The following is a 56,126-nucleotide window of genomic DNA, read 5'->3' on the forward strand; positions in this document are numbered from 1 at the left end:
TGTAGTTGACGCCGCTGGAGGCCCACACCCGCTCGCCGGGACGGACCGCGAGGTCGGCCAACGCGGGCGTCGGCGCGGTGCGGGCGACCATCGTGCGTACCAGCCGCTGCTCGATCACCTGCATGGTGAGGATGTTGACGACGACCAGGGCGCCCAGGACCGGCAGGCGCAGCCGGGGCACCCGGACGGCGGCGACGAGCAGCACGAGGGCGCCGATGCCGACGAGCGACCCGACGACCGGCCGCATCTCCCGCCAGCCGCCGGTGAGCGCCATGAGGTCGGGGGCGCTGAAGCCGCCGTAGCGCAGGAGGTGGCCGCTGCTCTCCGCGTACGCGAGCCGGGCCGCGATCATGCCGCCGCCGACCACCAGCACCGCCACCGCCACCGCGGCCCGGCGCAGCACCGTCCGGTACTCGGCGGTGAGCAGCACGCCGAGCCCGACGAGCAGCCAGAACGGGGCCAGCATCTGCACGTACCGGCCGTAGATCGCGTCCGGCGCCTTCTCGGTGACGCCGGCCAGGATCACCGAGGCGCCGGCGGCCACCCCGACGCTGGTCACCAGCGCCACGCCCATCGTCCAGCGGGACGCGTCCCCGCCCCGGGGACGCCGCAGCTCGCGGACGGCGGCGGCCCAGGCCACGCCGGCCGTCCCGAAGGTGATCACCACGAGGTACCAGAGCTGCGTGCCGACCGCCGCGCCGAGGTTCACCAGACCGGCACCGGAGGCGACGGCCCGCAGCGTTCCGCCGCCGGGGTTGTTGCCGAGCAGGTAGACCTTGTCGCCGAGCAGCCGGATGACGGCCTCGTTCAGCAGCGCCAGGGCGACCACCGGCAGCATCGCGGCGACCGCCGTGCGACGGTCGACGCGGCGGCGGACCAGGAGCAGCAGCACGAGACCGACGTGCACGGCCACGATGACCACGCCCCGCGAGTGCAGCAGGTGGAACGCGCCGACCAGCGCCCCGACGGTCGCGGCGGCGCGCGGGCCGGGCTGCCGCAGCAACCGGTGCACGGCGAGCAGCCACGCCACCACCAGCGGCGCCATCAGGGTGTCGATCATGGCGACGGTCGCGTAGAAGGCGGTCGCCGGCAGCGTCGCGGCGACCGCGGCGGCCAGCAGGGCGGCGGGCCGGCCGAGGTTCAGCAGCCGCCGGCCGAGCAGGTAGGCCAGCGGGAGCAGCGCCGCGTTCACCATGGCGTTGATCAGGCGTACGAGTTGGTAGCTCTCGGTGAAGTCCCGCTCGCCGAGGAAGGCGGGCGAGATCAGCATCGGGTAGCCGACCCGGCGCAGCGCGACGTTCTCACTGCTGAAGCCGCCCGGCCCGCCCGCCAGCGCGCGGGCGGTGTTCAGGTAGCTGTCCTCGTCGGTGTGGGCGATCGGCAGGGCGATGTGCCGGGCCAGCCACATCCGCCACACCACACCCAGCAGCCACCCCAGAACCAGCAGCAGCGGCACCAGCCAGCGACGGCGCGGCCGGCCGTCCGACCCGGCCGGGGCCTCGACCCGCTCCATCACGTCCACGCCGGATGCCATCGCCGCCTCCTGGGATCACCGGCCGGCGCGCGACGTCGGACAGCTGCTCCGGTACGGCGCGGCGCGGGGCCGGTCTGTTCTGCACGGGATCTCCCGGTGGCGGCACCGCGTCGGCGGGCCCACGGGACGGGTACGCGGCGACCTGCCCGGACGGCCGGGCACGGCTCGCACGCGCGGTCACTGTAACGGGGCCCGCCGGGTCCCGGTCAGCCCACCGCGACCTGCGATCGGAGTGTTCGCCCGCCGGGTGCCCGTCATTCACGGGACCAGAGACGGCGGTTTACCGGCGGGCGTGGGCCCGTTAACCCACCGCGGTTAGCGTCGCGGTCCGGTCGGCCGGCCGCGGGCCGCCCGTTCATCCACGAACACGGGAGCACCAAATTGAGTGAGTTGAATGGATCGTCCATTCTGATCACCGGGGGAACGGGTTCCTTCGGGCGGACCTTCCTCCGGCACGTTCTCACCGCGGCCGACCCGGCCCGCGTGGTGGTGTTCTCCCGCGACGAGCTCAAGCAGTACGAGTTGCGCCAGCAGCTCGGCGACGACCCGCGGCTGCGCTGGTTCATCGGCGACATCCGGGACGTGCGCCGGCTGACCCGGGCGATGCACGGCGTGGACCATGTCGTGCACGCGGCGGCGCTCAAGCAGGTGGACACGGCGGAGTACAACCCCTCGGAGTTCATCGCCACCAACATCACCGGTTCGCAGAACGTGGTGGACGCGGCCATCGAGGCCGGCGTCAAGAAGGTGGTGGCGCTCTCCACCGACAAGGCGTCCAGCCCGATCAACCTGTACGGCGCCACCAAGCTGGTCGGCGACAAGCTGTTCGTCTCGGCCAACCACTACGCGGCCCACCACCCGACGCGCTTCGCGGTGGTGCGCTACGGCAACGTCGTCGGCAGCCGCGGCTCGGTCGTGCCGCTGTTCCGCCGCCTCGCCGCCGAGGGCAAGAGCCTACCGATCACCGACAAGCGGATGACCCGTTTCTGGATCACGCTGGAGCAGGCCGTCCAGTTCGTCATGGACTCGTTCGACCAGATGCAGGGCGGCGAGCTGTTCGTGCCGCGCATCCCCAGCATGCGGATCCTCGACCTGGTCGAGGCGGTCGCCCCGGACGCCACCACCCACGAGATCGGCATCCGGCCCGGCGAGAAGCTGCACGAGGAGATGATCGCGCCGGACGACAGCCGCCGGACCCTGCGCGCCAAGGACCGGTACATCGTCCAGCCGACGATCGCCGGGTGGGGCTACCAGCCGCCGGTCGACTGCGAGGCGGTGCCGGACGGCTTCGCGTACCAGTCGGACACCAACGACGAGTGGCTCACGGTCGAGCAGCTGCGCACCATGCTCGGCCTCACCGCGTGATGGCGATGCTCCCGTACGGCCGGCAGTCGGTCATCGAGGAGGACGTCGAGGCGGTCTCGGCGGTGCTGCGCAGTGACTGGCTCACCACCGGCCCGCAGGTCGACGCCTTCGAGGCGGAGCTGGCCGAGGTCAGCGGGGCGGCCGGCGTCGCCGCGGTCTCCAACGGCACCGCCGCGCTGCACGTGGCGTACGCGGCGGCCGGCGTCGGCCCCGGCGACGAGGTCGTCGTCCCGCCGATGACGTTCGTGGCCACGGCCAGCAGCGCGGTCGCGCTCGGCGCGAAGATCGTCTTCGCGGACGTCGAGGAGGAGACCTTCTGCCTCGACCCGGCGGCGGCCGCCGCGGCGGTGACCTCCCGGACCAGGGTCGTCTCGGCCGTCGACTACGCCGGCCACCCGGCCGACTACGACGCCCTGCGCAAGTCGGTCGAGGGCAGCGACGCGCTGCTGCTCGCCGACGCGGCGCACTCGATCGGCGGCACCTACCACGGCCGGCCGGTGGGGTCGCTCGCCGACCTGACCACCTTCTCGTTCTTCCCGACGAAGAACCTGACCACCGGCGAGGGCGGCGGGGTCGCCGCGCTGGACCCGGAGCTGGTGAAGCGGGCCCGCCGGTTCCGCAACATCGGGACGGTCCGCGAGCGCGACGAGCTGCGCCGGCCCGACGAGGGCGGCTGGTTCTACGAGGTGCACGAGTTCGGGCTGAACTACCGCCTGCCCGACGTGCTGTGCGCGCTGGGCCGCAGCCAGCTGCGGCGCCTCGGCCAGTTCGTCGCCCGCCGGGCCGCCCTGGTCGCCCGCTACAACGAGGCGCTCGCCGACCTCGACGGGGTGCGCCTGCCCGTCCAGCAGCCCTGGGCCGACCCGGCCTGGCACCTCTACCCGATCCGCGTCCTCGACGGGCGGCGTCGCGAGATCTACGACGCGATGCGCGCGGCCGGGATCGGCGTACAGGTCAACTACATCCCGGTGCACTGGCACCCGGCCTTCGCCGACCTCGGTTACCGGCGCGGTTCCTGCCCGGTGGCCGAGTCGTTCTACGCCCAGCAGCTGTCGCTGCCGCTCTACCCGACGCTCAGCGACGCGGACCAGGACCGCGTCATCGACGTGCTCGGCGCCGCGCTGCGCGGCCGCGCGCGGCCCGCCGCCGCCTGATGGGACGCTGATGCACCACGCCAACCACTTCTACGGCCACGCCCACGTCCTGGCCCGCTACGCCGGGCTCGGCGAGGGGCACCCGCCCCGGATCAACGGGTACGTCCAGCACGGCTGGAACATCGGCGACGGGCTGGCACCGGGCCACCCGTACGCCGACCGGACCCCGAGCCTGCTCTGGTCGGAGCAGACCCGACGGCGGGCCTGGTCGCTCGGGCGGCGCAACGTGGTGGTCATCGGCGCGCCCTTCGTGTACCTGCTGGCCATGCGCCCCGAGGAGCCGTCGGTGGCGGAGCGGGAGGGCACCATCTGGTACCCGTTCCACGGCTGGGAGGGGCAGCACGTCCGCGGTGACCACCGGGAGTTGATCGCCCGGATCCGGGACACCGAACCGGGCCCGGTCACGGTCTGCCTCTACTGGCACGAGTTCCGGATGCGTCGGGTGCGCCGCCTCTACGAGAGCGCCGGCTTCCGGGTGATCTGCCACGGCTACCGTGGACACTGGTGGAAGGACACCGACCCGTACTTCCTGGACAAGCAGCTCACCGAGCTGCGCCGGCACCGGCGGGTGGCGTCGAACCGGCTGACCAGCGCGATCTTCTACGGCATCGCCGCCGGGTGCGAGCCGGCGGTGTACGGCGACCCGATGGTGCTCGCCAACGAGGACCCGACCTTCGGCGGCACCGCCCGGGTCCGCCGACAGTGGCCCGAGCTGCACGGGGAGACGGTCGACCTGCCGACCGCCGTGGCCACCGCCCGGGCCGAACTGGGCACCGACCACCGCTGCACGCCGGCCGAGCTGCGCGAGCTGCTCGGGTGGGCGAACCTCCAGGAGGAGCGAGTTGACCACTGAGACGGCGCCCACCGACCGGATCATGCTGCCGGGCGGGGAGATGCTGACCTGGTCCGACCTGCCGGAGAAGCACCTCCCCGGCGGTGGGCCACTGGCCACGCTGGCCGCCCGGATCGTGCCGACCGGCGCCCGGGTGCTGCTCGCCGGGCCGCACGACCCGGCCGTGCTGCACCGGCTGGCCCACGCCGAGGTGACCTGCCTGCTGCGCGGCTACCCCGACGGGGTGGCCCTCGCGTCGCACGCCGTCCGGGTGGTGGTGGGCGGCCCCGCCGGGCTACCGGACGCTGAGCTGTTCGACGTGGTGATCGCCGGCGCCGGCCTGGACGCCGTCGAGTCGGTGGAGGGCGCGCGGCTCGGCTGGCGGGGCGTCCTCGCCCGGCTCTCCGGCGCGCTGCGCCCCGGCGGCACCCTGCTGCTGCGCGTCGACAACCCGATGGGCCTGCGCCGGCTCGTGGACACCGAACCCTGGTATGCCCGGCGCGCCGACGACGCGTGGACCATCGGTGGTGTCCTGGACACCGACCGCCCTGCCAACCGGGCGCAGCTGGACGACCGGCTCGCCGACGCCGGGCTGCTGCCGGGGACGACCTTCGCGGCGTACCCCGAGGGCGGGGCCGCGACGGCGCTGGTCGACGCCGACCACCTGGACCGGCACACCACGTCCGGGCTCTTCGACGCGGTGCTGCACGGCGCCTGCGCCGGGGGCTTCGCCGACGCCACCGTGCTCCAGGACCCGGCCCGGCTGGCCGTCGACGCGCTGCACGCCGGCCAGGCCGCCGCCCTGGCACCGGGCTGGCTGGTGCTGGCCCGACGGGCCCCGGCCGGCGTGGCCGAGCCGACGGACCTCCCGGTGGCGCTGGTGCAGACCGGGCCACCCGGCGCGGACGTGGTCGAGGTCGTCGACGAGCCGTCCGGCCGGCGGTGGCGGGTGCCCGCGACGAGTGGACGGGACGCGGCAGCCACCGGCCGCGGGGTCGCGTACCGGGACCTCGGCGCGCTCGCCGAGCAGCCCGTGCCGGCGGGACGGCTGCTGCGCACCCTGCTGCTCGACGCGGCGGTGCGCCGCGACCTGGACGCCCTGCGCCGCCTGCTCACCGGGTACGCCGACTGGCTCGCCGGTCAGGCCGACGGGGACGGCCGGCTCACCGGCGCGGTCGCGCTGGCGGGCGCCGACAACACCGTGGTCTCCCCCGCCGGCTACGCGGTGCTCGACCCGAGCTGGCGGGCCGGCGACCCGCTGCCCGGCGACGTGGTGCTCGCCCGCGGCCTGTGGCGGTTCGCCGCCGAGCTGCTGACCGGCGGGTACGCCCACCCGTGGCCGTCCACCCTGGACGTCGCGGGGTTGACCGTGGTGCTCGCCGGGCTCGCCGGCCACGACCTGGACCGGGCGACGGTCACGACGGCCGTCGAGACCGAGGCGGCGGTGACCGCCGCGCTGCGGGGCCTGGACGCCGAGGGCCGGGCCGCCCTCGCCGCCGAAGTGGCCGCCGTCACGCCGACCGACCCGCCCGCCGGGCCACGCGGCTACCAGCAGCTGCACGAGGCGTGGCAGCGCCAGCGCGAGGAGCTGACCCGGCTCACCGAACTGCACCGGTGGACCGACGAGCTGCTGACCGCCCGGGAGCGCGCGCTGCGCCGGGCCGAGGCCACGATGAACCTGCTCAGCGGCTCGTTGACCTACCGGGTGGGTAAGCTCGCCGTCACCCCGGCCCGGCTGGCCAAACGAGGCGCCCGGGCGGCCAAGCGCCGCGCCCGGGAGGCGCTGAGCCCGAAGCAGGAGGAGCAACAGTGACCGGCACCCCGACCGGATCCGGCGCCACCGGCACGGCGACCGGCGGCCCGCGCATCGTCGGCGTCGTGCAGGCCCGGATGGGCTCGTCCCGGCTGCCCGGCAAGGTGCTGCGCCCCCTCGCCGGGCGCAGCGTGCTCGGCCGGGTCGTCCGGGCCGCCCAGGACAGCGGCGTCCTCGCCGACCTGGTCGTCGCCACGAGCGTCGACGCCGTCGACGACGCGGTGGCGACGGAGTGCGAGCGGCTCGGCGTGCCGTGCCACCGGGGCCCCGTCGACGACGTGCTCACCCGGTTCGTCGGCGCCCTGGACGCCCACCCTGGCGACGCGGTCATGCGGTTCACCGCCGACTGCCCGCTGCTCGACCCGGAGATCATCACGCTGGTCGCATCGGTCTACACGGCGGTGCCGGGGCTGGACTACGCCAGCACCTCGATCGCGCGCACCCTGCCCCGCGGCCTGGACGTCGAGATCATCCGGGCCGAGGCGCTGCGCACCCTGGACCGGCTCGCCACCGACCACCACCGGGTCCACGTCACCTCGTACGCGTACACCCACCCGGAGCTGTTCCGGGTCCTCGGCGTCACCCTCACCCCCGACCGGTCGGCGCTGCGGCTCACCCTCGACACCGAGCAGGACTGGGCCCTGGTCCAGGCGGTCGTCGACCACTTCGGGGACGTCAGCGTGCCCCTGGCCAAGCTCGCCGACTGGCTCAGCGGGCAGCCGGCGCTGCGGGCGCTCAACGCCGACGTACGCCAGAAGCGGCTGGAGGAGTCCTGAGCACCGTACGGGTGGGTCTGCGCTGCGACGCCGGCCCGCGACGCGGCGTCGGCCACCTCGTCCGGTCACTGGCGCTGGGCGAGGAGTTCCTGGCCCGGGGCGCCCGGGTCGAGATGTTCGGGTCGGTGGAGCGGGTCGGGTGGGCCAGCGACCGGCTCGCGGCGCGCGGCATCCCGCTGCACCCGGGCCCGGAGACGCCGGACGAGCTGGTCGCGGCGGCCCGGCGGCACCGACTCGACGTCATGGTCCTCGACTCGTACGAACTCGACCCGGCCGGCGCGGGCGCGCTGCGGGCCGCCGGCGTGCTCACCCTCGCGATCATCGACGGGGACAGCCGGGGCCAGCACGCCGACCTCTACCTGGACCAGAACTTCGGCGCCACGACGCCGGAGCTGCCCGGCCGCCTGCTGGCCGGCACGACGTACGCGCTGCTGCGCGACACGGTCGTGGCCGCCCGCCCGCCGCAGCCACGGCCCCCGACGGGGGCGGGCCGGCCCCGGGTGCTCGCCTTCTTCGGCGGCACGGACGCCGTCGGGGCAGCGCCCGTGCTGACCCGGGTGCTGTTCGCCACCGGCCTGCCGATGGACCTGACCGTCGTCGTCGGCCGCCCGGAGATCGAGGCGGAGCTGGACGACGTGACGCCGGGACGCGGACAGTCGCTGCGCCCCATCCCACCCACCGACGACCTGCCGGCCCTCATCAACGCCGCGGATGTGGTGGTCAGCGCCGCCGGCACGTCCACCTGGGAGCTGTGCTGCCTCGGCGCGCCGTCGGCGCTGGTGTGCGTGGTGGACAACCAGCGCGAGTCGTACCAGCGGGTCGTCCGGCACCGGCTGGTCGCGGGCCTCGGCGAGCTGCCGGAGCTGGCGGCGGGTGGGCTGGCCGGTCGTACCGCCCGGTCGACCGCCGGGCGGACCCTGCACGGCCTGCTCACCTCCCCCGAGCGCCGGGCCGCCCTCGCAGCCCGCGCGTGGGCGGCGGTCGACGGCCTCGGCCGGGCCCGCGTCGTCGACGCGGTGCTCGACGCCCTGCGGAGTGCGACCCTGACCCGCTGACGCGGATCGTACGGCTGTACGAATGCGCTGCTAGGGTGGCCTCATGACGCAGGCCGCCTACCAGCCGTCGATGCTCGACCTGACCGACGCCGGGCCGGCCCTGGGGCCGCTCCCCGGCGACCTGCGCCGGCACGAGCTCGGCCGCGGCGCCTGGGTCGACCACCTGCCGGGCTGGGTGCGCGGCTCCGACCAGGTGCTCGACACCCTGCTGCGGGAGGTGCCCTGGCGGGCCGAGCGCCGCACCATGTACGACAGCCAGGTCGACGTGCCCCGCCTGCTCTGCTGGTACGACGGCGCCCGACAGCTGCCGCACCCGCTGCTCACCGCGGCGCGGACCGCGCTCACCCGGCACTACGCGGACGAGCTGGGCGAGCCGTTCGTCACCGCCGGCATGTGCCTCTACCGCACCGGCCGCGACAGCGTCGCCTGGCACGGCGACACCATCGGCCGCTCCGCGCACAGCGACACGATGGTCGCGATCGTCTCGTTCGGCTCACCCCGACCGCTGCTGCTGCGCCCCCGCGGCGGCGGGGAGAGCCTGCGCTTCCCGCTGGGCCACGGCGACCTGATCGTCATGGGCGGCTCCTGCCAGCGCACCTGGGAACACGCCATCCCCAAGACGACCCGACCGGTCGGCCCCCGAGTGAGCGTCCAGTTCCGCCCCATCAACGTAGCCTGACCGCGGGAGCACGGGGGGAGGGAGAGATGGCGGCGCCCCGGACCGGGGGTCCGGAGCGCCGTGTCGGGGTCGGGGTCAGTCGCGTTCGACCTGGTGGCCGATCACGGTGGGGCCGAGCATCACGGCGAAGCCGGAGCCGTCCCGGCGCGGGTCCGCGGCCGGCAGCTCCACCGGCTCGCCGTTGGCGGTGGAGCCCACCGGGCGCGGCCCGACCCAGGCCACCACCACGTCGGTCTCCCCCTTCAGGAAGCGCTGGGCGCGTACGCCGCCGGTCGCCCGGCCCTTCGCCGGGTACGCCGCGTACGGCGTCACCTTGACCGTGGCACCCGTGGAGGTGACCACCATCGGCTCACCGTGGGTCGGGTCGTCGGTCCGCACCGCGCCGAAGTAGACCACCTGCGCGTCGCCCGGCAGGTTGATGCCGGCCATGCCGCCACCCCGGATGCCCTGCGGGCGCACCAGCGTGGCCGGGAAGCGCAGCAGCGACGCCTCCGACGTGATGAACGTCAGCGACTCGGCGCCGTCGGTCAGCCAGGTCGCCCCGACCACCTCGTCGCCCTCGCGCAGGCCGATCACCTCGAACTCGTCCGAGCGGACCGGCCACTCCGGCGCGGCCACCTTCACCACGCCCTGCCGGGTGCCGAGCGCGAGACCCGGGGAACCCTCGGCGGACGCACCGAGCGGCGCCAGCCCCACGACCGTCTCGCCGGGGCCCAACGGCACCAGCTCGGCCGCCGACATCCCGCCGCGCAGCGACACCGTGCCGGCCTGCTCGGGCAGCACCGGCAACGGCAGTACGTCGATCTTGAACGCCCGCCCGGCGCTGGTGACCAGCAGCACCCGGCCCCGGGCGGTCGACGGGACGACGGCGCGTACGGCGTCGTGCTTGACGCGGCCGTGCCGGCGGCGCCCCTCGGCGGTCTCCTCCGACTCCGCCGCGGTGCGGGCCACCAGCCCGGTCGCGGAGAGGATCACCTGGCACGGGTCGTCGGCCACCTCCAGCGGGCCGGCCGGCACGGAGGCCGCCAGCACCTCCTTGAGGTCACCGTCGACCAGGGTGGTGCGCCGCTCGGCGCCGAACTGCTTCACCACCGCGCCCAACTCGTCGGAGACGACCTTCTTGAGCACCTTCGGGTCGTCCAGGATCGTGGACAGCTCCGCGATCTCCTGACGCAGCCGCTCCTGCTCGGCCTCCAACTCCAACCGGTCGTACTTGGTGAGCCGGCGCAGCGGGGTGTCCAGGATGTAGGTCGCCTGGATCTCGGAGAGCTTGAAGCGCTGCATCAGGCCGTCCTTGGCGGCCTGCGCGTCCTCGCTGGCCCGGATCAGCTTGACCACCCGGTCGATGTCGAGCAGGGCGATCAGCAGGCCGTCGACCAGGTGCAGGCGCTCCTCGCGCTTGCGCCGCCGGTAGGCGCTGCGCCGGGTTACCACCTCGTAGCGGTGGGCCAGGAACACGTCCAGCAGCGCCTTCAGGCCGAGGGTCTGCGGCTGCCCGTCGACGAGCACCAGGTTGTTGACGCCGAACGACTGCTCCAGCGGGGTGAGCCGGTAGAGGTCGGCCAGCAGCGCCTGCGGGTTGACGCCCACCTTGCACTCGATGACCAGGCGGGTGCCGCTCTCCCGGTCGGTGAGGTCCTTGACGTCGGCGATGCCGGTGAGCCGCTTGGTCTTCGTCACCTCGTTGGTGATCGCGGCGATGACCTTCTCGGCGCCCACGCCGTACGGCAGCTCGACGACGGTGATGGCCTGCCGGCCCCGGCTGCCCTCCAGCGGGCCGATCTCCACCTTGCCGCGCATGCGGACCACGCCACGCCCGGTCTCGTACGCCCGGCGCACCTCGTCCAGCCCCAGCAGCAGGCCGCCGGTGGGCAGATCGGGGCCGGGGACGAACTCCATGAGCTTGTCCAGCGTGGCGTCCGGGTGGTTGATCAGCCAACGGGCCGCCGAGACGACCTCGCCGAGGTTGTGCGGGATCATGTTGGTGGCCATGCCGACCGCGATGCCGGACGCCCCGTTGACCAGCAGGTTGGGGAAGGCCGCCGGCAGCACGGTGGGCTGGGTCAGCGAGCCGTCGTAGTTGGGCTCCAGGTCGACCGTGTCCTCGCCCATCTCGCCGACGAGCAGCATCGCCTCGCGGGACATCCGAGCCTCGGTGTAGCGCGCCGCCGCCGGTCCATCGTCCTGAGATCCGAAGTTGCCGTGCCCGTCGATCAGCGGCGCGTTGAGCGAGAAGTCCTGCGCCAGGCGGACCATTGCGTCGTAGATGGCCGTGTCACCGTGCGGGTGGTACTTACCCATGACGTCGCCGACGATCCGGGCGGACTTCACGTGCCCCCGGTCGGGCCGGTGGCCCTGCTCGTACATCGACCAGAGGATCCGCCGGTGCACCGGCTTGAGGCCGTCGCGGGCGTCCGGCAGGGCGCGGGAGTGGATGACCGAGAAGGCGTACTCCAGGTAGGAGTCGGAGACCTCGGCGACCAGCGAGTTGTCGATGACCCGGGCGCCGGCCTGGTCGAACGCGGAGTGGTCGACCTTCGTTTCCTTGCGGCGTGCCATGGCTCAGCTGTCCCCTCGTACGGTCGCGACGCTGCGGTGCGTGTCGTGCCGGCTCATGCGTCGATCGCCTCCCGGTCGACCAGGTCGGCCGAGTCGATCAGCCAGTTGCGGCGCGGCTCGACCTTCTCCCCCATCAACAGTTCGAGGATCCGCTCGGCGGCGTCCACATCGTCGAGGGTGATCCGGCGGACCGACCGGGTGGCCGGGTTCATCGTGGTCTCCCACAACTCGTCGGCGTCCATCTCACCGAGACCCTTGAACCGCGGGATCGGGGTGACGATCTGCTTGCCGGCCTTCTCCAGCTTGCGGACCGTCGCCGCCATCTCGGCCTGGGTGTAGGTGTAGACCGTCTGCGGGTTGCGCCCCTTCGTGGTGATCTTGTGGAGGGGCGGCATGGCCGCGTACAACCGGCCGGCCTCGATGAGCGGGCGCATGTAGCGGGCGAAGAGCGTGATCAGCAGCGTCCGGATGTGGGCGCCGTCCACGTCGGCGTCCGCCATGATGAGGACGCGGCCGTAGCGCAGCGCCGACAAATCGAAGGTACGCCCCGAGCCGGCGCCGAGCACCTGCACGATCGCCGCGCACTCGGCGTTGTCGAGCACCTGCTGCAGGTTGGCCTTCTGCACGTTGAGGATCTTGCCGCGGATGGGCAGCAGCGCCTGGTATTCGGCGGAGCGGGCGAGGCGACCCGTGCCGAGGGCGCTGTCACCCTCCACGATGAACAGCTCGCTGCGCTCGATGCCCGCCGCTCGGCAGTCGACCAGCTTGGCCGGCATCGACGCGCCCTCCAGGGCGGTCTTGCGGCGGGCGGCGTCCTTCTGCTGCTTCTGCGTGAGCCGCACCCGGGACGCGTCGACGATCTTCTGCAGGACCGTGCGCGCCTCGGTCTTCGTCTTCCGGTCCTCCAGCCATGCCTTGAGGTGCTGCTCGACCAGCCCCTGGAGCACCTTGGTGATGCCGGCCGTGGAGAGCTCGTCCTTGGTCTGGGAGGTGAACTGCGGCTCCGGGATGCGGACGTGCACCACCGCGGTCATGCCCTCCAGGACGTCGTCCAGGGTGGGCGCGTCCTCCTTGGGCTTGAGCAGGCCACGGGCGTTGCGGGCCGCGTCGGCGAGGGTGCGGGCCAGGGCCCGCTCGAAGCCCTTGCGGTGGGTGCCGCCGTGCGCGTTGCGGATGGTGTTGGTGAAGCACTCCACGGTGCGCTCGTAGCCGGTGCCCCAGCGGAAGGCGATCTCGACCTCGGCCCGGCGCTGCACGTTGGACTGCATGACGCCGTTGGCGTCGGCGGCGTTCTCCCGGTAGCTGCCCTCACCGGTCACCAGCAGGGTGCCGGAGACCGGCCGGTCGCCGGCCGGGGCGAGGAACTCCACCATGTCGGTCAGGCCGTCGGGAAAGTGGAACTTCTCCTCCGTCGGCGCCTCACCGGTGTGGTCGCACAGCAGGTAGCTGACGCCCGGCACCAGGAACGCGGTGTTGCGCAGCTTCATCCGGACCGCGTCGACGTCGAGCGCCGCGCCGGTCTCGAAGTAGCGGGGGTCGTGCCAGTAGCGGATCGAGGTGCCGGTGCGCTGCCCGCGCTTCATCGCGCCGACCACCTGGAGGCCCGGGCCGGGGGTGAACCGCGCGTCGGGGCCGTCACCGTCGAAGATTCCCGGCACGCCGTGCCGGAACGACATGGTGTGGATCTTGCCGCCGCGGCGGACGGTCACGTCGAAGCGGCGGGAGAGCGCGTTGACCGCCGAGGCGCCGACGCCGTGCAGGCCGCCGGACGTCTTGTAGCCGGAGCCGCCGAACTTGCCGCCCGCGTGCAGCCGGGTGAGCACCAGCTCGACGCCGGAGAGGCCGGACCGGGCGTGCACGTCGGTCGGGATGCCCCGGCCGTCGTCGTCGACCTGGACCGAGCCGTCGGCGTGCAGTGTCACCTCGACCTTCTTGGCGTGACCGGCGACACCCTCGTCCGTGGAGTTGTCGAGGATCTCGTTGACGAGGTGACCCACGCCACGGCTGTCGGTGGAGCCGATGTACATGCCCGGACGCTTGCGAACGGCGTCCAGCCCCTCGAGGTGGGTGAGGTCATCGGCCCCGTACAGGGTGTCAGGCTCTGCGGTCAACTGGTCGTACTCCCAGGTCTCGGCGGTGTGGTGCCGCTCACTGGCGCGGCCGCGCCGGCGCGGCGCGCCGCAGCGAGCCTAGCCGGGAGCCCCGACAACCCGGTGGCACCCCGTGACCCGCCGCGCCGGACGCGCCCGCAGGGCCGGAAGCCCCGGACAGCAACGCCCGCCGTTCCAACACCCCCAACCCCCACCAGATTCCGCCCCACCTGCCCACCCCGAGCCTCCGCACCCGGGGCCGCCGGGTGATCAAGAGCTTCGCGTCAGATCCGGCGCCGATCCTGACGCGAACCCTCTTGATCCTCAGCGGAGGCGGAGGCGGAGGCGGGCGCGGACGCGGGTGCGGGGGCGGGGGCGGGGCGGAGAGCGGGGCGGGCGCACGCGGCCGGCGGGGGTGTTTCGGTCGGTGAACGAAAGTGTTGCGGGCCATTGACGGGCGTCACACCCGGGTGATCTGATCGCGGCCTCGGAGGATCTTTCACATTTCCATGGACTGATGGGAGACAGATGTCCAGGTTCCGTCGTACGGCGCTCGTGGCGCTCGCCGTCGCCACCGCCGCCCTGTCGACCGCGGTCGCCCTGCCGGCCCCCGCGTCGGCCGCCCTGCCCACGGCCGCCGTCGCCCTCGGGGACAGCTTCGTCAGCGGCGAGGGGGCCGGCGCGTACAGCCCGGTCGTGGACATCAACGGGGTCGCCCAGGGCTTCCCCGGCTGGACGGCGGCGAACAGCAACGCGTACTTCTGCCACCGCTCGCCCAACGCCTCGCTGCACCGGGCGGCCCTGCCGGGCATCCAGGCGCGCTTCAACCTGGCCTGTTCGGGCGGTCAGCCGCGTGACATCGCCGCCGCGTCAGCGTCCCGGGACAAGGGTCGGCAGGTCAGCTCACAGCTCGACCAGCTCCGGGCGGTGGCCCAGACCCACGACATCGACCTGGTGCTGGTGGGGCTCGGCTCGAACAACAGCTCGTTCACCTTCGGCAACGTCGCCGAGAAGTGCGCCAACCGCTTCATCGCGGACGCCTGGACCGGCTGGTGGGAGTTCTGGGCCTACCTGAACGGCCCGGTGCCGCAGGAGCCGTGCAGCGACGCCGACCTGGCCACCGCGGCCCAGTTCACCGCCGCGACCGCCGAGACCGTCGCGGCCGTACGACAACTGCTGACCACCCTTGACCAGGTGGACGCGGACGGCCAGCACCGGATCGTGTTCCAGGACTACACCAACCCGCTGCCGCCGGAGCTCTACTCCAGCTTCCACGAGGAGGACGGCCGGGACGACACGCGGGACAAGTTCCGCGACCTCGGCGCCGAGCGGTACGCGGCCGGCTGCCCGATCCACCGGGCCAGCCTGGCCCCGGGTCACCGCTTCTCGCAGGGCCTGGGCACGCTGGTGAAGTCCACCCGGGACACTCTGGCGGCCGAGTTCCCCGGCGCCGACCTGGTCTACCTGAACGTGCAGCGGGCCTTCGACGGCGCCCGGCTCTGCGAGGCGGCGACCAGCCCGACCGGGGCCCTGGCCACGCCGATCCGGCTCCAGGACAGCCCGCCCAACGGCACCTTCGTGACCAGCCTCTCCGGCAAGGACAAGATCGCCATCCAGCGGATCGCGAACGTCTGCGCCACGTACTTCCAGACGTGTCAGGAGTCCTGGCACCCGAACGCCGCCGGTCACCAGGTGCTCGGCCAGTGCCTGGCGGGCGCCGCCGCCACGGCGGCCCGCGCGGTGTCCTGCGTCCGGGCGGCCAACGGGTCGATCAGCGTCGCCTGACCGACCGACCGGCGCGATCGACAGGAGTACGGGCCCCGCCGGATCCGGCGGGGCCCGTCACCGTCCGGGGGCTCCCTTCCCGGCGGCCGTACGCTGAGCCGGTGAGCGCACCGGCGGAGTACACGCAGGAGTTCGTGGAGGTCGACGGCGAGCGGCTCGGGATCCAGGTGTATCCCGAGCCGGACCGGCCGGACGCCCCGGTCGTCGTGGTCTGCCCGGCCATGGGGGTCCGGGCCCGCTACTACCGGCCGCTGGCCGCCGCCCTGCGCGGTGCCGGCCTGGCCGTGGTCGTCGCCGACCTGCGCGGCACCGGCGCGAGCACGCCGGCGCCGAGCCGCCGCTCCCGGTACGGCTACCCGGAGCTGGCCGGCGACGTGGGCGCCGTGCTGGAGGCGCTCAAGCCGCGGCTGGACGGGCGCACCCGCCTGCTGCTCGGGCACTCGCTCGGCGGGCAGGCGGCGCTGCTGCACCTGGCGCTGGCCGGCGGGGACGCCGTGGACGGGCTGGCCCTGGTGGCCGTCGGCCTGCCCTGGTGGCGGGCCTATCCCGGGCGGCGCGGCTACGGGGTGCTGCCGTACACCCAGTCGATCGCCGCCACCGCGGCGCTGCTGCGGGTGTGGCCGGGCTGGGGCTTCGGCGGCCGGCAGGCGCGCGGGGTCATCCGGGACTGGGCGTACACGGCCCGCACCGGCCGCTTCCCCCACCTGGACGGGGTGGACGCCGAGGCCGCGGTGCGCCGGATCCGCACGCCGGTGCTGGCGGTGAGCGTGGACGACGACCAGTACACGCCGCACGCCACCATGGACCACCTGTGCGCCAAGCTGGTCGCCGCGCCGGTGCTCCGCGAGCACTACACCGTCGCGGACGCCGGCGCTCCGCTCGACCACTTCAGCTGGGTACGCGCCGCGGCCCCACTGGCCGACCGGGTGGCCGCCTTCGCCGCCGGCCTGCCCCGCCGCTGACCGTCACTCCTCCGGTTCGAGCGGCACCATCTCGCCGTCGCGCTCCACCCGGATCTCGCCGTGGTCGTGCCGCGGCGGCACCTCCGCGGTGGTCCGGTGCGGGTCGTTGCCCGGGTGCATCAGCACCGCGTCGGTCTCGGCGGTCTTCTCGCGGCTCTCCTCCGGCTGGCTCATCGGTTCCCCTCTCCTCGTGACGTCGCACTGCTCTACCCGGGCAGGTCCGGACGACTCCTGCTGGCGGCGGACCGGCACCGGCCCGGCAGGAACGGAACGTCAGCGGTGTCCCGTCCGTCCCCGGCCCGGAGGTGTCGGCCGGTCACCGACGGGGTTAGCCGCCCGGGCGGTGGGTAAGCCGCACCGCCCGACACGGTGGAAGGGGATCAGATGTCCGAACGGCATACCGCCCTGCGCTCGATGCACGATCTGGGCCTCGCGGCCTGGTTCGGTGGCTCCCTGATGGGGGCTCTCGGCGTCAACGGCGCGGCGGCGAAGATCAACGACGCGACGCAGCGACTTCCGGTCGCCTCGGCCGGCTGGTCACGGTGGACACCGGTGAACGCGGCGGCCATCGGCGCGCACCTGGCCGGTGCGGTCGGTGAGCTGGTGACGGAGAGCCCCCGGGTCGCGGCCCAGGCGGGCGTGGCGCGGGCGAGCGTCGTCAAGACGGCGCTGACCGTGGGAGCCCTCGCGGTGACCGGGTACAGCCGCCTGCTCGGCATGCGGCTGCAGCGGGCCGGCGGGCCGCCGGTGGACGGCATCACCGAGCCGAACCACCAGACGCCGGCCGCGGTGGCCGCCAACCAGCGGCAGATGAAGCTGCTGCAGTGGGCCGTTCCGGCCCTGACCGGCGCGCTGGTGGTGGTGACCGCGTACATGGGCGAGCAGCAGAAACCGGGCCAGGTGTGGCGCGGGCTGTTCGACCGGGTGGGCGGGCTGGCGTCGGCCCCGAAGGGGATCGCCAAGGTCGGCGTGATGGGCAAGGCGGCCCGGCTTCCGGGCCTGGGGATGATGCCCGGGATGGGCATTCCCAAGGCCGGGCACCTCGGCAGGGCGGTGAGCATGGTGACCGCCAAGCGGCCGATGGCGATGTCCAGCCACTGACGACCGGTTACCGGCCGGTACCCCGCCGACTCCTCGGGCGGGGTGCCGGCCGTTGGTCTGCCCGTACCACCGCCGGGGTGCTCGTGCCGCCGCAGACCCCGGCGGACCGGGCCGCGCGCCGGGCATGACCGGCGCGGTGGCGGGCAATCAGCCCGGGTACCGGCGGACCGAGCAGCGAGGTGGCCATGACGGCGGACAAGGGACGCGGCGGCGGGCAGGCCCCGCGCGATCCGGAGGTGACGGTCCCGTGGGGCACCCGGGACGTCTACGACACCGAACCGCCCTTCGGCGTGGACGAGGACTCGCCGATGGACGAGGGCAGCGAGGAGACGGCCGTCCCACAGGGGCGACGCGGGGAACGCCGGGCCGGCGCGCCGTCGGCACCGTCCGGGCCGATGGGTCGGCACGGGTTCGGCCCGGTGGAGCCGAGCCGGCAGTCGGAGGCGGGGCCGGGCGCGCCGCCGGACCCGGCGCCGAGCGGCCGCACCTTCCCGGAGGCCGCGGAGGTCGACGAGCGTACGCAGGACGCGTTCCGCTCCCGGGGGCGACGCAGCGCCTGACCGCGCGCGGTCCGCGGTGGTTTGCGACCCCGTCGCGTGGGCACGAGAGTGCCCATGCCCGCGCCGTACGCTCGTTTCGACGACACGCTCGCCCTGGCCCTGGAGGGTTTCGCCTGGCTGCCCAACCGGCTACGCCGGTGCGACGCCGACGTGCTCGCCACCCGGCTGCTGGGGCAGCGGGCGGTGGCGCTGCACGGGCCGGAGGCGGCCCGGTTCTTCTACGACGAGCGGCACATCCACCGGCACGGCGCGATTCCGGGGCCGGTCCGGAGCACCCTGTTCGGGCACGGCGCGGTGCACGGCCTCGACGGCGAGGCGCACCGCGTCCGCAAGGCCCTGTTCGTGGCGCTGCTCATCGACGGGAGCATCGACGACCTGGTCCGACGGGTCGCCGCCGCGTGGGACGCCGCCGCTCGGGACTGGGCGGCGCGCGGCCCGGTGGTGCTCTTCGACGAGGTGAGCCGGGTGCTGACCCGTGGTGTCGGCGAGTGGGTCGGGTTGCCGCTGCGCGACGACGAGCTGCCGGCGCTGGCGGCCGACCTGGTGGCGATGGTGGACGGCTTCGCCACGGCCGGGCCGCGGCACTGGCGGGCGCGGCGGGCCCGAACCCGCCGGGAGGAGTGGCTGGCCGGCCTGATCGAGGGGGTACGCCGTGGCGAGGCGGCGGTGCCCGCGGGGTCGGCGGTGCGGGCCGTGGCCGAGCACCGGGACGCCGACGGCTCGCTGCTCGATCCGTGCACGGCCGCGGTGGAGTTGCTGAACATCGTCCGGCCGACGGTGGCGGTCAGCTGGTTCGTCGCGTTCACCGGGCACGCCCTGCACCGCTGGCCGGAGCACCGGGACCGGCTGCGGGCGGGCGACGGCGCGTTCGCCGAGGCGTACGCCCACGAGATCCGTCGGTTCTACCCGTTCGCCCCGTTCGTCGGCGGGCGGGCGGCGGCCGACCTGGGGTGGGGCGGGGTACGCATTCCGGCCGGGGCGCTGGTGCTGCTGGACCTGTACGGCCAGAACCACGACCCGCGGGTGTGGCCGGAGCCGTACCGCTTCCACCCGGACCGCTTCCTCGACCGGCCGATCGGCGAGTTCGAGCTGGTGCCGCAGGGCGGTGGGGATCCGCGCACCGGGCACCGCTGCCCGGGCGAGATGATCACGGTGGCGCTGCTGCGCGATCTCGCCGTCCGGTTGGCCCGCCTCGACTACGAGCTGCCCTCGCAGGATCTGGGGATCTCGCTGCGGCGTATCCCCACCCGGCCGCGCAGCGGCGTCGTGGTCGACGTACGCCGCACCGGTTGACGGGTCAGCTCGCGGCGCCGGCCGCCGCCGGGTGCCCGCTCCCGGCGGTCAGCAGCCCGGAGAGCCGCTCGGCGTCGCGCTGGGCCTGGCCCGCGCAGCAGGTGTTGAAGAGCGCGTGCAGCTCGCCGGCCTGGTCGGCCAGCTCGGTCAGCAGCGTGGACCAGTGGCGGAGTTCCCCGTCGCCGTACGCGTAGCGAAACTTCTCCTCCTTGTCGCCGGTCGCCCAGGCGTCGCTGTGGCCGTGGAACCGCACCACCGCCGGCTCGGCGGTGGCGACCGGCAGCGGCGGCACGGAGGACGGGTGCCCCTGCGGCATGTCGACGCAGACCAGGCTCAGGTCGTGGGCGCGCAGGAGGGCCAGGGTGTCCAGTGCGGCCCGGCCGTCGAACCAGGACCCGTGGCGCAGTTCGACGGCCACCCGCCAGGGGCGGCAGCGCTCGGCGAGCTCCGTGATCCGGCGTTCGGCGGCGGCGCCGCGGACCAGCCAGGGCGGAAACTGGAGCAGCACCGCCCCGAGCTTCCCGGCCGCCGCGATGGGGTCCAGGGCTGCCCGGAACCGGGCCCACAGCTCGTCGTACGTCGTGGCGGGCAGGTCCCGTCGGCGGACCCGGCTCGGGCCGTCGGCCGGACGCAGGTCGCGCGGCAGCGCGGCGACCGGTGTGGGGTGGCCGGTGAACAGGCTGAACGCCTTGACGTCGAAGGTGAACCCGGCCGGGGTGGCGGCCACCCAGCCGGCGGTGGTCTCGGGCACCGGCACCGCGTAGTAGGACGTGTCCACCTCGACCAGGGGGAAGTGTTCGGCGTACCAGCGCAGCCGACCGGCCGGCGTGTTCACGGATCGCGGATACCAGCCGGAGCGCAGCAGCGACTGGTCGGCCCAGGACGACGTTCCCACCCGAATGACACCCATGTCATTCAGTTCACCCCGATCGCCCCGGATCGGCAACCGGTGCCGACGACGCGGCGTGGGGCGAAAACGTCGGTACGCGGTCGTACGGTGTCCTGGACGGACAGTCGACGAAGGGCGACGCGATGACCATCTCTTCACAGGTCACCACCGGCGAGCGGGCCGATCTCGTGCAATCGCTGCGCCGCCACCGCGGCTTTCTGCGCCAGACGGTCGACGGGATCACCGACGCGCAGGCCGCCACCCGCACCACGGTCAGCGACCTCTGCCTCGGTGGCCTCATCAAGCACGTGGCGCTCACCGAGGCGAGCTGGATGCGGTTCGCGGTCGGCGGCGCCGCCGCGATGGAGAGCGAGCCGGTCGACTGGGTGGGCCAGTTCCGGATGCAGGAGGGCGAGACCCTGGCCGGTCTGCTCGACGACTACGCGCGGGTCGCCGCGCGCACGGACGACCTGGTCGGCACGCTCGACCTCGACAGCGCCCACCCGCTGCCGGTGGCCCCGTGGTTCGAGCCCGGGGTGAGCTGGTCGGTCCGGCGGGTGCTGCTGCACCTCATCGCCGAGACCTCCCAGCACGCCGGGCACGCCGACATCCTGCGCGAGGCGATCGACGGCGCCAAGACCATGGGCTGAGGCCGGCCGTCGGGCGGCCCGCGCACCGGGCCCACGGCACGCCCGGCGACCGGTCGTCGGCCAGTGGTCGACGGCCTGATGTGACGTCCCGTCGGCGCGCGGCGCTGAGGGACACGAGATGAACGCACACCGGATGGACCGGGACACCGTCGAGCGGCTGCTCGGTGGTTCCGTCGTCGACCCACGCGACGCCCTGCATCCGCTCGCGCAGCTCCTGGCGGCTCTGCGCGCCGCACCCCTCGCGGGCGAGCTCGCAGGCGAGCAGGCCGCCGTGCGGGCGTTCCGTCGGGCCCGGACGGATCCGCCACCGCCCGCCGCGCCGACGCGGGCCCGGCACAGGCTGACCGGCCTCGGCGTGCGGGCCGCGCTGGCCGCGCTCGCCGTGACCGCCACCGGCGGCGTCGCGCTGGCCGCGACGGGCACGCTGCCCGGAGGCACCGCACCGCCGCCGGCCACGGTCGGCCCTCCGCCGTCCGTCGAGGCTCCGCCGGTGGCGCCGAGCGCACCGGCGAACTCCCCCTCGGGCGGGCCGGCCGAGCCGCCACCGGTCCCGCCCGCCCCCACCGACGCCGAGCTCTGCACGGCCTATCGGACGAGAGCCGGCGACCAGCCGGGGCGGGCGCTGGAGAATCCGGCCTTCGCCGGCCTGGTCGCCGCCGCCGGCGGGCGGGACCGGGTGACCGGATACTGCGACCGGGTGCTGGGCGACGAGAAGTCCCGCGGCGCCTCGTCCAGCCGGTCTCCGCGCAGCCCTCGGCCGCAGGCCACCGCGCCCGGCCGGCGGGCCGACCCCGGCGTCGGCGTCGGCGTCGGCGTCGGCGGGCAACACTCGCCGGGCGCCCGGGGCAGACCGGCGACAAACGGCCGGCCCGCCGACTGACGACCGTCGGCGCGGTCGAGAGCGACGTCCCGACCGAAGCCCGGTCGACGCACGACCGACGCGGTCGGGGCCGACGTCGGTGCCGCGCTCCGGCCGTCGCCGGAGCATCTCAGCGCAGTCGGGGCCGGTGCCCGTGCAACGTGCCGGCCCGGTCCCGGCCGTACGCGTCGGAGTGCCCCCACCGACCGGGGACGTCGAGCAGTTCGACGCGCCCGAACCCCGGCGGCAGCGCGGGTTTCACGAGCAGGTTCTCACCGCTCGGCCGCAACCCCAGCACCGTGCCGAGGAGCATCAGCAGCGCTCCCGAGGACCACGACTGGGGTCGACCGGCGGCCGGCAGCTGGACCGGGTACTTGGTCTGACCCCGCGCGTAGCCGGCGATCAGCTCCGGCACCGACCCGCGCAGCGTCTCCGCCATGTCGAAGATTCCCGCGGCGATCCGGGCGGCCTCGACGTCACAGCCGTACCGGCGCAGTCCCGCGACCACCACCGCGTTGTCCGACGGCCACACCGCGCCCAGGTGCGACCCGACCGGGTTGTACGGGCGCTGCCCCTCCGCCAGCGTCCGCACGCCCCAGCCGCTGAACAGCGCCGGACCGGCCAGGTGCGCGGCGAGCGCCTCGACACGTTCCTCCTCGACGATCCCGCTCCACAGCAGGTGCCCGAGGCCGGACGACAGGGCGTCCACCGGGGTGCCGTCCGGCTCCAGCGCCAGCGCGAAGTACTCCCGCTCGGGCAGCCAGAAGTCCCGGTTGAACCGTTGCTTCAGCGCCTCCGCCTCCCGGTCCAGCCGGTCGGCGTACGCCGGGTCGCCCCAGAATTCGCGGGCCAGACGGGCCCCGCGCCGTTTCGCGTCGTAGGCGTACCCCTGGAGCTCGCAGGTCGCCCGGGGGAAGCCCGGCAACCGCCCGTCGGCGTACACGATGGCCTCGGGCGAGTTCCGCCACCCCTGGTTGATCCAGCCCTTGCGGCTGTTGCGGGTGAGGTAGCGCAGGTAGCCGTCGCCGATCAGGTCGCCGTAGTCGTCGATCCAGTCCAGCGCCATCCGCGCCGGGTGGCGCAGTTCCCGGACCAGGTCGGCGTCCCCGGACCAGCGTTCGTACTCGTCGAGAAGGATGACGAACAGCGGGGTGGTGTCCGCCGCCCCGTAGTAGATCGTGGTCGGCTCGTCGCCGAACGCCGCCGCCTCGCCGTACCGCAACTCGGCCAGGATCTTGCCCGGCTCCTCGTCGCGTACGTCGTCGAGCTGGCTGCCCTGGAGCATGGCGAGTTCACGCAGCGTCGGGGGGACCAGCTCGGGGGTGAACGCCAGCGACTGGAGGCAGGTGAAGAGGCTGTCCCGTCCGTACAGCGTCATGGCCCACGGCAGGCCGCCGACCGGCACCCGCCCCGGATTCCCGATGGGCTGGTAGCGCAGCGACGCGAGGTCGGTGAGGCTCTGCTCGTAGATGGCCAGCAGCTCCTGCCGCTCGGCCACCAGGTACGGCGCCCGCGCGAGCCACTCGTCCAGGTCCTCCCGCATGCCCTGCTGGACGCGCTCGCGATGCGATCCCAGGCTGACCCGCTGGTCCCGGCCCTCTTCGCTGCGCGTGATCATCCCGACCGCGACGTGCAGGTCGGTGGCCCACCTACCCTCCGGTTCGAGCCGGACCCGGAAGGTCATTCCCTCCTCGTCCACGTCGACGGGCTCCGTGCTGGTCACGATCGTCTCCCGCACGAACCGGTCGCGCTGGTAGCGCAGCCGTAGCTGCCGTCGGGCCGGATCGGCGATGACCTGGACGGCCCGGCGGCGCGGTTGCCGGAGCTCGGCGGTGTCGGCGAAGTCGGTGCCGATCGACAGTCGCACCGTGTATTCGGCCGGCTCGGGCGAGTGGTTGAGCACGGTGATGCGCTCGTGGAAGCTGTCGTTGATGGACCGATGCCGGATCACCGAGACGTCGGCGTCGACGTAGTGGCTCGCCGCGCCGGGCACCAGGAAGAACCGGGTCTCGAAGTAGTTCACGTCGTCGCGGGAGAGGGCGTTGAGCCGCTCGCCGTTCACGGTGAGCACCCAGCGGGACACGAACCGGGTGTCGAACGAGAAGATCCCGACGGGGTAGCGGGCGTCGAGCTCCATGTCGCCCCGCGCGTCGCCGGCCGCGAAGGCGTTGCCCGTGAACACCAGGACGCGCTCCCGCGTCACGACGGGCCGACCCATCCGCCGGGCGTGGCGCGGCCCTGCATGACCTGACGGGCGGCGGTGCGCGGATGGCGGGCGTCGCGGGGGCCGGGGAAGATGCGGCGGACCAGCATGAACAGCCGGACGTCGCCCCGCAGGGTCAGGTCGTTGCGCAGCGCCGCGGCCGAGACGTGCAGCTCCCCGGAGGCCAGTTGGTCGAGGACCGCCCGGTCGGCGGTGACCACGAGATCCGCGTCCCGCGAGGAGTTGCTCACCTCGACGTGCTGGTCCGCCACGCTGAGATACCAGTGCGTGGTGTAGCCGTCCTCCCGGGCGTCCAGGCGCACGGTGGCCGCGATGGTCTCCGGAAGGTCGGGCCGCCGGCCGGGCCCCAACTCCCGCAGGTAGTCCCCCACGCTCGTGACCATCGGAACCCCTCCCCTCGTCCAGGCAGGTTGCCCGCGACCGGGGTGAGGTGGCATCACCCGGATCGGGTGATGGCGACTCACCGCGACCGCTGGTGTCGCCGCTCGGGCCTCCCCCGTTTATCTCCGGCCCCGACGGGCAGCCGCACGGCAGACCGCTCGGGAGCGGAGGTGCCGGATGCGCGCGCTACGGCTGCAGGAGTGGAAGTCCGAACCGGCGCTGGTCGACATGCCCGAGCCCACGCCGGGCCCGGGCCAGGTGGTGGTGCGGATCGGCGCGGCCGGTGCCTGCCACTCCGACCTGCACCTGATGGACGAGTTCGGGGCCGGCTCGATGCCCTGGAACCCGCCGTTCACGCTGGGGCACGAGAACGCCGGCTGGGTGCACGCGCTGGGCCACGGGGTGACCGGGCTGGCGGTGGGACAACCGGTGGCCGTCTACGGTGCGTGGGGGTGCGGGGTGTGTGCCCGCTGCCGGGTGGGCGTCGACACGTACTGCGAGAACCCGGCCGGCGGTCATCGTGCCGTGAGCGCGGCCGGTCAGGCGGCGAGCAGGAGGCCACGGACGTAGGCCGCCTGCCCGACGTGCTGGAGGTCGTCCTCGGCGACGCTGACCAGCCGGACGCCGAGGGTCACCGGCGGGTCCCACGACTCGTCGACGATCCGGTCGAGGTCCGCCTCCCGCAGCCCGGCCAGGTAGGCGCGGGTCCGGGTGTGCACGGCCTCGTGGTAGTCGATCAGCGCCTGCGCGCTCTCCGGCCGCAGCGCGGCCACCTGCTCGGCCGTGTGCGCGAAGCCGGTGTCGTGCGGATCCGCGCCGGGGAGCCCGAAGCGCCGGGCCCAGTCGCCGCCCACCCACACCTGCTCGGCGCCCATCACGTCGGCGAGGTGGTCGTCCCGGACCCGGGTCAGGTGCCAGACCAGCCAGCCCACCGGGTTGGCGCCCGGGCGGGGAGCCTGCCGCAGCTGCTCCGGCGTCAGCCCGTCCACCGCCCCGCGGACCAGCGGCGGAAGCCGGTCGTACGTCTCGATCAGCAGGTCACTCACGTCCACGTGCCCATCCTTCCCGTCCCGACCGGTTCCTGTCCTGTACCGCGGCAACGGACGGTCAAACGCGGCCGCTACCGTGATCATGTGGTCGCGGCGCTGGAGCTCTACCTGGACACCGACGCCACCCGGCGGATCCGGGTGCTCTGGGACGCGCTGGAGGCCGAGGGCGTGCAGAGCATGCGCTCGCTGCTGGAACAGCGGCACCGCCCACACGTCTCGCTCGCGGTGGCGCCCCGGTTCGACCCGGAGCGGGTCACCGCCGCGCTGGACGGGATGGTGGTGGCCGCTCCCCTGCGGCTGTCGTTCCAGCACGCCGGGCAGTTCGTCGGCCGGGTCCTGTGGTTGGGGGCGACGCCCACCGCCGAACTGCTGGCCCACCACCGGCAGGTGCACGACCGTCTCAGCGCGGCCGGGGTGCCCCTCGTCGAGCACTACCGGCCGGGGCGTTGGGTGCCGCACTGCACCCTCTCCATGCGGGTGCCGAACGTCCTGATGGCCGCGGCCGTCCGCCGCTGCCTGGAGATCCTGCCCGTCGAGGCGACGGTGGTCGGCGCGGCGCTCACCGACCACGCCCGGGGGATCTCCCGCCCGCTGTCCTGACCGATCGACCGGCGCCGACGAAAAGTCGGGTATGGGAAACCAGGTGTGCCGGGACGCCCGGACGTGGGATGGTGCATGTGAGCTGTGTCACCCCAACTCCGCGGGCCGGCCGGCGTGCGGTCCGCGTCGTGGCGGTCCTGCCCGTCGCCCGGGGGCGCAGCGGCAACGAGGAGGGCAGTGCCATGCAGGTCCAGCGCAGCGCGCCACCGATCGAGGACGCACTGACCGGCGACGACCCTCAGGTCGCGGGCGGCACGACCGGGGCGTCCACCCCGCTGAAGGTCTGGGCCGCCTCCGCCCTGCAGGGCCGGATCGGCCCGGACGAGGACGACGTCGAGGACGAGCGGCACATCCTGCGCGGCTTCGAATAGCCCCGTCCACACCGGCGGCCCCGCCGCTCAGAGCCAGCCGCGACGTTTGAAGACCAGGTACAGGCTGCCGCAGACGAGCGCCATCAGGGCGACCGCGAACAGGTAGCCGTACCGCCAGTGCAGCTCGGGCATGTGGACGAAGTTCATGCCGTAGACCGTGCCGATCAGGGTGGGGGCGAACAGGATCGCGGCCCAGGCCGAGATCTTCTTCAGCTCCTCGTTCTGGGCGTAGCTCGCCGCGGTCAGGCTGCGCATCTCCTCGTTCTGCTGCTGCGAGACGAGCGTGGCGTTGACGGCCAGGATGTTCTGCAGCAGATGCCGGAAGCTGTCCACCCGCTCCACGACCTGCGTCAGGTGGTCGGTGACGTCACGCAGGTAGCGCTGCAACTCCTCGTCCGTGCCGTACTTGCCGGAGCCCGCGGCGAGCGCGGCCAGCACGCCGAGCAGGGGACGGGCGGCCCGCTGGAACTGGATGACCTCGCGGCTGAGCTCGTAGATGCGCCGGCTGGCGTTCGGGTCGCCGCCGAAGACCTCCGTCTCGATCTCGTCGATGTCGTTCTCCAGCCCGGCGACCACCGGGGCGTACCCGTCGACGACCTGGTCGAGGATCGCGTAGAGCACCGCCTGCGGCCCGCGGGCGAGCATCTCCGGCTCGGCCTCCAACCGTGCCCGGACGGCGGCCAGGTCGGGTGCCTCGCCGTGCCGGACGGTGACGACGAAGCCGGGGCCGATGAAGAGGTGGACCTCGCTGAACTCGACCTCCTCGCGGACGTCGACGTAGCGGGCCGCGCGCAGCACCACGAACAGGGTGTCGCCGAAGCGCTCCAGCTTGGGTCGCTGGTGGGCGTTGATCGCGTCCTCGACGGCCAGGTCGTGGAGGCGGAACTCCCGGGCGAGGGAGACGATTTGGTCGCGGTCCGGGCGGTAGAGCCCGATCCAGGCCATCGCCCCGGTCAGCTCCTGGAGGCAGCGGTACGTGTCGGCGAGGGTGGCCGGCGACGCGTACCGGTATCCCCGGCTGTAGACCGCGCTGTCGACGAGACCGCTCGGCATCGACGCGGGCGGCTCGGGCCGCCGGCCGCCGTAGCCGGTCTCGGGTTCGTCGAGCTGCCGCCCGAAGCCACCCTCCGGATGGGGATCACCGTCACCGACCATGGCACCTCCCCCACCAGCCCCCACGCGCGGCTCGCCCCACGGAACCGCACAGCATCCCCACCCCGCGCCGCGCAAAACCCCGGTCGTGGCGGTGGGCGAGGGCCGCTGGGGGTGGGGGTCAGGGCTGGCGGCGCCGGTGGCGGCGGGTCAGGTGGGCGGTCAGGGCCAGCAGGGCGAGGGCCTCGGCGACCAGCACGGTGATCGCCCAGCCGGAGCCGATCCAACCGGCCAGTGAGACGTACCAGTACCGGACCAGCAGGGTCGCCACGGTCACCGCGAAGAGCGCGGAGGCGAGCCCGTACCCGGCGTAGACCAGCCGGTCCCGGCGACGGTGGTCGGCCACCGCCGCCGGCCCGCCGCGCAGCAGCCGACCCCAGTACGCGTACGTGTCGGCCCGCAGGTCGGCCAGGTTCAGGGCGTGGCTGAGCATGTAGTAGCCGTCCAGGCGCAGGAACGGCACGAGGTTGAGCGCGGCGGTGGCGGTGCCGAAGAGCAGCATCGTACCGGCCAGGTCACGCAGCGCGCCCGGCCCCGCCCAGACCCGGATCGCCGCGAACGGCACCAGGGCCAGCATGCTGACGAACACCCCGGCGAACGCGGTGGCGACCCGCCGTCGCGGGGTGAAGAGCACGATGTCGTCGACCTTGCAGTACGGCGCCACCAGCGGGAACCGCCACATGACACCGATCTCGGTGACCCGGCCGCCGAAGTACCGGCAGGTCAGCCCGTGCGCGCACTCGTGCAGGAACACGATGACCCAGGTGCTCACCACGGCCGCCACGATCGCGGCCACCGGGCGGTCGCCGCCGCCGACCCCGGTCACCAGCTCCGGCAGGTGCAGTGCCACGTAGCCGGCGACGGCGAGCACGGCCAGCAGCGCCGGCAGCACGAACGCCCAGCTGAACACCGGCCGCAGCCAGGGCAGCAGCCGGTCGAAGAGCCCATCCGGGTCGAAGAGCGGGAACCGGGCCGACAGCGGCCCGCGCCGGGTCTTCGCCGCGCCCTCGGCCGCCGACTCGGTGAGCCGGGCGATCGCCGCCGGGTCGGTGGCGCCGTCGAGCATCTGCCGCCGGTGCAGCATGCCGAAGAGCTGCTGCCAGTTCTCCGGCCCGAGGCGCCGACGGTAGGTCGCCGCGTACTCGGCGGCGAGGTCGTCCAGCGAGCGACTGCCGTCCATCCGGGAGAGCAGGAAGTGTTCCCGCGGGCCGACCCGGTAGAACCAGCCGGTCTCCCGGTCCTTCACGTGGTGCACCAGCTTCCCGGCCCGCCACTGGCCGGGGCCGAGCACCACCCCGGCCCGGAGCCGGGGCCGGGTCCAGGTCGCGTCGACCGTGGTCATCTCGTGCCGGCCGGGGCGTCGTCGCGCAGCGCGGTGCACAACAGGTACGAGAGGTAGATCTCGTCGAGGATGCTCACGCCGAGCCGGTTGTTGGTCATGTGCACGTACGAGCTGAGCAGGATCGGCAGCGCCGCGTCGAGATCGGTCACCGGGGTGGGTGCCCCGTCTCCACGTTGGAAGACCAACTCGTCGCGCTGCGCAGCGGCCACCACCCGCTCACGCAGGGCGCGGCAGTGCGCCAGCCAACGGCCCTCGACCCCGCCGGGCCGGACCGCCGCCTCGTCGCGGGCGGCGGCGCGGATGTCGGCGAGCCGGCCGCGCAGCGCGGCGTCCATCCGCCGGTAGCTGGTGTCGAAGCTGGCGTGGTAGTCGTCGCTCGGCTCCGAGTAGGAGACCTCCCAGAACCGCCGGTACTCGTCGAGGAACCCGGCGATCCGCCGGTCGTCGTCGAGGAAGACCGCGCACGCCATCATGGTGAGCTGCGCGGAGAGCCCGAGCAGCACCGGGCGGACGTGCACGTTGGTGGTGGCCAGCAGGTCGAGCACCACGTCGCTGGAGTGCTCGAAGTGCCACTCGGCGATCTCGATCCCGGCCGGGCCGCCGTAGCGGCCGTACTCCCGCTCGTACGGGATGTGGTGGTGGCTGTTGTTCGCCCGCATCGGCATGACGCCGTCCGGCCCGTACTCCTCGTCCCACCGGGCCCGGCCGTACTCGGCGAGGAACATCTGCTTGTACAGGTCGCCGAGCCCCGCGCTGTCCACCTCGTACAGGGCGGGACGGCGGCGCAGGAACGCGTCGATCGCCGCGTCCACCCGGGCCCGGACCAGCGCCGGGTCGACACCGGGCGCCGGCAGCACCCGCAGCCGGACGTGCGGGCCCTCCATCCAGTACTTGATGAAGAAGTACCGGCTGATCAGGCCCTCCGCCCGCAGGTCGTCCACGAGGGGGCGGACGCCCTCGACCAGCATCGGGTTGGCGTTACTGGCGTAGAAGACGTGCACGCTGAGCCAGCCGTGGTCGACCGGCGACGGATAGTCAGTCATGGTCCACTCCCCCTCGGACGCCGTTGAGTTCGACGGTCACTTCGGTGACGTAGGTGCCGCCCTCGCCGCGCAGCACCTGTTCGTCACGGCCCGGCAGCATCTCGGTCAGCACCAGCCGGCTGCCCGCCGCACGCGCCGTCGCGTCCAGCAACTGGAGCGAGAAGTGGCTGTCGAAGTCCACGTAGAGCGGCTTGTGGTCCGGCCGGGCGCCGACGGTCGGACCCGGCTCGTCCCCGGCCGCCGGCGCGAGCCGGGTGCCCTCGGGGGTGGCGAAGACCCGCCGGGGCAGCCGGTTGTCCCGCCGCCACCGCTGCCAGGCCAGGAACCAGTCGGCGTCGCTCTGGCCCGACGTACGGGTGGGCAGATGGTCCGGGTGCAGCTTCCACATCCGCCGTTGCAGCACCAGGTCGCCGTGCACGATGCGCGGATAACCGGCGATGCCCCGGCCGGGCAGCGGCACGGTCGTGCCCGCCCAGAGGTCGGGCTGTGCCATGCCGACGTAGGCGAAGGTCAGCAGCACCTGCTGCACCTCGGGCAGGGCCATCGGCAGCAGGAACCCGAGGTAGACCGGGACGACCTCGGCGTCGAGCCGACGTGAGCGCAGCAGCAACCGGTCGGCGACCGGGTCGTGCACGACGGTGAGGTCGTCCATGTGGATCTGCTCGGCGGCCGACCGGAAGCTGATCTCCCCGGGGCAGACCAGCTCGTACGGGGTCACGACCGGGTGCAGGTTCAGGTTGGTGGCGTCGTACCCGCCCTTGAGTTCGGCGAACACCACTCCCGGTGGCTGGAGCCGGGCGAGTTCGGCGCGCAGCGCGCCGGCCAGGTCCTCCGCGGCGAAGAGGTGCGCGAAGCGCGAGAAGAGCAGCGTCATTCCCGAGTAGACCCGGTTCACCACCACCCGGTGCCGCTCGCCCTGGTCGGCGAGCTGGAGGAAGAAGGACCGCGGGTCGAGCGTGCCGAGGGTCTCCGGCACCATCGCGGCCACCTCGGTCATGAACGCCTCGTCGAGGACCAACTCGTCGGCGTCGTGCGGCAGCCGGTGGTACGCCTCATCCATCCGCCGGGCCACCTCCAGCCGGGCGTCGTCGAGGGCGGTGATCTCGTCCTGCCGGAACCAGTTCTCCTGCCGGACGTAGCGGTTGTCCGCGTCGAAGGCCCGGCGGCGCATCATCCGGCCGCTGTAGTGCTCGAAGAAGTCCTGCTGGAACTCGTGGGCGAAGGTGAGCAGGTCGTCGCAGCGCCCGCCCGCGCCGTACCGGGCCCGGAAGAAGCCCTTGGTGGCCAGCCGGCGGGGCAGGTTGATGTCGAACACCGGCATGATCCGGGCCAGCGCCCGCAGCGGGCGCAGGATGCTCCGCTCCCAGCTGGCCCGGTCGGCGGTGACCGGGCCGCGGGTGGACAGGGTGGCGTCCTCGTAGAGCAGGGTCCGGGGGGCCGGGACGTCGAGGCGGCCGACGTCGCGGTGGGCGGCGGTCAACTCGTCGCGGATCCCGTCGAGCGCCCTGCGGCGCCCGTCGACGTCCCGATCCGGGTAGCCGGTGGCCAGCCGGTTGGCGGTGCCCACCCGCTCGGCGAGCCGGTCGGCCCACTCCCGCCCGATCCCCCGCAGCGCCGCCCGGTAGCCGTCCACCGGGTCGTCGGCGTGGATGTCCAGGTGCAGGTTCGGCACGACCAGCAGGCCGACCCGCAGCAGGTGGTGCAGGTACTGGGCGATCTCCTCGGCGGGGCGGTCGGCGGTGGTCAGCTCGCCGACCAGGTCGGCCATCCGCCGTACCCGGCCGCCGTCGAGCGCGGCCAGGATGTCGTACAGCACGCGGCCGGTGGGCAGCACGAAGAGCGACTCGTGGATCGACTCCAGGGTGATCGCGGCGTCGCCGTCCTCCGAGCCGGTCCGTCGGCGGCGCAGGTAGCGCAGTCGGCCGTGCGCGATGCGCCAGCCGGTGGTCAGGGCCAGCGGCAGGTCCGCGCGGAGCGTCTCGTCGGCGAGCACGATGGCCGAGAGCCGGCCCAGGGCGGCCAGGTTGAGACGGGCGCTGCCCCGCTTCGTCGTACCGATGCCGTCGGCGGTCGGCACGACGTCGAGCAGCCGACCCGTGCCGGTGCCGAAGGTGCCGACGTTGACCGTGGTCAGGAGGCTGAACGGGCTGGTCTTGGTCGCGGTGCGGTACGCGTACTCCAGCAGCGAGCGCTCCATTCGGCGCTCCCGCTTGCCGAGCGGACCGGTCGCGGCCAGGTAGCGGGGCAGGTAGCGGTCCAGCGACGGGGAGGCGAGCAGGATGCCGCCCCGCAGGTCCGGGTCGTCGGCGAGGGCGCGCAGCACGTCCCGCCGCTGCGCCAGCTCACCGTCGAGCAGCGCCGGGCCGGCGGCCAGCTCCCGCTGGTACTCCGCGAAGGTCTCCATCCAGCGCGTCAGGTCCCGGTGGGTGCGCGCGCCGAGCGCGGCGACCGGCCAGGCCGCCAGGTCGGCCGGGCGGGGCGGGCGCAGGTTGAACACGTCGCGGCGGAACCGGATGAGCCGTTGCCGCAGCCCGTCGTCGGACAGGTTCCGGGCGATCGCCTCCTGGAGCGCGTCGGCCAGCTCCCGGCCACCGCACCGCAGCTCGTCCTCCAGGTCGAGCACCCGGCGGGCCCACCGGGCGGTCCCGTCGAAGGCCAGCCGGTCGGCGACCTCGAGCGGCAGTCCGGCGGTGCGCAGCATGAACACCTCCGGCATCCGCCAGGAGATCGCGGTCGCCGGGGGTGCGGGCAGGGACACCGTCACGGGTCTCTCCTTGGTCTGCGGGCGGTCACGGACTCGGGGCCCGGGCGCGGCGGGCCGGTCGGGGCGGTCACAGTCGGTACGCCAGGTCGGCGGTCGCCTCGGGGTGCTGGCCGAGGAGCAGGAACAGCACGGTCCGCTCATCGGTGCCGTCCAGCCCGAGGGCGGTGTTCATGGCGACGTTGTCGAAGCCGAGCACCGCGCCGCAGCCCACCCGTTGGGCGGTGGCGGCGCAGTACGCGCGTTGCGCGACGGTGCCGACCTCGGCGTTGAGGATCCGGTAGCCGCGCGGGCCGAAGGCGTCGAGCACCGCGTCCGGCCGGCCGGAGATGGCGAGCACCGCGCCGACCTGGCCCATCGTGTAGTTGGTGAGGAAGTACTGCTGTTGCAGGAAGGCGGACATCCCGTCCGCCGGCTCCGGGCCGGCGAACAGCAACGCGTGTCGCCGCTCGCAGTACGCGTAGCCGCCGCTCGGCACGCCGTCGACGTGGTTGGCGAAGACCCAGAGCCGGGTAAGCGCCGGCCCGCCGTCGGGCCCCTTGACGTCGGCCGGGTAACGGCGACCGGCGGCGGCGAAGGCAAGCGTGGTGCCGAGGTCGGCGGCGGTGAGGTCGGGCGGCCGACGGAACCGGCCGAAGCTGCTGGACCGGGTGGCCAGCACCGTGGAGAGGGGACTGTCGAGACGGTCCAACGCGGGATCGGGCAGCGGGAGCGGCTCGCCGGCCAGCTCCCGTGGGACGGCCGCGCCGACGCGGTCCGGCGTAGCCACGATGGGGGCCGCCGCGGCCCGGTGCACGGCGGTGACGGCGGGAAACTCGCGTACGCGGCGGGACCGTTCGAAGGCGGCGTGGCGCACCCGCGTCCCGTCGACGCCGTCGGTCGCCGGGCCGGTGTCGCCGGCGCCGACCGCCCCGGCGAACGCGGCGGACCCCGTCGCCGAGCCGGTGGGCGCGGCGGCCGGGGCCGCCCAGTTCAGCGGCACGACGGCGAAGACGCTCTCCGCGTCGCCGTCCAGGTCCAGCAGGCGGTCCAGCGGTGCCGGGTCGAAGCCGAGCAGCCGCCGCAGGGGCACGCCGAGCGCCGGCGCCAACAGGTCCCAGCAGCCGAGCAGGGCACCGAGGTCCTGGGTGACCACGTGGTAGCAGAAGCTGTTGTACTTGAACGAGTTCTTCCAGAACCGGATGCTGGCCAGCAGGTAGCTGTCGGCCGTCGCGCCCGGAGCCGTTCCATCGACGCCGACGTCGACGCCGAGCGCGGCCCGGGCCCGGCCCGTCACGTCGCCGAGCAGCAGCCGCTCCAGCACGTGCGCGCCGGTGTGGTAGTGGTACACCCCCGGCAGCACCGGCGCACCGCCGCCCGCGATCAGGTACAGCTCCACCGGGTACATCCCGCCGCCGGACGCGGTGCCGCGCCCCCAGACCGCGTGCTCGAAGTGCGCTCGCTTGGCGACGTCCTGGTTCCAGTTGACCGTCATCCGCCGGTCCAACACGCCGTACGACAGCCGCAGCAGGTCGGCCAGCCGGGGCAGCGACCAGCCGGTGACCAGCGGCAGACCGTCCCCGGTGTGCAGCTCCCGCAACGTGGGCAGCGCACCGGGATCGGCGGGCAGCGGCAGCCTGGGCGCGCCGGGGTAGCTCTTGTGCCGGGAGGGCTGGTCGGCCCAGTCCACCTCGTAGTGGAGCGGTTCCATCGGGGTGCGGGCCCGCCGGAACACGGCCTCGGTGTAGTCGCGGACGACCTCGCGGGGGTCGTGCTGCATGTCGGCGCTCCTACGGGAAGGGGTGCGGGTGGGGGTTGCGGCCGGTGGCGCCGAGCTGGTCCGGGCCATGCCGTCCCCGCGCCAGATAGCGGTCCAGCCGATCGCTCCAGAGCACCCGCTGGCGTTGCCAGCCGAAGTCGATCGGGACCAGCGCCGGGGCCACCACGGCCATCGTGTGCACCCCGGCGACATCCTGCTCGGGGCAGGTCTGGTCGACGGCGACGACGTCCCCGCCGAGGCCGGCGATCAGGTCGGCGAGGTAGGTCATGTCGTCGCGCAGGTCGTCGTGCGCGGGCCGGGTGGCCAACCAGTCGCCGTACAGCTCCGACATGGAGCGCCGGGGCGGGTCGTCGAAGAGGAAGGCCGCGTGCCGCGCCATCTCCGGCAGGCCGTACAGCAGCGCGTGGTGGCTCAGCTCGGTGACCCTGGTGTAGTCCCGCACCATCTCGCGCAGCTCCGGTTCGCTGGCGGCGACGCGCTCGTCGAAGCCGGGCACGTAGGACGCGGTCTCGCAGAGCGCCGCGCGGACGGCGTCCTCGGGGTCGAGACTGGCGCCGGCGGCGAAGCAGAGCTGGCCGAGGCCGTCACCGCGCTTCACGGCGACCGCGGTCACCACCGGGATCGGCAGGTCGGCGCGGGTGTCGAAGAGCCGGATGTCGTAGCCGAGCAGGTCGACGCGATCGAGCATGAACCGCACCCGCTCGTCGCGGCAGCTCGCCGGGTCGATCTCGGCCAGGCGCGCGGAGCCGTACCAGGCGAGCAGGAAGGCGTCGCGCTCGACGAGTTCGAGCATGCCGTGCAGCAGCGCCTCCTCGGGGCTGCTGCCGCTGGCGCAGCCGTTGGAGCACTCCTGGACGAACTTGCGCTGGTCGGTGCGACGGTCCAGGTAGTACACGAGCTGCTCGGGTACGAGCCGCGGCCGGCCGTCGCGCAGCGACCAGCCCCAGACCCAGTGCATCGGCTCGCCCGGGGTGTAGGGGGCGTAGTAGAGCCCGTGGCCGTGGTAGAAGGCCGGGTGGTAGCCCAGACCGGCCGGGTCCAGCGCGTCCGGGGCGAGGTTGGCGTAGCTGTCGAACACCGCCGTGCGGCGCGCCCGCGGAAACTGGCCGGCATACCGCTCCAGGCCCTCCAGCAGGGCGTACGTCTCGCTGCCGCCGTAACTGTTGGCGTGTCCGCTCCACCACATCTCGTGCAGGTCGTACCGGCTGCGGACGCGGAAGTAGCCGGTCACCGGGGCGGTGGCGGTGGCGTTGTACGCCCGCAGCGCGTTGCCGCCGAGGGCCCCGGCGACCGGGTTGGCCAGCGCACCGACCGGCAGGTCCAGGTCGGCGGCGGACCGCAGCCGGTACGACGTCGGGTCGGACTTCGGTCGGCGGGTCAGTGGGATCACCGCGGCCTCGGCCGTGTCCGGTCGTGGGGTGGCGCAGGCCGGGCACTCGGAGTCGGCGAGCACCTCGACCACGGTCGTCTCCAGCGTGTCCATCCGCAGCTGGTACAGCCGTCCCACGCCGGGACGGCCGGGTCCCGGTCGACAGACCTGCCGGAACAGCTGCCAGAGCGCGTCGACAGCGAACGGCGTCAGGTGCGGCAGCGCGGCCACCACTCCTACCCGCGCGCCGTGTTCGAGGGCGTGCCGTTCCTCGCGTACCCGGATGGCCTGCCAGCGGCGCTGCACGCAGTGCGGGCACGGGCCGGGCCGGGCCGGTGGACCGCCGGACCAGCGCGGGCCGACCAGGGCGGTGGCGCCGTGCAGCCAGATCGGGACCACGTCGCCGGTGAGCCCGTCGCCGGCGTCGGCGTACGCGTCGGTCAGGCCGAGGGCCGCGATGCGTACGGCGACGGCGCCCGACGGACCCTCGGCGTCGGCCGGCTGGTCCGCCGGGTCCTGAAGTCGCTCGTGGAACGCCTCACCGAGCTGCTTGAGGCTGGTGTCCCACCCGGTGGAGGTGGTCCGGACGTCGACGATCATGCGGTATCACCTGTCTGCGGTCGGGCGGGCGGGTCGGGGACCGGGTGCCCCGCCGGCGTGGCTCGCCGGCGGGGACGGTTGCGGTCGGTCGGTCAGCCGCCGCCGCATCCGGTGCTCGTGCTGGTGCTGCAGCAGCTCGACGTGCTGCAGCTGCAGCAGCTCGAGCAGGAACAGCTGGAGCTGGACCAGTCCATGACCATCGCGTCGATGGCGTCGACGTCCTCGATCTCGAACGTCTCGGTCTCCAGCGCGCGCAGTTCATCAGTCAGTTCCGGCATTTCCTCTACCTCCCCTCGGGCGTGTCCGGGCCTCGGCGCCGCACGGTCGTCCGGAGCGGCCGGGTGGGGCCGGGCTCAGCTGGTGCTGCTGCAACTCGACGAGGTGCAGCTGCAACAGCTGGACGTACTGCAGCTGGAACAGCTGGAGGTGCTGGTGCTGCTGCTGCAGATGTCCATGAGGTCGGCGGACAGATCGGCGATGTCCTCGACCTCGAACGTCTCGGTCTGCAGGTCGCGAAGCTCGCCGCGGACCGACTCGGGCAGTGCGTCTGCCAGGGGTGATGTCACGGGCCTCTCCTTGAGCCGTCTGCGCCGGTCCTCAGGTGGGTGTGGATCCGCACCACCACGTGGACCGAGCGGAGGTACACGGGTTTGCTCGCCGGTGTGGGCCGGCGGCGGATGGTGCGTCGGATGCGGCTGTCCCACCGGGACCGGACTGCGTCAGCGTCGGGGCTCGACCCCGCTCACCCGGTCAGCCGCAGCTGGAGGTGCTGGTGCTGGTGCTGCAGCAGCTCGACGTGCTGCAGCTGCAGCAGCTCGAGCAGGAGCAGCTGGAGCTGGTCGCGGCGAGCGCCTCGCCGCCGTCCTCGACCTCCTCGATCTCGAAGGTCTCGGTCTCCAGCTCGCGGAGCTCGTCGTTCAGGGTGATCGGCATGTTTCACCTCCTTCCGCGGTGCGTGCCTCGCTCGGACCACTGGTGTGGTGGCTCAGTCGGCCGCGCGGCCGGAATGGCGCAGCAGGACGACGCCGCTGCGGAAGGCCCCGCCGGCCCGGATGTCGCGAGTGGTGGTCTCGACCAGCAACGCGGTGATCCCCCGCCGGGCGAGGGCGGCCAGGACGGCGTCCCGGTCGGTGCCGCCGGGCGCCGCGGGGCGGTCACCGTCGACGGGCGACGCCGCCGCGGCGGTGAGGGTGACCGGGTCGAGGTCGGCGAGCACCGGCTCGCCCAGGTCGGCGTCGACCCCCTCGAAGTGCCGCACCTGGAGCCGCCCGACCAGGTCGCGCGCCGCGGCGAGCCGGGTCGCGACGGGATCGAAGCCGGCGGCGAGCCGCCAGTCCCGGTCCTCGCCCCCCGGCGCCTCCGTGACGGCGAGGACCGCGTGCGCCGGCGCGGCCCCGGTGAGGGAGAAGACCGCGACCTGGCGGCCGAGGCGGTGGGCCGCCTTCAGGACGAACGCGGTGTCGTCGTCGGTCACCAGGTCCTCTTCGTCCACCCGGGTCAGGCCGGCGCCGCCGCGTATCGCGGCGGTCAACGCGTGGTAGGCCAGCGCGTCGGCGAGACCCTGGTCGACCACGCCGTCGAGGCTGCCGGCGGCCGCCGCGCCGGCGACGGTCCGCTCGGCGAGACCCGCGCCGTTCGCGGCCGACGTGGGCAGCGCCGCGGCGGCGGGGACCCACACCGTCTCCGGGCGGCCCAGCACGGTTGCCGGGAGCCAGCGGACCGCTCGGTGCGGGTCGTACGGCAGCGCGCCGGTCGCCGTGTCCAGTTCGCTCCACGGCACCGGCCGCTCGCCGCGCTCCCGCAGCTCCGCGGCGGTGGCCACGACACCGGCGGCGGGGTCGGCGTAGCGAGAGGCGTGGTCGCGTACCGCGATCCGGTAGGCGGCGAGCCGGGCGCTCATCACGGTGTGCACGTCGAAGGCGGTCAGCTCGCGCGGTCCGCGCCGCCCCGGCAGCCGCAGCCGGGCCGTCTTCAGGGGTGCCTGCTCCAGGGGGTCGTCCACGAAGCGGGTGAAGACCCCCACGTTCGGGGACACCAGCGCCTGGGCACGCTGGTAGGTCTCGTCCTCCGAGTCGGCGGTTTCGACCGGCGCGGCCACCTCGACGTCGCGGCAGACCGGGCAGGCCGGGTGCGGCAGCACCGGCTCGCGGACGGACTCCAGGGTGGACCGGTCGAGCAGCAACACCCCGCCGGCCGTGTCCGGTGGGAGCGCCCCGGTGAACGCCCGGAACAGCTCGAACGCGGCAGCGTTGCCGAGCATCCGTGCGGTCACCTCGGGCAGCGGCGCGGGCACGTCGGGACCGGCGCCGACGGCGAGGTGCCGCCAGAACTCGGCCGCGGTCGCCGGGTCGGCGCCGGCGGTGAGCCGGAGGTGGGCGCAGAGCCAGCAGGGCGTCGATCCGGCTGCGACGGTCGGCCCGAGCACCGCCCGCTCGTCGTCCCAGACCACGGGGACCAGGAGCGGCCCGTCCCGGTGACCGGCACGGGCCAGCGCGGCCAGCCGGGGCAACCCGGCCCGGTCGGCGCAGTAGAGCACGGCGTCCGCGCCGGCCGGATCGGCCGGACCGTCGTGCACCCGCACGTCGGCGGCCAGCCCGTCGGCCCGCAGCTCCGCCTCCTCGGCCCGCAGCGCGTCGGCGTGGCGGGCCGGGTCGTCGTCCGGGTACAGGTCGAGCCGGAGACACCCGTTGCGGAGCAGGCCGCCGGCCGCGGCCGTCAGGATCGCTCCTGCGCCGGCGAGCACGACCCGCGCGCTGTGGAAGCGCTGGAACCGGCCGGTGGGGTCGTCGGTGAAGTGGTCGACGAACTCGATCTGCGCGGCGAACCGGCGGGCCACCGGCTCGGGCAGCTCGGTGCGCTGCCCGGCGTCCTTGGCGAAGCCACGGGCGAGCAGTGCGCGGACCAGGCTGAGCACTGTCTGCCGCTGCCCCACGTCGAGTGACGCGGTGAGCTGTGCCAGGGTGTGCTCACCGTTGAGGTAGGGGCTCAGGGAGGTCAACCAGCGGAACGCGGATCGTCCCTTGATCAGGAATGCGGTGTCCGGCCCGCGAAGGTACGCACCGGCCGGCGCGTCCAGAAAGACCACGTCATGCCGCAGCTTCGGCCGTATTTCCAGACTCACTCCACCGTCCGGCGGCACACTCATCAGGGCTCCTATGCCAGCGATCACGGTCGAACTGAAAGTGTCTTCATGCTGCCCATGATCAATACGTACGTCAACAGATTGTTTCGCGGGAGGCACTGGCGAAGGTGAATTTAACGGCATTGAGCTGCGGCGGGGACAAGACGTCACGGACGCGCCGCACGAGACCCTTCCCGAGCCGATCAACCTCCGCTACGCTGTGGGCGTCGCCGCACGCCGCCGCAGCTCAGGAGCCCCTAATTCGTCCCGGAGTCAACGTCGGTAGCCGGCGGCGGGCCAACCTCCGGGCCGGGTGGCGACGCCTTTTGTTGCCGCCCAGCCCCCTTAACGAATAGTTAATTCAACAAGACGCAATTAACCCTGCCTTACGGTAGGGAATTCGAAGGGCCCCTGGATGAACGGTGCGGAAAATCCTATCGGCCAGCCGTGTCACACCGTCGATGGATTGCGACGCTCCCGTGGAGAATGACCGTTTCGCCATTGAATTGCACGAGGTGACCAAGCGTTATCCCGGCGGCATCGCGGCGGTCGACGCCCTCGACCTGCGGGTGCCCACCGGGCAGGTCCTCGGGTTCCTCGGGCCGAACGGCGCCGGCAAGACGACCACGATGCGCATGCTCGTCGGGCTGGTCCGCCCGACGTCCGGCCGGATCCGGGTGCTCGGTCAACCGCCGGGCAGCCCACGGGAGTTGGCCCGGGTGGGTGCCCTGATCGAGTCGCCCGCGTTCTACCCGCACCTGTCCGGAGTGGACAATCTCCGACTGGCCGCCCGGTATGCCGGGATACCCGACAGCGCCGCCGACCGGGCGCTGTCCGAGGTGGATCTGACCGACCGCGGGCGCTCCCCCTTCCGGACGTACTCCCTGGGCATGAAGCAACGGCTCGGCGTGGCCGCCGCGCTGCTCAAGGAGCCGAGCCTGCTGATCCTGGACGAGCCCACCAACGGGCTCGACCCGGCCGGTGTCTCCGAGATGCGGGAGTTGCTCCGGACGCTCGGCCGGGACGGACGAACCGTGCTGCTCTCCAGCCACGTGCTCGGCGAGGTGGAGCAGGTCTGCGACCGGATCGCGGTGATCAACCACGGCCGTCTCGTCGCCGACGGCTCGCCGGACGAGCTTCGTGCGGCGCTCGGCGACGGCGCGCTGCTCATCGCCGCGGACCCGGTGGACCGGGCGGTGGCGTGCCTGCGCGACCAGGCGGGCGTCCATGACGTGCAGGTGACCGACGGGCGGTTGCGGGTCAGCACGGATCCCGCCCTGGCCGCCACCCTCAACCGGCGGCTGGTCGAGGCGGGTGTCGACGTCCGGGAGCTCCGGCCGGTGCGACACTCGCTGGAGGAGGCGTTCCTGGAGCTGACCGCACCGGACCGCACCGAAGCGGATGACGCCGACCCGGCCCGTACGGAGCCGGAGCGGCCCACGACGATGACGGGGAGCAGCCGGTGATCGCCTCGGTCCGCGCGGCCTGGTTCGCCGACCGGAAACGGCCGGCCGTCTGGACCGTCACCCTCACCTGGACCGCTCTGGCGCTGGCCTTCGGCGTCGGCGTCCCGTACCTGGTGCACCTCGCCCTGGCCGGCGATCCCGAGCAGGCCGAGGCCTCGGCCACGCTGTTGGATACGGTGCTACCCGGCCAGCTCGTCACCACCGGCATCGGGCTGTTCCCGCTCTTCGGCGGCGCGATCGTGGTGATCCTCGGCGCCCTGGTCATCGGCAACGAGTACCGGTGGGGCACGCTCAACCTGATCTTCACGCAACGTCCGCGCCGGGCCCAGGTGCTGGCCGGACACGCGGTGGCGCTCTGCGCCCTGACCCTGCTGCTGGCCGTGCTCACCTTCGTCGCGCTGGCCGCGGTCACGGCGCTGATCGCACTCGTCGAGGGCCGTGGCCTCGCCTGGCCACCGCCGGGCCAGCTGGCGGGCGCCGTGGCGGCGGCGTGGCTCATCTGCTGCGCCCACGCCGGTCTCGGCTTCCTCCTGGCGATCGCGTTCCGCAGCACCGCCACCGCGATCGCGGTCGGCCTGGTGTGGACGCTGGTGCTGGAGAACGCCGTGAGTGGCCTCGCCCTCGTGGTCGGTGCGCTGGAGCCGGTACGCAACCTGCTGCTCGCGCCGAGTTCCGGCGCGCTGGCCGGCGCGCTCGGGGCCCGGTCCCAGTTCGACGGCGGAACGCCGGGCGTGCTGGAATCGGCCGGCGCCGCCGGGCCGGTCATCGTGCTTGCGGGCTACGTGCTGGTGACGTTCGGGCTCGGCACCTGGTTGGCGGGGCGCCGGGACGTCGGCTGACCGAAAGGGGTGTCGCGATGGACTTCCTCCTCGCCTTCGCGCTGACCGGGCTGGTGGCCACGGGCGGCTGGATCGCCTGGGCGGCCGTCCGCGCCTGGGCCCGGGCGCGGGACCGGCGGCACGAACTCCGACTGGCCCGGGCGCGGTCGGCGGCCGAACTCCGCCGGGCGGAGCTGGCCGCCGAGATCCGCGAGATCGAGTTGGCGAACGAGACCTACCAGGACTTCGTCCGCCGCCACCCGGAGGGCTGACCGCCCATCACCCGGAGGGCTGGCCGGGGCCCCCGGGACGGCCGGTGGGCGGGCCACGCGCACGTCGGCGCCGGCGGTCAGCCCGACGTCAGCGACTGCGGCGGCGGGCTGTGCGGGCCGAGCTCAGCCGTCCAGTCGACGGACCATGTTCATGATCGTTTCGATCTGGGCACCGCCCTTGATCGGGTAGTTCGTCGCGCCCAGGTAACCCCACCAGTCCCAGCACCCGTTCGGGTTCGCGGCCGAGGTGGTGGCCTGCGGGTAGAGCACGATCATGTTGTTGGTGTCCGCGTACTGGTTGAGGTTGGCGCGGTCGACGAAGGCGGTGCCGACCTTGCCGTACCCCTGGAGGCACCCGTGCAGCGCCACCAGCAGCCGGCAGGACTGACCGGCGGCGCACGGCGCCGGGACGTAGGCGAAGCCGGACGTGTCCATGCTGATGCCGTTGGCCCAGCCGCCCACCGCGAACGTGTTCTGCGCGAAGCGGATCATCGTGCCGCGCAGCGGGCCGGTGTTCGGCGCGGCCACCGAGCCGAGGAGCTTGCGCAGGAAGGCGTTCTGCGGATCGGTGCCGCAGTCGTTGAGGTACGGCGCGGCGGTGACGCCGCACCCGCCTGTGCCGTAGGGGGTGACCCAGGCGTGGCCGGCGGACGAACCGCTGTCGTACTGGACGCTCGCGCCGAAGCGCTGGTGGTAGCGGACCAGGTCGTCGGTGACGGACTTCTTCACGGTGGTGTCCGAGTTGCCGTGGAACACGTACGCCGGACGCGAGGCGAGGTTGCCGACCGGGTCGATCCAGCCGTACGACGCCCAGGTGCGCGTGTACGTCTCCAGATTGGCGAGGTAGGTGGGGTAGATGTTGTCACCGCAGGCGTAGAGCGCCTGGGTCACGGTGTTCTGCGCGCAGTAGTAGGGGCCGGCGGCGAAGACGGCCGACCCGCGGATCCGCCCGGAGTAGGCCACCTGGAGCTGGGTAGCCAGGTATCCGCCGGAGGAGACCCCGGCGACGTACACCGAGGAGACGTTGTAGGTGCTCAGCGAGCCGGAGACCGGCGGCACGGTGTAGGGCGTGCCGGCGGCGTGCGCCGGGCTCACCGGGGGCACGGCCAGCAGCAGGCCGGCGACGGCGGCGGCCAGCGCCTTCCACGGAACTCTCATGATGCGACTCCTGGTGGTGGACGCCGGTGGCGCCGGCGTGCGCCGACGGTACCGAGACATGCATCACAGTCCATATGAGCGTCGGCCACACAACGGACCGCTCCCGGGTGTCGCCGAGCACCGTCCGGGCCGGTACGGGCGGTGTGTCGGCGCGCCGGCCACGGGTATCCGGCAGGGGCCCGCGGACCGCCGGGCGGTGTCGTAGAGCGCCGGGAGGCGACCGATGTCAGAGGGTTCCGACGAGCCGTCTCGGCCGGCCCGAGACGACCCGGAGCGGGCGAAGCACCGCGCGGCGGAACAGCTCGTCGCGCGCTACGGCGACGTCCTGGGCGGCGAGGACGCCCTGGCCGACGAGGACGCCCGGGTCCCCGACACGGCCGTCACGGAGAAGGGGGCCGAGGAGCCGCCGTGACCGCCCAGCCGGACCGCCACGCCGCGGACGAGCCCCGCCGACCGACCGTACGACTGCGGCGCGGCCTGCGGCCGGTCACCGGGCAGACCCGGGTCACCACCGAGGAGATCTTCTTCGACGTGGTCTTCGTCTTCGCGTTCATCCAGATCACCACGCTGGTGACGGCGAAGGCCGGCGTGCTCGGCGTGCTGCAGGGGCTGCTGGTGCTGACCCTGCTGTGGTGGTCCTGGTCGCTCTTCGCCTGGCTCGGCAACCGGGTACGGTGCAACTACGGCCTGTCCCGGCTGGTGCTGCTGGCCGCCACGCCGGCGATGTTCACGCTCGCCGTCAGCACCCGGGAGGCCTTCACCGACCTGCCCGGCGGGGTCTACACGCCGCTGGTCTTCGTCGCCGGCTTCGTCTTCCTGCGCCTGCTCTACCTGGCGCTGCGCCTCTACGCCACGCCGTCGCTCAACGGGCGCGACCTCATCGCGCTCATCGGGCCGATGCTGGTCGCCGCGGCCCTGTTGCTGCTCGCGGCGTCGCTGCCCCGCTCCGGCCTCGGCGAGCGGACGGTCGAGGTCGGGCAGGTGGTGCTCTGGACGGTCGCGGTCGGCGTGGACTACGGGGTCGGCCTCGCCGTGAAGCTCTCCCAGCGGGCGATCTTCTCGGTGCGGCACTGGACGGAGCGGCACGGCCTGATCATCATCGTCGCCCTGGGCGAGGTGCTGGTGGCCGTCGGCATCGCGGGGTCGAACCTGCGCACCACGCTCGGGCTGCTCATGGCGTCGGTGCTCGCCGTCGTGGTCGCCGGGGCGCTGGGCTGGATCTACTTCGACCTCTCCGCGCTGGTCGGCGAGTACGCGCTGCGCGACGCCGACCCGGCCCGACGGGTGACCCTCGCCCGCGACGCCTACAGCTACCTGCACCTGCCGCTGATCGTCGGGGTCATCCTGCTGGCCGTCGGCTTGAAGCACACGCCGTCGCTGGTCGTCGCCTCCGAGTCCTACCGGCAGGGCGACCCGCTCGACCAGGTGGGCCGGTACGCGATGTACGGCGGCGTGGCGCTGTTCCTGGTGGCGCACGCCGCCTTCCAGCTTCGCCTGAGCCGCCTCGTCGTCGCGGTCGTCTGGCCCCGCCTGCTCGCGGCGGTCGCCCTGCTCGCGATGCTGCCGCTGATCGCCCGGATCGCGGCCGTCCGCGCCCTGGTGGGGCTCACGGTGGTCTGCGTCGTGACCGCCGCGGTCGAGTTCGCCGTCAGTCGCAGGCAGCGGCGCGGCCTACGGCGGGCGCTCGCCGAGGAGATCGAGCACGGACCGCCGGACGGGCCGGGTCCGCTCCGTGCCCCGCACTGACGCGGCCGGGCGCGCCCGTTAGCCTGCTCACTTCAGACCGTGAAACTTTACACTGCCTGCAAGATTGCTCCTAGAGTGTCGCGGTGACCCTCGCCAGCGCCTCCTCCGCCACCGCCGGCCTGCGCGATCGCAAGAAGCTCCAGACCCGCCGGGCGCTGGCCACCGCCGCGCTGCGCCTCGTGGCCGAGCGCGGCCTCGACCACGTGACCGTCGACGAGATCAGCTCCGCCGTCGGCGTCTCGTCACGGACGTTCTTCAACTACTTCCCGAGCAAGGACGACGCCCTCATCGGCGACCAGCGGCTCGACGGCGCCCGGTTCGTGGCACGGTTCGAGTCGGTGCCCCCGGAGACCCCCGCGCTCGCCGCGATCCGGACGGGCCTCGCCGACGTGATCGAGGAGATGCAGGCCGACCGCGAACTGTGGCTGCTACGCATGGACGTGATCACGCGCAACCCGGCCCTGCTGCCGCGCCTGGTGTCGGTGGGCGCCGAGACGGAACGCGCGATCACCGAGGTCATCGCCGCCCGGGTGGGCGTGCCCCCGGATCACGGCTTCCCGCCCCTGCTCACCGCCGTCACCGGCGCCGCCTTCCGCACCGCGATGGTCCGGTGGGCCGCCACGGGCGGCGAGCGGTCACTGTCCGACCTCGTCGACGAGGCGTTCGACGCGCTCGCCGCCGGCCTGCCGGATCCCGGCCCCACGCCCCTGCACCAGTCCCGCACCACGAGTTAAGGAAGCCGATGTCCGCACCAACCGTGCCCGCCGACGCCACCGAGGGCGGCGCGGCCCGCATGTCCCCCCGGGAGGTCCTTCAGGCCCTCTCCGGCCTCATGGTCGGCATGTTCGTGTCCATCCTCGCGTCCACGGTCGTGGCGAACGCGCTGCCGCGCATCATCGCCGACCTCCACGGGAGCCAGACGGTCTACACCTGGATCGTCACGACCGAACTGCTGGCCATGACGGCGACCGTGCCGCTCTGGGGCAAGATGGCCGACCTCTACAGCAAGAAGCTGCTCATCCAGTTGTCCCTGGGCCTGTTCGTCGTCGGCTCGCTGATCGCCGGTTTCACCCCGAACGTCGAGGTCCTGCTGCTCAGCCGGATCGTGCAGGGCGTCGGGGCGGGCGGCATGACCGCCCTGGCCACCATCGTCATGGCCGCCATGATCCCGCCGCGCGAACTCGGACGGTACGCCGGCGTCTTCGGCGCCGTCTTCGGCGTCGGCACCATCGCCGGGCCGCTGATCGGCGGGGTGCTGGTCGACACCTCCTGGCTCGGCTGGCGCTGGTGCTTCCTGATCGGCGTCCCGTTCTCGATCCTCTCGATCATCCTGCTCCAGCGGACCCTGCACCTGCCCGTCGTACGCCGGCAGGTCCGCATCGACTGGCTCGGCGCCGCGCTGATCACCACCGGCGTCTCGGTCCTGCTGGTCTGGTCGTCGCTGGCCGGCAGCAAGTTCGCCTGGGCCTCCGGGTGGACGGCGTTGATGGTCATCGGCGGTCTCGCCCTGCTGGCGGTCGCGGTCTTCGTCGAGTCCCGGGCCGCCGAGCCGATCATCCCGCTGGACATCTTCCGCAACCGGACGGTGTCGCTGGCCACCGTCGCGAGCGTGCTGGTCGGTGTGGCCATGTTCGGCGGCACCGTCTTCCTGTCGCAGTACTTCCAGATCTCGCTCGGCAAGTCGCCGACCGTGGCGGGCCTGATGAGCCTGCCGATGATCTTCGGGCTGCTCGTGTCGTCGACCGTCGCCGGCCAGCTCATCACGAAGTTCGGACGCTGGAAGATGTTCCTGGTCGCCGGTGGGGCCATCATGACCGTCGGCATGGTGCTGCTGGGCACCATCGGCGCCGGCACCAGCGTCGTCGTCCTGGCGGTCTACATGGCGGTGCTGGGCATCGGCGTCGGCATGCTCATGCAGAACCTGGTGCTGGCGGCGCAGAACGACGTGCCCGCGCACGAGCTGGGTGCGACGACCTCGGTGCTGACCTTCTTCCGCAGCATGGGCGGCGCGATCGGGGTGAGCGCCCTCGGCGCCGTCCTGGCCAACCGGGTCACCCACCTGATGACCGAGAAGCTCGGTCCGGCGGCGGCCGGCGGCGGCTCGTCGGCCGAGGTCCCGGACCTGTCCGTGCTGCCCGAGCCGGTGCTGCGCATCGTGCAGGACGTCTACGGCAGCGCCACCGCCGAGCTGTTCCTGATCGGCGCGCCGCTGGCCCTGCTCGCGATGGTCGTGGTCCTGTTCATCCGCGAGAAGCCGCTGCACACGCTCAGCGGCGACGAGCGGCGGGCGCAGGAGGAGGCGGCGGCGCAGGTCGCCGGCGTGTCCCACTGACGACCCGCTGAGACGGGGGTCCCGTGGCGCCGGCACCGCGCCGCGGGACCCTCCCTCTTCTCCGGCCCGGACCGCACACGCCCCGGACCTAGGCTCGACGACGACGCGGGAACGTCCCGTTCCCACCGTCACCCGGAGAGGAGCGTCGTCGTGCACGTTCTGTGGTCGCCCACCACCCCACCAGCACCGCCCCGTCCGACGCCGGCCCGCACCATCCCGGTCCGCAAGCTGGCCCTGGCCGGCGTGGCGGTCGCGGTCGGGCTCGCCGCACGCCAGGACCCGGAGCTGACCAGTCAGCTCCTCCTCGGGCTGGTGACCTTCACCGCCCTGGACCGCCTGGACGCCGCGATCCGCTGAACCGGGCGCCCGGGCGGCGACCGCAGTCCGGGGCCGGTGTCAGCGTCCCGCGCGGCCCGCGTACGCCGGTCGAGGTCGTCACCGACAACCTGTCCTTGCCCGATGGCCCCGGTCCTCCGCCGGTGCGGAGCGCCGCGGAGTCGAGAGCTGGATCCACCTCGAATTCGGGCGCCCACCACTGTCCCGTGCGCAAGGGCGGACCGGAAGGGCCCGCCGGCGAGCGGCCGAGGACCGGCGCGAGCTCGACGTGGCCACCGGCGGCCCGGCCCCGGCCGAGCGACGACCGCGTCAGGTTCCTGACGTGACGTCCGGCCCGGCGGTGGCGCACAAGGTGATGACGGTCCCCGTGGTGGAGGTGTCGATGGTGACGTCGGCACAGAGCTGCTGGACGAGCCACAGCCCCCGACCGCCGAGCGTCTGCGGGGTCGGCAGGTGCGGCGTGACGTGAGCGGGGATCCCGCCGCCCTCGTCGCGGACCTCGACCGTGACCCGGCCAGGGCCGGGGATCACGGTGACTTCGGCGTTGCCGCCGCCGTGCTGGATCGCGTTGATCACGGCTTCGTTCACCGCGATCGTGAACTGCTCCGCGTCCCCCGCGGTGAGGCCGGCGCCCAGCGCCGCGTCGGTCACCCGGTGCCGGATCTCCGCGACGCCCGAGGCCGTGACACCGCGTACGGTCGCCGGCGCCCGGCGTGTCTCCGGTTGGTCGGCTGATGTCACATCCACAACGTCCTCACCGCCGGAGCCTAACCGTCGCCGGCAGGTCGCGCCGCGTCCCACGCGACTGCCGGTGCCTCACTATAGAGTCGGCAGGTCCGTCCCGCTCGGGAGCCACGAGAAGGAGTTCGTCGTGCCGCTGACGTTGTCCAGCCGCCGCACCGACGGCACCGTCACGGTCGCCGTCGGCGGCGAGGTCGACCTCTCCAACGCCCCGGACCTGGAGCGCGAGATCACCGCAGCCGTCGAGAGCGACGCAACCGAGATCATCATCGATCTCGACGAGGTGACGTTCCTGGACTCCGCCGGCATCAACGTCCTGCTCAAGGGCCGACGGCTTGCCGACGACCGGGGCAGGACCTACCGCGTCGCGCAGGCGCGGGGTATGGTCCGTCAACTCCTGCTGATGACCGGAGTGTGGGAGCACCTGTCCCGCACGGCCGGCGGGTAGCCGGTGCGGCGGACGTGGGAGCCGTCCCGGGACGTCGGCGTCGGCCCGCACGTCACCGGCCGGTCGAAGAGGCGATGGTGATGAACGGCGAGGTGTCCCGCGCCGGCAGCGCCGAGAAGCTGCGCCGGCTCCAGAGCGTGACCGACGCCGCCCTGTCCCAGCTCGGCCTGGAGGACCTGCTGGCCGAGCTGTTGGAGCGCACCCGCGACCTGCTGGGGGCCGACACGGCCGTCGTCCTGCTGCTCGACCAGACCGGCACGGAACTGGTCGCCACCGCCGCGAGCGGCCTCGAACAGGAGGTCCGGCAGGGGGTGCGGTTGCCGGTCGGCCGCGGCTTCGCGGGGTCGGTCGCGGCCCGGGGCGAACCGGTCATCATCGAGAAGGTCGACCACACCAAGGTCATCAACCCGATCCTGCTCAGCCGCGGCGTGACCTCCGTGCTCGGCGTGCCGATGCTCAGCGGCAACCAGGTCATCGGGGTGCTGCACGTCGGCACGCTCACTCCCCGCCGGTTCACCCCCGACGACGTGGAGCTGCTCCAACTGGTCGCGGACCGGGCCAGCCTGGCGACCCGCGCCCGGCTCTCCCGGCTGGACCGCGCCGCCGCGGTCGCCCTGCAACGCAGCCTGCTGCCCGCCCGGCCACGGGCGGTGCCCGGACTGGAGGTGGCCGCCCGCTACGTCCCGGGCACCGCGGTCGGCGTCGGCGGCGACTGGTACGACCTGTTCGCCCTGCCGTCCGGGCACATCGGCATCGCCATCGGCGACGTCGCCGGCAACGGGCTGCAGGCGGCCGTCGTCATGGGGCGCATCCGCAGTGCGTTGCGGGCGTACGCGCTGGAGACCGACGACCCGGCCGAGGTGCTCACCCGCCTCGACCGCAAGATGCAGCTCTTCGAACCGGACGTGATGGCCACCGCCCTCTACGCGGTACTGGACCCGGACCACCACGGCATGACCATGTCCAGCGCCGGGCACCTGCCGCCGATCGTCACGACACCGGGCCGGCCGGGCCGGCTCCTCACCATCCCCCCGGACCTCCCCCTCGGGGCCTATCGCAACGCCGCCCGGCGCAGCACCCGCGACGTTCTCGCCCCGGAGAGCTGTCTCTTCCTCTACACCGACGGGCTCATCGAACGGCGGGCCCGCCCGCTGGACGAGGGGGTCGACCGCCTCCGTGCGGCGCTGACCTGCGCACCGCCCGACGACATGTGCACCACCGCGATGGCGGCGATGCTCACCGACGCGGCCGCCACCGACGACGTGGCGGTGCTCGCCGTCCGCCGCACGCCGCCGACCGGGTGACGGCCGGGGTCGTTCGGCACCGCCTGTCCGGATCCCGGTCACGACGTCGACGCACGCCGTTTGCCGGCACCGCAGCCGGGTAGACGTCGCCGCTATCCGTCGCAGAGAAGGGCCGCGAAGGTGGACAACAGCGAGTTCATCGACTCGGTGGCGCAGCGCCTGCGCACCTCGCCGGAGCGGGCGACCGCCATCACGCGCGCCACGCTCACCACGCTGGCCGAGCGGATCGAGAGCGGGGAGGCGAAGGACCTCGCCGCGCAGCTCCCCGAGGAGCTGAGCGGGTACGCGTACGGGCCGCCCGGCGAAACCGGTCGGTTCAGCTTCACGTCGTTCCTCAACCAGGTCAGTGGCCGGGCGGAGCTGGACAGCGCGCAGACCCGCGACGGCGTACGAGCGGTGTTCGACACCCTGCGCGAGGCGCTGCCGCCGGGCGCGTACGACGACATCATCACCCAACTGCCCGCCGAGTTCTGGCAGCTCACCGACTCGGCGGGGCGCTACGACGGACCGTCGCGCGGCTGACCGCGTGGGGGTCGCGCGGCGGGTGCTCAGATCGCGGTGGCCTGGGACACCTTCCACTCCCCGTCGACCGGCACCAGCGTCAGCACCACCCGGTTCTGGTCCACCTTCTCCCCCGCCGTGCTGACGTTGCGCCGGTACTGGTTGAGGTAGACGAGCAGCTCCACCCGGTCCGCCTCGGCGCTGACCACGCCGGTCGCGGAGACCTCGGCCAGGACGACGGCCTGCTGCTTGCCGGCGGTCTCCTTCAGCGTCGCGGTCGTCTTCGCGTACTCGTCGGCGAAGGCGCCGGTGGCGAAGGTCCGGCCGTTGGCGACGCTGTCGTCGAACGTGCGGTAGTCGTACGAGAAGATCGCCTTCGCGGCGGCGGGCGCGGTCGCGAGGGCCTGCCGCACCGCGGCGTCACGCCGGGCGGCGGCGTGGTCGCCGTACCAGCCGACGGCGGCGACCGCGGCCGCGAGCACCGTCACGACGGCGAGCGCCGGCAGCAGCGGAACCCGTCGACGGGAGCGGCCGGAGCGGGCGGCGCGGGTACGCCGCCGGAACGTCGGGACACGCATCAGGGGACCTCCTCCGGTCAGCCGACGAACTGGAGCTTCGCCACGAGCCAGTCGCCCGAGCCCTCGTCGCGCACCAGGTCCAGCTGGATCCGATAGTGCGACGGGCGGCCCTCGGGCGCCTTGACGTTCTTGACGGTGGCGTCGACGGCGACCAGCACCACCGCCCGCCGCCGGTCACCGGAGACCAGCCCGGCGCGCAACACGCTGCCCCGCGATTCGACCTTGTTCTCCACCACCGCGGTCCGGACCTGCGCCTGCCCCCGGGTGAACTCCTCCTTGAAGTCGCCGGTCGCACCGGCGGTGATCCGTTGCAGGTCACGGTCCACGCTGGCCGCGCTCACCGACACGAAGTTGACGCTGGCCTGCTTCCCGGCCGCCAGCGCGCCCTGGCGGGCCCGCTCGGTGGCCCGGTCGACGTACCAGCGGTGCCCGTACACCCCGGCGCCGGCCAGGGCGGCGGCGAGCAGCACCACGAGCAGGGCGGCCAGGGCACGTCGTCGACCCGGCCCGGCCGGCTCCCCGACGCGCCGGCCACCGTCGGCGGCGCCGTCCGGCTCCCCGGGCGCCACCGGCGGCCCGTCGGGCTCCGGCGGGTCCTCGACCTGGGCCGGGTCACCGACCACGGTCAGGTCGGCGGCCTCCGTCGGATCCTCCACCGGCTCCTGGTCGAGCCGATGGAGGACCTCCTCGATCCGGGTCGCCGGGGCGGTCACCGGCCGGGGCACGACGCGGCGTCGCACCGGCCGTCCCGGCGCACCCGCCTTCGCCCCCCGGATCACCTTGAGCGTGCGTTCCCTGCGGATCGGCACACCGCCACCTTCCTCTCCCGCGCCGGTCACGGAGTCACCCCGGCGAGCAGCAACTGCTTCCACGACTGGTCCCCCGCCGTCCGGTACTGCCCGCCGGTGCCGCCGAACTGCAACGGCCGGCCGTCCGAGCCGAGCACCACACCGCTCGCCGGGTCGTAGCCGCCGGGTGCGGCCGGCGGCGCCCCGGCCGGCGGGGGCGCCGGTTCCCGGCCGCCCGGGCGCGGCGCGTTCCCGGCCCCCCGGACGTTGCCGCCGGCTGCCCGCTCCCGGTCGTCGCAGCGGGTGCTTCCGCCGGAGTACACACAGGACGGCGGGTCGCTGACGTTGAGCACCAGGCCGAGGTGCGCGGTGCCGTCGCCGGGGGTGACGGTGAAGCCGCCGGCCACGGCGATCGGGTACGTCACCAGCAGCTGCTCGATCCCCGGCAGCCGGCGGGCGGCGATACCGTTGACGGTCACCAGGTTGCCCAGCAGGGTGCCCACGGTCGGCTCCAGCCCGCGCAGCAGCGCCCGCAGCTCGGCGCCGGCCGGTGGCCCGTCGGCGAGCAGCCGCCGCAGGTCCGGGTCGGCGGCGCGGACCGTGGCGGCCAGCGCCGCGAGCCCCGCCGACCAGCGGCGCAGCGCCTCGGCAGACTCGGCCTGGGTGGTCAGCACGGTCCGCCCGTCGCGGATCAGCGCCAGCGTCTCCGGCAGCCGGGCGGTGGCGTCGGCGAGCAGGGCGTCACCGGCGTCGAGGATCCGGGTGAGGGCCTGCTCGTTGCCCTCGAACGCGGCGCCCAGCTCGTTGACGACCACGGCCAGGTCGTCCGGGTCCACCGACCGGACCAGCGCGTCCAGGTTGGTCAGCAGCGTCTCCGGGGCGAGCGGCACACCGGTGCGGTCGGCCGGGATCACCGCGCCGTCGGCCAGGTAGGGCGGGCCGTCGCGCTCCGGGCGCAGGTCCACGTACTGCTCGCCGACGGCCGAGCGTTGGGTGACCACGGCCCGCAGCGCGTCGGGCACCCGCACCCCCCGGTCGAGGCGCAGCCGCGCCCGGACGCCGTTGTCGCGCAGCTCCACCGCGGTGACCCGACCCACCGGCACACCCCGGTAGGTGACCGGCGCGTTGGCGAAGATGCCGCCGGCGCGGGTCAGGTCGAGGTGGACGACGTACCCGCCGCCGAGCAACCGGTCGCCGAGCCCGACGTAGCGGACCCCCACGTACCCGATGCCGATCACGCTCACCAGGACGAACGCGAGGACCTGGAGTTTCGCCGTGCGTCCGATCATCCCCGTACCCCTCCACCCAGCAGGTCACCGAGGCCACCGATCAGCCCGTCCACCGCGCCGGTGATCGGGAGGATGCACGGCGCGGTGAGCACCGTGCCGGGCAGCAGCTGCGTCCCGGCGGGGAACACCGTGCCCGGCGGCACCAGGGCCTTGGGCAGGAGGAGCCCGCCCAGCGGCACCGCCGAGCCGGGCTTGAGCAGCTCGCAGCCCTTGGGTAGCAGGCACTCGACGGGCGGCTTCCAGATGGCCGGGAAGTCGTCGAGGTCGGGCAGGCACTCGGCCAGCGGCGGCAGCGGCGTCGCCGGACGGCCCCCGGTGCCACCCCCGGGCCGCGGTCGCGTGCCGGTGCCGCCACCGGACGGCGGCTTCGTCGCGCCGGACGTGGCCGCGCCGGTCGACGGTCGCTCCGGCGGCGGCGCGGCGGCGACGAGGTTGGCCAGGATGCCGGCCGCGTCCAGGTCGGCGGTGATGGCGAGGTTGACGAAGTCGCCGACGATCGCGCCCGTGACGTTCGGCGGGAACGGGAACGACAACATGAAGTCCAGCGACTTCGGCAGGTCGTCACCGGCCCGGGCCAGCTGTTCCAGGATCGGTTGCAGCGCCCGTACGCTCGCGAGGGTGTCGTCCCGGCTGCGGGTGACCACCCGGCTGCCGACCCGCCCCAGCTCGCCGAGCGCGGTCAGCGCGTCGGTGAGCTGGGCCCGCTGGTCGGCGAGCACGGTCAGGCCCGGCGCGAGGGAGTCCAGTGCCCCGCCGACGACCTCTCGTTGCCGGCCGAGCCGGTCGGTCAGCCGGTCGAGGGCGTCGATGGCCCGCACCAGGTCGGCCTTCTGCCGCTCCAACCCGCCGATGAACGTGTCGAGCTGGCGCAACGCGTCGCGGACGGCCGGCTCCCGCCCGTCCAGCGCCTGGCCGAGCTCGGTGGTGATGGTCCGCACCTGGGCCAGCCCGCCGCCGTTGAGCAGCAGGCCGAGCGCGGCCAGCACCTCCTCGACCTCGGCACCGCGCCGGGTGCGGGACAGCGGGATGACGTCGCCGTCGCCCAGCCGTTCGCTCGCGGCCCCGGTCGGTGGCGCGGCCACCGTCACGTACTTCTCGCCGAGCAGGCTGCTCTGCCGCACCGCGGCGGTGGCGTTGGCGGGCAGCTTCACCGACCGGTCGAGACGCAGCCGGACGCGGGCGGTCCAGCCGGCCAGCGAGATCTTCTCCACGCTGCCGACGGTCACGTCGTCGACCTTGACGGCGGCCTGCGGCACCAGGTCGAGGACGTCGGTGAACTCGGCGGTGACCGTGTAGCCGTCGCCGGCCGGGGCGCCGCCGGGCAGCGGCAGGTCGGCGAGCTCGGGCAGGCCGCAGCCGGTGGGCAGCAGCAGCACGGCGACCGCGCCGGCCAACGCGCGTCGCACCCGCGCGCCGACCGGCGGGGTCGCCGTGCACGGCCCGCTCATGCCACACCCCGCAGGATCCCGCCGAGGGTCAGGTCGCGGGTGGTGTCGGAGCCGCCCGACGCCCCGTCCGGGGCCGTCCCGCCGGCGGAGCCGACCGGAGGAGTTGCCGGTGGGGTCGGGCCGGTCGCCGGGGCGCCGGGCGGCAGCTTGAGGAGGGCGCGGAGCTGGTCGGTCAGGGGCAGCTTGCGGGCCCGCAGGGTCTGAGCGAGCGCCGTGCAGGTCTCCGGGACCTCGGCGCGGGGAAGCTGGTCCACGATGAGCGAGCAGACGAAACCCGCCGGGTCGTACGGGCCCAGCACGTTGTCCCGGGTGTCCAGGGTGCCGGAGCGGGGGTTGTAGGCGAGGGCCAGGTTGTTCACGGTCAGCGGCGCCACGTCGAGGATGTCGATGACGGCCTTCTGCTGACGGACGAGCACGCCGGTGACGTCGGCCAACGCGGCCACGTTGCCGGTCAGCTCGTCCCGGTTGCTCCGCACGAACGCGGTGACCTCGGCGAGGGCCGCCGCGAGGTTGCGCAGCGCGGCGGCCAGCTCGTCGCGTTCACCGGCGAGCTGCTGGGCGACGTCGGCGAGCTGCTGGGAGAAGCCGCGCACCTGCTGGTCACTGCGGGCGAGGGCGGTGGTGAACCGCTGCAGGTTCGCGACCGAGCCGAACAGGTCCTGCCGCCCGTCCGCGAGCGTGCCGAGGGCCCGGGACAGTGCGTCCAGGGTGGTGTGCAGGTCGTCGCCGTTGCCGTCGAGGTTGGCCCGCCCGGTGGCGAGCAGGTCGCTGAGCGCGCCGTCGGCGTTGGCGCCCTGCGGCCCGAGGGCCCGGTTGAACTCGTCGAGCGACCGATAGATGTCATCGATCTCCATGGGCGCGGCGGTGCGCCCGACCGGGATCTCGGCGCCGTCGGGGAGCGCCGCGCCGCCGGTGAAGGCGGGGGTGAGCTGCACGTACCGGTCGCTGACCACGCTGGGCGGGACGATCAGCGCCTGGGCGTCGGCGGGGACGCGCACCTCGGCGTCGTAGCGCATGGTCAGCCGGACCATCCGGCCCTGCGGGGTCACCGCCTCGACCTCGCCGACCCGCACGCCGAGGACGCGCACGTCGGAGCCGGGATAGACCCCGACCGCCCGGGTGAAGTAGGCGACCACCCGCCGCTGCTCCGGTTCGGAACGCCACAGGACGAGA

53 protein-coding genes (2 of these 53 cut by a window edge) are annotated in these 56,126 nt (G+C 73.8%); 28 read left to right on the top strand and 25 right to left on the bottom strand.

Going from position 1 to position 56,126, the window contains the following annotated elements; translation table 11 throughout:
- On the bottom strand, positions 1–1,534 hold the 5' portion of the coding sequence (locus ACIBTV_RS13870; RefSeq protein ID WP_396704678.1) for a hypothetical protein. The gene continues 197 nt to the left of window position 1, outside the view; the window shows 1,534 of its 1,731 coding nt (coding positions 1–1,534); the start codon lies at positions 1,532–1,534; its stop codon lies beyond the left edge, outside the window.
- 381 nt (positions 1,535–1,915) lie between these two features.
- Here ACIBTV_RS13870 and pseB point away from each other — a divergent pair, with 381 nt between their 5' ends.
- The 7 genes from pseB to ACIBTV_RS13905 are packed head-to-tail and all read left to right on the top strand — an operon-like array spanning position 1,916 to position 9,208.
- Positions 1,916–2,899 carry a UDP-N-acetylglucosamine 4,6-dehydratase (inverting) gene (gene pseB / locus ACIBTV_RS13875; protein ID WP_396704680.1) on the top strand — a complete coding sequence of 328 codons (984 nt, stop codon included), beginning with the start codon at positions 1,916–1,918 and terminating at the stop codon, positions 2,897–2,899.
- Positions 2,896–4,053 carry a DegT/DnrJ/EryC1/StrS family aminotransferase gene (locus tag ACIBTV_RS13880; RefSeq protein WP_396704681.1) on the top strand — a complete coding sequence of 386 codons (1,158 nt, stop codon included), beginning with the start codon at positions 2,896–2,898 and terminating at the stop codon, positions 4,051–4,053. The genes pseB and ACIBTV_RS13880 overlap by 4 nt, the downstream gene beginning before the upstream one ends.
- 10 nt (positions 4,054–4,063) lie before the next feature.
- Positions 4,064–4,906 carry a hypothetical protein gene (locus ACIBTV_RS13885; RefSeq protein WP_396704683.1) on the top strand — a complete coding sequence of 281 codons (843 nt, stop codon included), beginning with the start codon at positions 4,064–4,066 and terminating at the stop codon, positions 4,904–4,906.
- The gene (locus tag ACIBTV_RS13890; RefSeq protein WP_396704685.1) at positions 4,896–6,698 is read left to right on the top strand and encodes a class I SAM-dependent methyltransferase; all 1,803 of its coding nucleotides are present in this window, start codon (positions 4,896–4,898) and stop codon (positions 6,696–6,698) included. The genes ACIBTV_RS13885 and ACIBTV_RS13890 overlap by 11 nt, the downstream gene beginning before the upstream one ends.
- A complete protein-coding gene (locus ACIBTV_RS13895) occupies positions 6,695–7,474 on the top strand; it encodes a cytidylyltransferase domain-containing protein (protein WP_396704687.1) in 780 nt (259 codons plus the stop codon). The genes ACIBTV_RS13890 and ACIBTV_RS13895 overlap by 4 nt, the downstream gene beginning before the upstream one ends.
- A complete protein-coding gene (locus ACIBTV_RS13900; protein WP_396704911.1) occupies positions 7,471–8,529 on the top strand; it encodes a PseG/SpsG family protein in 1,059 nt (352 codons plus the stop codon). The genes ACIBTV_RS13895 and ACIBTV_RS13900 overlap by 4 nt, the downstream gene beginning before the upstream one ends.
- Positions 8,530–8,572: 43 nt before the next feature.
- Positions 8,573–9,208 (top strand): alpha-ketoglutarate-dependent dioxygenase AlkB, encoded by a 636-nt coding sequence (locus tag ACIBTV_RS13905; protein WP_396704688.1) that lies wholly within the window; start codon positions 8,573–8,575, stop codon positions 9,206–9,208.
- A 75-nt stretch (positions 9,209–9,283) separates the two neighbouring features.
- On the opposite strand, the gene ACIBTV_RS13910 is transcribed toward ACIBTV_RS13905, so the two are convergent.
- Positions 9,284–11,767, bottom strand: a complete 2,484-nt coding sequence (locus ACIBTV_RS13910; protein WP_396704690.1) for a DNA topoisomerase (ATP-hydrolyzing) subunit A — start codon at positions 11,765–11,767, stop codon at positions 9,284–9,286.
- A 53-nt stretch (positions 11,768–11,820) separates the two neighbouring features.
- Positions 11,821–13,878: a type IIA DNA topoisomerase subunit B gene (locus ACIBTV_RS13915; protein ID WP_396704692.1), complete on the bottom strand. Its 2,058-nt coding sequence runs from the start codon at positions 13,876–13,878 to the stop codon at positions 11,821–11,823.
- Positions 13,879–14,385: 507 nt separating this feature from the next.
- Here ACIBTV_RS13915 and ACIBTV_RS13920 point away from each other — a divergent pair.
- Positions 14,386–15,642, top strand: a complete 1,257-nt coding sequence (locus ACIBTV_RS13920) for a hypothetical protein (protein WP_396704694.1) — start codon at positions 14,386–14,388, stop codon at positions 15,640–15,642.
- 101 nt (positions 15,643–15,743) lie between these two features.
- On the top strand, positions 15,744–16,604 hold the full coding sequence (locus ACIBTV_RS13925; RefSeq protein ID WP_396704696.1) for an alpha/beta fold hydrolase: 861 nt from the start codon (positions 15,744–15,746) through the stop codon (positions 16,602–16,604).
- Between the two features lie 3 nt (positions 16,605–16,607).
- Here the strand turns inward: ACIBTV_RS13925 and ACIBTV_RS13930 are convergent, their stop codons facing one another.
- Positions 16,608–16,778 (bottom strand): hypothetical protein, encoded by a 171-nt coding sequence (locus ACIBTV_RS13930; RefSeq protein ID WP_396704698.1) that lies wholly within the window; start codon positions 16,776–16,778, stop codon positions 16,608–16,610.
- Between the two features lie 210 nt (positions 16,779–16,988).
- On the opposite strand from ACIBTV_RS13930, the gene ACIBTV_RS13935 reads away from it, so the two are divergent.
- The 3 genes from ACIBTV_RS13935 to ACIBTV_RS13945 all read left to right on the top strand — a co-directional run bounded on the left by ACIBTV_RS13935 (position 16,989) and on the right by ACIBTV_RS13945 (position 19,558).
- The gene (locus tag ACIBTV_RS13935; protein WP_396704700.1) at positions 16,989–17,705 is read left to right on the top strand and encodes a hypothetical protein; all 717 of its coding nucleotides are present in this window, start codon (positions 16,989–16,991) and stop codon (positions 17,703–17,705) included.
- Between the two features lie 185 nt (positions 17,706–17,890).
- On the top strand, positions 17,891–18,265 hold the full coding sequence (locus ACIBTV_RS13940; RefSeq protein ID WP_396704701.1) for a hypothetical protein: 375 nt from the start codon (positions 17,891–17,893) through the stop codon (positions 18,263–18,265).
- A gap of 54 nt (positions 18,266–18,319) precedes the next feature.
- Complete coding sequence (locus ACIBTV_RS13945; RefSeq protein ID WP_396704703.1) at positions 18,320–19,558, top strand: cytochrome P450; 1,239 nt, start codon at positions 18,320–18,322, stop codon at positions 19,556–19,558.
- Positions 19,559–19,562: 4 nt separating this feature from the next.
- Here ACIBTV_RS13945 and ACIBTV_RS13950 read toward each other — a convergent pair whose 3' ends face one another.
- On the bottom strand, positions 19,563–20,468 hold the full coding sequence (locus ACIBTV_RS13950) for a DUF72 domain-containing protein (RefSeq protein ID WP_396704705.1): 906 nt from the start codon (positions 20,466–20,468) through the stop codon (positions 19,563–19,565).
- A 122-nt stretch (positions 20,469–20,590) separates the two neighbouring features.
- Between ACIBTV_RS13950 and ACIBTV_RS13955 the strand changes: the two genes are divergently transcribed.
- On the top strand, positions 20,591–21,097 hold the full coding sequence (locus tag ACIBTV_RS13955) for a DinB family protein (protein WP_396704707.1): 507 nt from the start codon (positions 20,591–20,593) through the stop codon (positions 21,095–21,097).
- Between the two features lie 118 nt (positions 21,098–21,215).
- Positions 21,216–21,977 carry a hypothetical protein gene (locus tag ACIBTV_RS13960; RefSeq protein WP_396704708.1) on the top strand — a complete coding sequence of 254 codons (762 nt, stop codon included), beginning with the start codon at positions 21,216–21,218 and terminating at the stop codon, positions 21,975–21,977.
- 109 nt (positions 21,978–22,086) lie between these two features.
- Here the strand turns inward: ACIBTV_RS13960 and ACIBTV_RS13965 are convergent, their stop codons facing one another.
- Together ACIBTV_RS13965 and ACIBTV_RS13970 are read right to left on the bottom strand one after the other, a co-directional pair.
- Positions 22,087–24,159 carry a glycogen debranching N-terminal domain-containing protein gene (locus ACIBTV_RS13965; protein ID WP_396704709.1) on the bottom strand — a complete coding sequence of 691 codons (2,073 nt, stop codon included), beginning with the start codon at positions 24,157–24,159 and terminating at the stop codon, positions 22,087–22,089.
- Entirely contained in the window at positions 24,156–24,563 is a 408-nt protein-coding gene (locus ACIBTV_RS13970) for an SCP2 sterol-binding domain-containing protein (RefSeq protein ID WP_396704710.1), read from the bottom strand. The genes ACIBTV_RS13965 and ACIBTV_RS13970 overlap by 4 nt, the downstream gene beginning before the upstream one ends.
- 175 nt (positions 24,564–24,738) lie before the next feature.
- On the opposite strand from ACIBTV_RS13970, the gene ACIBTV_RS13975 reads away from it, so the two are divergent.
- A complete protein-coding gene (locus ACIBTV_RS13975) occupies positions 24,739–25,131 on the top strand; it encodes an alcohol dehydrogenase catalytic domain-containing protein (RefSeq protein ID WP_396704712.1) in 393 nt (130 codons plus the stop codon).
- Here the strand turns inward: ACIBTV_RS13975 and ACIBTV_RS13980 are convergent.
- On the bottom strand, positions 25,101–25,613 hold the full coding sequence (locus ACIBTV_RS13980; RefSeq protein WP_396704714.1) for a DinB family protein: 513 nt from the start codon (positions 25,611–25,613) through the stop codon (positions 25,101–25,103). The two genes, ACIBTV_RS13975 and ACIBTV_RS13980, sit on opposite strands and share 31 nt — an antisense overlap.
- A gap of 81 nt (positions 25,614–25,694) precedes the next feature.
- Between ACIBTV_RS13980 and ACIBTV_RS13985 the strand changes: the two genes are divergently transcribed.
- Both ACIBTV_RS13985 and ACIBTV_RS13990 read left to right on the top strand, forming a co-directional pair.
- Positions 25,695–26,210, top strand: coding sequence for a 2'-5' RNA ligase family protein (locus ACIBTV_RS13985; RefSeq protein ID WP_396704716.1), 516 nt, complete (start codon positions 25,695–25,697; stop codon positions 26,208–26,210).
- 128 nt (positions 26,211–26,338) lie between these two features.
- Complete coding sequence (locus ACIBTV_RS13990; protein ID WP_396704718.1) at positions 26,339–26,581, top strand: hypothetical protein; 243 nt, start codon at positions 26,339–26,341, stop codon at positions 26,579–26,581.
- Positions 26,582–26,608: 27 nt separating this feature from the next.
- On the opposite strand, the gene corA is transcribed toward ACIBTV_RS13990, so the two are convergent.
- From corA to ACIBTV_RS14040, 10 genes are all read right to left on the bottom strand, one after another.
- Entirely contained in the window at positions 26,609–27,736 is a 1,128-nt protein-coding gene (gene corA, locus ACIBTV_RS13995; RefSeq protein ID WP_396704720.1) for a magnesium/cobalt transporter CorA, read from the bottom strand.
- A 118-nt stretch (positions 27,737–27,854) separates the two neighbouring features.
- Complete coding sequence (locus ACIBTV_RS14000; protein ID WP_396704722.1) at positions 27,855–29,075, bottom strand: hypothetical protein; 1,221 nt, start codon at positions 29,073–29,075, stop codon at positions 27,855–27,857.
- The gene (locus ACIBTV_RS14005; protein ID WP_396704724.1) at positions 29,072–30,118 is read right to left on the bottom strand and encodes a thiopeptide-type bacteriocin biosynthesis protein; all 1,047 of its coding nucleotides are present in this window, start codon (positions 30,116–30,118) and stop codon (positions 29,072–29,074) included. The genes ACIBTV_RS14000 and ACIBTV_RS14005 overlap by 4 nt, the downstream gene beginning before the upstream one ends.
- Positions 30,111–32,882 carry a lantibiotic dehydratase gene (locus tag ACIBTV_RS14010; RefSeq protein WP_396704726.1) on the bottom strand — a complete coding sequence of 924 codons (2,772 nt, stop codon included), beginning with the start codon at positions 32,880–32,882 and terminating at the stop codon, positions 30,111–30,113. Before ACIBTV_RS14010 ends, ACIBTV_RS14005 begins: the two co-directional genes overlap by 8 nt.
- A gap of 67 nt (positions 32,883–32,949) precedes the next feature.
- Positions 32,950–34,638: a nitroreductase family protein gene (locus ACIBTV_RS14015; RefSeq protein ID WP_396704728.1), complete on the bottom strand. Its 1,689-nt coding sequence runs from the start codon at positions 34,636–34,638 to the stop codon at positions 32,950–32,952.
- 10 nt (positions 34,639–34,648) lie between these two features.
- On the bottom strand, positions 34,649–36,607 hold the full coding sequence (locus ACIBTV_RS14020) for a TOMM precursor leader peptide-binding protein (RefSeq protein ID WP_396704730.1): 1,959 nt from the start codon (positions 36,605–36,607) through the stop codon (positions 34,649–34,651).
- 92 nt (positions 36,608–36,699) lie between these two features.
- Entirely contained in the window at positions 36,700–36,885 is a 186-nt protein-coding gene (locus ACIBTV_RS14025; protein ID WP_396704732.1) for a thiazolylpeptide-type bacteriocin, read from the bottom strand.
- A gap of 75 nt (positions 36,886–36,960) precedes the next feature.
- Positions 36,961–37,173 carry a thiazolylpeptide-type bacteriocin gene (locus ACIBTV_RS14030; RefSeq protein ID WP_396704734.1) on the bottom strand — a complete coding sequence of 71 codons (213 nt, stop codon included), beginning with the start codon at positions 37,171–37,173 and terminating at the stop codon, positions 36,961–36,963.
- A gap of 184 nt (positions 37,174–37,357) precedes the next feature.
- On the bottom strand, positions 37,358–37,540 hold the full coding sequence (locus ACIBTV_RS14035; protein WP_046564715.1) for a hypothetical protein: 183 nt from the start codon (positions 37,538–37,540) through the stop codon (positions 37,358–37,360).
- Positions 37,541–37,592: 52 nt separating this feature from the next.
- Positions 37,593–39,752, bottom strand: coding sequence for a TOMM precursor leader peptide-binding protein (locus tag ACIBTV_RS14040; protein ID WP_396704736.1), 2,160 nt, complete (start codon positions 39,750–39,752; stop codon positions 37,593–37,595).
- Between the two features lie 491 nt (positions 39,753–40,243).
- Here ACIBTV_RS14040 and ACIBTV_RS14045 point away from each other — a divergent pair, with 491 nt between their 5' ends.
- From ACIBTV_RS14045 to ACIBTV_RS14055, 3 genes are read left to right on the top strand one after another with little or no spacing between them, the layout of a single operon-like run.
- Positions 40,244–41,194: an ATP-binding cassette domain-containing protein gene (locus ACIBTV_RS14045; protein ID WP_396704738.1), complete on the top strand. Its 951-nt coding sequence runs from the start codon at positions 40,244–40,246 to the stop codon at positions 41,192–41,194.
- Complete coding sequence (locus ACIBTV_RS14050) at positions 41,191–42,033, top strand: ABC transporter permease (RefSeq protein ID WP_396704739.1); 843 nt, start codon at positions 41,191–41,193, stop codon at positions 42,031–42,033. The genes ACIBTV_RS14045 and ACIBTV_RS14050 overlap by 4 nt, the downstream gene beginning before the upstream one ends.
- Positions 42,034–42,050: 17 nt before the next feature.
- On the top strand, positions 42,051–42,284 hold the full coding sequence (locus tag ACIBTV_RS14055) for a hypothetical protein (protein ID WP_396704741.1): 234 nt from the start codon (positions 42,051–42,053) through the stop codon (positions 42,282–42,284).
- A gap of 123 nt (positions 42,285–42,407) precedes the next feature.
- Here the strand turns inward: ACIBTV_RS14055 and ACIBTV_RS14060 are convergent, their stop codons facing one another.
- On the bottom strand, positions 42,408–43,442 hold the full coding sequence (locus tag ACIBTV_RS14060) for a poly(3-hydroxybutyrate) depolymerase (protein WP_396704742.1): 1,035 nt from the start codon (positions 43,440–43,442) through the stop codon (positions 42,408–42,410).
- Between the two features lie 223 nt (positions 43,443–43,665).
- Here ACIBTV_RS14060 and ACIBTV_RS14065 point away from each other — a divergent pair, with 223 nt between their 5' ends.
- From ACIBTV_RS14065 to ACIBTV_RS14085, 5 genes are all read left to right on the top strand, one after another.
- Positions 43,666–43,854 (top strand): hypothetical protein, encoded by a 189-nt coding sequence (locus ACIBTV_RS14065; protein WP_396704744.1) that lies wholly within the window; start codon positions 43,666–43,668, stop codon positions 43,852–43,854.
- Positions 43,851–45,188, top strand: a complete 1,338-nt coding sequence (locus ACIBTV_RS14070; protein WP_396704745.1) for a low temperature requirement protein A — start codon at positions 43,851–43,853, stop codon at positions 45,186–45,188. The genes ACIBTV_RS14065 and ACIBTV_RS14070 overlap by 4 nt, the downstream gene beginning before the upstream one ends.
- An 83-nt stretch (positions 45,189–45,271) precedes the next feature.
- Positions 45,272–45,922 (top strand): TetR family transcriptional regulator, encoded by a 651-nt coding sequence (locus tag ACIBTV_RS14075; protein WP_396704747.1) that lies wholly within the window; start codon positions 45,272–45,274, stop codon positions 45,920–45,922.
- Positions 45,923–45,930: 8 nt separating this feature from the next.
- Entirely contained in the window at positions 45,931–47,520 is a 1,590-nt protein-coding gene (locus ACIBTV_RS14080; protein ID WP_396704749.1) for an MDR family MFS transporter, read from the top strand.
- A 150-nt stretch (positions 47,521–47,670) separates the two neighbouring features.
- Positions 47,671–47,877 (top strand): hypothetical protein, encoded by a 207-nt coding sequence (locus tag ACIBTV_RS14085; protein WP_396704751.1) that lies wholly within the window; start codon positions 47,671–47,673, stop codon positions 47,875–47,877.
- Between the two features lie 288 nt (positions 47,878–48,165).
- On the opposite strand, the gene ACIBTV_RS14090 is transcribed toward ACIBTV_RS14085, so the two are convergent.
- The gene (locus ACIBTV_RS14090; RefSeq protein ID WP_396704753.1) at positions 48,166–48,597 is read right to left on the bottom strand and encodes an ATP-binding protein; all 432 of its coding nucleotides are present in this window, start codon (positions 48,595–48,597) and stop codon (positions 48,166–48,168) included.
- Positions 48,598–48,727: 130 nt separating this feature from the next.
- Here ACIBTV_RS14090 and ACIBTV_RS14095 point away from each other — a divergent pair, with 130 nt between their 5' ends.
- The 3 genes from ACIBTV_RS14095 (at position 48,728) to ACIBTV_RS14105 (ending at position 50,871) form a co-directional block, all read left to right on the top strand.
- Entirely contained in the window at positions 48,728–49,045 is a 318-nt protein-coding gene (locus tag ACIBTV_RS14095; RefSeq protein ID WP_396704755.1) for an STAS domain-containing protein, read from the top strand.
- A gap of 80 nt (positions 49,046–49,125) precedes the next feature.
- On the top strand, positions 49,126–50,349 hold the full coding sequence (locus tag ACIBTV_RS14100) for a PP2C family protein-serine/threonine phosphatase (protein WP_396704757.1): 1,224 nt from the start codon (positions 49,126–49,128) through the stop codon (positions 50,347–50,349).
- A gap of 120 nt (positions 50,350–50,469) precedes the next feature.
- The gene (locus tag ACIBTV_RS14105) at positions 50,470–50,871 is read left to right on the top strand and encodes a DUF2267 domain-containing protein (RefSeq protein WP_396704759.1); all 402 of its coding nucleotides are present in this window, start codon (positions 50,470–50,472) and stop codon (positions 50,869–50,871) included.
- Between the two features lie 26 nt (positions 50,872–50,897).
- Here the strand turns inward: ACIBTV_RS14105 and ACIBTV_RS14110 are convergent, their stop codons facing one another.
- The 5 genes in view from ACIBTV_RS14110 to ACIBTV_RS14130 are tightly spaced (at most 26 nt apart) and all read right to left on the bottom strand, a layout consistent with a single transcriptional unit that may run on beyond the window.
- A complete protein-coding gene (locus ACIBTV_RS14110; protein ID WP_396704760.1) occupies positions 50,898–51,428 on the bottom strand; it encodes a hypothetical protein in 531 nt (176 codons plus the stop codon).
- 17 nt (positions 51,429–51,445) lie between these two features.
- Entirely contained in the window at positions 51,446–52,237 is a 792-nt protein-coding gene (locus ACIBTV_RS14115) for a hypothetical protein (protein ID WP_396704762.1), read from the bottom strand.
- 26 nt (positions 52,238–52,263) lie between these two features.
- Positions 52,264–53,505, bottom strand: coding sequence for an MCE family protein (locus ACIBTV_RS14120; RefSeq protein ID WP_396704764.1), 1,242 nt, complete (start codon positions 53,503–53,505; stop codon positions 52,264–52,266).
- A complete protein-coding gene (locus ACIBTV_RS14125; protein WP_396704766.1) occupies positions 53,502–54,953 on the bottom strand; it encodes an MCE family protein in 1,452 nt (483 codons plus the stop codon). The genes ACIBTV_RS14120 and ACIBTV_RS14125 overlap by 4 nt, the downstream gene beginning before the upstream one ends.
- Positions 54,950–56,126: the 3' portion of an MCE family protein gene (locus ACIBTV_RS14130; RefSeq protein ID WP_396704768.1), read on the bottom strand. The gene runs 74 nt beyond the window's last position; the window shows 1,177 of its 1,251 coding nt (coding positions 75–1,251); its start codon lies beyond the right edge, outside the window; its stop codon occupies positions 54,950–54,952. The genes ACIBTV_RS14125 and ACIBTV_RS14130 overlap by 4 nt, the downstream gene beginning before the upstream one ends.

This window comes from Micromonospora sp. NPDC049366 (assembly GCF_044466625.1).
GTDB lineage: Bacteria > Actinomycetota > Actinomycetes > Mycobacteriales > Micromonosporaceae > Micromonospora.

Excerpts from the sequence above, each read along its gene's own strand:
- ACIBTV_RS13885 (WP_396704683.1), top strand. The coding sequence starts at position 4,064 with ATGCACCACGCCAACCACTTCTACGGCCACGCCCACGTCCTGGCCCGC.
- ACIBTV_RS13905 (WP_396704688.1), top strand. The coding sequence starts at position 8,573 with ATGACGCAGGCCGCCTACCAGCCGTCGATGCTCGACCTGACCGACGCC.
- ACIBTV_RS13910 (WP_396704690.1), bottom strand. The coding sequence starts at position 11,767 with ATGGCACGCCGCAAGGAAACGAAGGTCGACCACTCCGCGTTCGACCAG.
- ACIBTV_RS13920 (WP_396704694.1), top strand. The coding sequence starts at position 14,386 with ATGTCCAGGTTCCGTCGTACGGCGCTCGTGGCGCTCGCCGTCGCCACC.
- ACIBTV_RS13930 (WP_396704698.1), bottom strand. The coding sequence starts at position 16,778 with ATGAGCCAGCCGGAGGAGAGCCGCGAGAAGACCGCCGAGACCGACGCG.
- ACIBTV_RS13935 (WP_396704700.1), top strand. The coding sequence starts at position 16,989 with ATGTCCGAACGGCATACCGCCCTGCGCTCGATGCACGATCTGGGCCTC.
- ACIBTV_RS13940 (WP_396704701.1), top strand. The coding sequence starts at position 17,891 with ATGACGGCGGACAAGGGACGCGGCGGCGGGCAGGCCCCGCGCGATCCG.
- ACIBTV_RS13945 (WP_396704703.1), top strand. The coding sequence starts at position 18,320 with ATGCCCGCGCCGTACGCTCGTTTCGACGACACGCTCGCCCTGGCCCTG.
- ACIBTV_RS13950 (WP_396704705.1), bottom strand. The coding sequence starts at position 20,468 with ATGGGTGTCATTCGGGTGGGAACGTCGTCCTGGGCCGACCAGTCGCTG.
- ACIBTV_RS13955 (WP_396704707.1), top strand. The coding sequence starts at position 20,591 with ATGACCATCTCTTCACAGGTCACCACCGGCGAGCGGGCCGATCTCGTG.
- ACIBTV_RS13960 (WP_396704708.1), top strand. The coding sequence starts at position 21,216 with ATGAACGCACACCGGATGGACCGGGACACCGTCGAGCGGCTGCTCGGT.
- ACIBTV_RS13970 (WP_396704710.1), bottom strand. The coding sequence starts at position 24,563 with ATGGTCACGAGCGTGGGGGACTACCTGCGGGAGTTGGGGCCCGGCCGG.
- ACIBTV_RS13975 (WP_396704712.1), top strand. The coding sequence starts at position 24,739 with ATGCGCGCGCTACGGCTGCAGGAGTGGAAGTCCGAACCGGCGCTGGTC.
- corA (WP_396704720.1), bottom strand. The coding sequence starts at position 27,736 with ATGGTCGGTGACGGTGATCCCCATCCGGAGGGTGGCTTCGGGCGGCAG.
- ACIBTV_RS14000 (WP_396704722.1), bottom strand. The coding sequence starts at position 29,075 with ATGACCACGGTCGACGCGACCTGGACCCGGCCCCGGCTCCGGGCCGGG.
- ACIBTV_RS14005 (WP_396704724.1), bottom strand. The coding sequence starts at position 30,118 with ATGACTGACTATCCGTCGCCGGTCGACCACGGCTGGCTCAGCGTGCAC.
- ACIBTV_RS14015 (WP_396704728.1), bottom strand. The coding sequence starts at position 34,638 with ATGCAGCACGACCCCCGCGAGGTCGTCCGCGACTACACCGAGGCCGTG.
- ACIBTV_RS14020 (WP_396704730.1), bottom strand. The coding sequence starts at position 36,607 with ATGATCGTCGACGTCCGGACCACCTCCACCGGGTGGGACACCAGCCTC.
- ACIBTV_RS14025 (WP_396704732.1), bottom strand. The coding sequence starts at position 36,885 with ATGCCGGAACTGACTGATGAACTGCGCGCGCTGGAGACCGAGACGTTC.
- ACIBTV_RS14035 (WP_046564715.1), bottom strand. The coding sequence starts at position 37,540 with ATGCCGATCACCCTGAACGACGAGCTCCGCGAGCTGGAGACCGAGACC.
- ACIBTV_RS14040 (WP_396704736.1), bottom strand. The coding sequence starts at position 39,752 with ATGAGTGTGCCGCCGGACGGTGGAGTGAGTCTGGAAATACGGCCGAAG.
- ACIBTV_RS14055 (WP_396704741.1), top strand. The coding sequence starts at position 42,051 with ATGGACTTCCTCCTCGCCTTCGCGCTGACCGGGCTGGTGGCCACGGGC.
- ACIBTV_RS14060 (WP_396704742.1), bottom strand. The coding sequence starts at position 43,442 with ATGAGAGTTCCGTGGAAGGCGCTGGCCGCCGCCGTCGCCGGCCTGCTG.
- ACIBTV_RS14065 (WP_396704744.1), top strand. The coding sequence starts at position 43,666 with ATGTCAGAGGGTTCCGACGAGCCGTCTCGGCCGGCCCGAGACGACCCG.
- ACIBTV_RS14080 (WP_396704749.1), top strand. The coding sequence starts at position 45,931 with ATGTCCGCACCAACCGTGCCCGCCGACGCCACCGAGGGCGGCGCGGCC.
- ACIBTV_RS14100 (WP_396704757.1), top strand. The coding sequence starts at position 49,126 with ATGAACGGCGAGGTGTCCCGCGCCGGCAGCGCCGAGAAGCTGCGCCGG.
- ACIBTV_RS14110 (WP_396704760.1), bottom strand. The coding sequence starts at position 51,428 with ATGCGTGTCCCGACGTTCCGGCGGCGTACCCGCGCCGCCCGCTCCGGC.
- ACIBTV_RS14120 (WP_396704764.1), bottom strand. The coding sequence starts at position 53,505 with ATGATCGGACGCACGGCGAAACTCCAGGTCCTCGCGTTCGTCCTGGTG.
- ACIBTV_RS14125 (WP_396704766.1), bottom strand. The coding sequence starts at position 54,953 with ATGAGCGGGCCGTGCACGGCGACCCCGCCGGTCGGCGCGCGGGTGCGA.